This is a genomic window from Lactiplantibacillus songbeiensis (genome assembly GCF_005405125.1).
Classification (GTDB): domain Bacteria; phylum Bacillota; class Bacilli; order Lactobacillales; family Lactobacillaceae; genus Lactiplantibacillus; species Lactiplantibacillus songbeiensis.
The window spans coordinates 1-57671 of the sequence record NZ_BJDL01000024.1 but is presented as its reverse complement, the minus strand read 5'-3'; the positions used below and the strand labels follow the sequence as shown (position 1 = coordinate 57671).

The window sequence follows — 57671 nt, the reverse complement described above, 5'->3', positions numbered from 1 at the left end:
CTGCACCAGCTAACCATTTACGTGTAACCATTCGTGTATAGTGATTATCCTCTGCTCCTAGGTAATCAATAAAAAAGCTTTCTGCTCGGGGATGTCCATCCCACTTTGCAGATTCGATGCGATTTTTAACTGGATCAACCGGATTTAGCCTAGCAACACGTATCATTGCATCAAACACGTTATCTTTTGAAAAAAGTAAATTGTATCGTTCATCAAAGTAGGCTCTTAACAGAGAGTCGTCCGTGTCTTGCCAGTCGCCTTTCAGCAACCCGGTAACCTTATTAGATTTTAGCTTCACAACCTTCTCTGAAAACTCATCATAGGCTAGTACACCTTTTAAATTAGGGTCGTTTTCAATATACAATCGGATGTTAAACAATGACCCTCGTTTAATGCCTCCGCTATCGGTTTTCCTCAAACTTTCTTGCCATTCAGCGCCCTTAATCGGCGTTACATTATTAATACGTTTATCACGCTGCTGCATCGCTGCTTTAATATCACTATCCTGCGCCACACTCTCACCTCCTAAACACGCTTAATAATTGATCTAAAAATTGTGTTAACCTCTTTATCTGGCAACGGTGGCTTTAGTTGGCTGTTGGCATATTGCAATAACTCATAGGCCGTAACACTCTGACACCCTGTATTAAAGATTTTGCCCAACAGCGACGTTAGAAAACTATTGCGATTGCCCTCACTCGTACCAGCTACTAGTTCATCTAGTACCCGTCCCGTCCAAGTCTTGTGGATGTTAGAGGCACGTTCTGGTGCCTCGTTCATCCTTTGACTGGGCAACAGGTCACGAATTAACCACTGTGGCGCCGGTCTAATCGAGTTGCTCGGATCAACAGCTTGATAGTAATGGTCGTCTATCTGGCTCGGTGCAATCATTACAAAATCATGCAATACATCAACGGCCGGATATAGATTAGTTCGGCGGCGGACGCTTAACGGATCCGTCAACTTAAAAAAGTAATGCAGTCCGTCATTGGGCGTCCGTTCAATATAGGTATCTCCCGGCAATCGCTTGCCTTCTTGATTGAGCCTTCTAAGCGTAGCCACGCCGTCAGTTTGCCCATGCCTATCTACATCAACTACTAATAAGCCGGCCGTATCTAATCGCATCCCTAGGTTTAGTCTCGGGACGTGTTCAAACCAGCCGCCAATAGTCTGTAAATCAGTAGTGGCATCCAGATAACCCCGACTGCCTTTAAATGGTGCCTTACTATTGGAAGCAAGCGGGAAGATTGAAATACCAGCGCCAGCCAGTTTTAACGCGCGTTCTTTAGTATCCATGCTTATGCCTCCCGTAGTTTACCACCGTGGAACTTCGGTAATTTCTCATCAATCTGTTGTTGCTCAATGCTTTCTAGCATCTTCTCGATTGCGGCCGTCTTGTCCTGTAACATCCAGCCTAGCCCTGCGATTGAGTCAATCATGCGGGTAAGCTCGCTAGTTACCTCTAAGGCCGTTGTGTTGTCGTGGTGGTACTCGTTGGCAACGTTCTGTAACTCGTTAACCATTTCAACGGCTGCATATAACATATAATCAACTTGGGCTAGTTCTCCTTGTGCATCATCTAATAAATCCATTGTCTTTTTTCCTCATTTCTTGATATAATGAGGGCAACTTAAAAGGTTCATCCGTTCAGATAAACCGATCCAAGTCCGTGCTACTCGCCAAAGTAAAGCACGGATTTTTTTGTACCCTCAATCATGGCCAATACTCCTATATCACCGTAGTAAATCATTAAGGAACGTCTTAGCGCTCTTCATGGCAGCGGATGCCTTTGTTAGCTGCTGTATCTGTTCGTTTAGTTCCTTATCGAATAACGATAGGAAAGAATCAAACTCGGTCGCTAGCAAATCATCATCCGATACTAGTTGTGACAACTTGCGCCGCCGTTCCTCAACAAAATCACGTTGTACCTCAATTCCAGCTATTGAGCCAGCTACTTTAGCCGTCTGCTCGGATAACTTGGATTGAACCTCACACATCTTGTTCAACTTATCGCCATCAAAACCAATTACACTCATCAGTGCGCCTCCATTATCAGTAAGCCAATTAGTTGCAATCATCAAACACCGCTCGCCAGCCGGATTTTAGTTTGTTATTGATCCATTGTGTAAGATAAATGCGTCAAGATCGCGCTTGTTAAATAAAGTCGTGCCGTGAATGACGTGGGCGGGTAGTCCGTCTTCCTTGATCCAAGAACTAAACGTGTTAGAGCTCACGCCGCAATACTTGGCTGCTTGTCCTTTTCTAAGCCATTTCTGACTAACACCAGCATCACGCTTGGCAGTCTCGACTGAATCAGAGACCAGATTGTAAACGAAACTCTGCAATGACTTGGCCTGTTTGTCCGGTAAGATTACTTGTAGCTGTTCACTCATGATATTTCACCTCCTTAATTGGTAGGAGTGACGGCATTAGCGGGTAGGGTCAATCGGATGCGATAAATCACACCTTGAATTGCGAGAGCTTGCTTAATCTGCTGGTAGTCCATCTTCATTTCAAGCAGATTAGTGATCTGGCTCTTAACTTTCCTCACGGCGTCCGCCTCGTCAGCACTTAGATAGCTGGTAATCGCATCCGTCTTAGGAATACTCCGAGCCCGCCGCAATTCGTTCACGTTGACGCCTAACGCATTCTTATAGACAAGCTTGTTGATGTTGGCATAAAGATGATGATGCTCATCAAGGGCGGGGCTGTCTGCAATGGCGCTCTGCAATCCTTTTGAGAATTCCTTGCCTAGCTCAAACTTAGCCCGCCGTTCAATTAGAGCTTGTTTCATTGAGGCGAATTGCTTAACAAGTCGCTCTTGAAAGTCCTCAACCTGTGGTGTGTTGTTCAAATAGAAAAACAGCATCATCGCCTGTTGTTCGTTCAAACGATAGTAAGTAGTACTCTGACCGCTCGGTAAAGGTTCCACTATCAACGGAACCTTTCCAAAGTGTTCTAATCTGGCAATGTGATTTTGAATAGTTTGTTTAATTGAATTGCGTTTAATTCCAATATTTTCAGCGATGATGTCGCTACTGGTAAACGGCTCGGCATCTAATCGCTGTGACGTTAACACTACTAAGTCCATCGGCGTGCCTCTTTACTTGTCTGGCGCTTGTGGCGTGTATTCAATAAGTTCACTTAGCGAAATCTGTAAACAATCACAAATTTTCTTTAACGTATCCAGTCGGACTGAATCAGCCTTGCGGTGATAAATAGTAGAAATTGTGCCACGACTCAAGCCCGTTTCTTCCGATACATAGCCAATTGTTAAAAGTCGCTCTCCTAAAATGATTGATAAATTATTCATATTTGCACCTCACAATGTGTATTTGCACTTTCATATTATCAAGAGCAAATATAGATTAACACGGATGTACAACTATTTCAATGTTTAAACACACAATGTAATTGATAAATGATATAATTACTGCAGATTTATCAAGGAGGATTTTATATGTTAGCAAATAGACTTAGCGTCTTACTAGCTGAAAGGCAACTTACTATTAAGCAGGTCGTTGACGAGACAAAAATTTCACGCAATACTATTTCAAATATCACTAATAATATTAATGCCAATATTTCAACAGAAACCATTGATACTTTATGTCGTTATCTCGAAGTTACCCCATCCGATTTCTTTTCTTTCAGTCCTTATAAATTCCGACTAGGTTTTGCAGAATCGTATGATGATGAAAAGATGATCCTATTTGATGTATCGAAAGGAAGAACGGAACAAATGTATCAACTACAACTTGTATTTATTGTTGACAGCCGCTGGTTCGATGAATCGGCGCCGCTAGATACTTTTGACTTATACGTTGATATAGAAGAAGAAAATTCTAAGGATAACGAACTCATAGGTATCTTTAACGAGCTACCTGTAGTATTTAAAAACGAAGTAACCAATACAATATTGACTAAAATTTCTGATGCATTACAGAAGTATACCTATATCACAAGGGATGCAGATTTTAATAATCAACAAAAACGTAAGTCTGTAAATGATTATCTATTGAGCTTAAAACCAAATGAAGTATCTGTGCTTGTACGACTTCCTTGGGGGGATTATTCAAAAAAATTAGATACAAAGAAACTGGCTTTTATCAAATAGATTGTAATTTTCCTACATATCATGCTCGCCGGCCGGTATGAAAGGAACAATCAATCATGGCAACAATTAATCAGTATAAAACTAAGTCCGGTCTGGCTCGTTGGGAGGCTTTCTCAATGGCTGGTAAGGATGATGACGGTAACTATAAACGGATGCACAAACGAGGCTTTAAAACGAAAAAGGAAGCCCAATTATGGACTTCCAATTTACAAGTTAGCCTTGATAAACAAGGATTCGTAGCAACTAATGATGTTACTTTTGAAGAACTATATAATCGTTGGTTCGAGGATTATAAGCAAGGTGTGAAAGAATCAACGTGGGCAAAGACAGAGGATATTTTTAGGCTCCATATTATCCCCGTATTGGGTTCCAAAAAGATTAAGAGACTAACAGTACCACAGTGTCAGAAAGTCGTTCACGACTGGTTTAAGGCTGGTTTTAAGCATTATCGCCGTTTTAGAAGCTCCGCCAGTACGGTTTTTGATTATGGTATCCGTATGGAACTAATCTCACGCAATCCGATGGCTAAAACTAGCATACCTAAGCGGAAAGATATAGACGATGCACCGGCGTTCGACTTCTACGAAAAGGCCGAATTAACTAAGTTCCTTAATAGTGCCTACTTGTATGATGATATGGAGCCATTTACTTTCTTTCGACTACTGTCATACACTGGCATGCGGAAAGGCGAAGCACTAGCACTCCGTTGGTCTGATCTAAACTTTGATACTAATGAGATCAGCATTAGCCGGACTGAATCCAAAGGTAAGGACGGTCGCTTACTCATCCAAACGCCTAAAACTAAGACTAGCCGTAGAACGATTGTGGTTGATAAGAAAACGATGCACTGGTTACGAAAGTGGAAAGTGAGCCAAGCTACTTTTTATCTTGAGCAAGGCTATAACGTTCACGGTGCTAAGCAACTCGTTTTTTCGAACGAGTACAATCAATTATTACAGCCAAGTGTTCCTGACCATTGGAATCGGAGTATCTGCAAGGCGTACGGCCTGCGACGTATTAAGATACATGCTTTCCGGCATACATTTTGCTCGCTGGCGTTTGCTGGTGGTGCTGAATTGGTGGCTGTGTCTAAAATGCTGGGGCACGCTAATCTTAATATTACCCAACAAGTCTACTTGCACGTTACTAAGCAGCAGAAAGCCGATGTTGCAGAGAAATTAGACCAATTCATGAGTATCTAACTGTTTTTGTAACATTCCAGCTTTTAACGTTCCCGTGGTGCAAAAATGGTGCAAAAAGTTTGCACCACGGTACACGCTGTTGAATTTTAAAGAAATAAAAAAGCCGTCATACGAGGTATTAGGCACCTCATTGACGACTTAGAAAACTATAAAATTGGGTATACTGGGCTCGAACCAGTAAATTACGGATTCAGAGTCCGCTGCCTTACCAATTTGGCGAATACCCAATAAACAACTATTCAATCTTAACTTTAAGATGAAATCATGTCAAGGATTACCAGAAAATTACTTGAATTTTGTCGCTAAGACCGTCAAACTACAGTTATGAGGAAGTGACGAATCATGACTCAAAATGAATTAACGCGGTGGTTCAACCACTTGCGACAACAATTAATCGTCTGGGCCGTTACCGCAGTTGGCCTTGCCGTTATGCGGACTTTTTTGTTGCCGCAACTGCTGACCTTTGTCTTTTGGTGTAGTGTTATCTATTGCCTATTTCTATTTATCGCCCTATGTGTCGTCACTATTATGCGTCTGCATTCTAAATGAACGATTGACAAGCGTCCTATCTTTCGGTAAGATGGTATTTGAATTTGCCCGCTGGTCAAATTGGTTAAGACGTCGCCCTCTCAAGGCGGAGTTACGGGTTCGATCCCCGTGCGGGCGATACTGATAAATTTTGGGAACTTAAAAAGCTTTGATAAAGACCGTTATGACGGTGTTTGTTAAAGCTTTTTTTGTTGTTTCAATCACCCCAATGACCTCATTTCAACCGTTTTAATAATGAATCTTGCTAAATCTGATAATTTAAGTTGTTTAAAGCCACTTCACTAAATGTTCACGTCTTATTTCTTAACATTTTTTCGTTCGTAAACTAATAAGTTCGTATTTTATCGCTATTTTTTCTTTTAAAATCATTCTATTAGTTGTATATTAGCATTATCACGAATGATGGGGTGAAGATAGTGCATTGGATAGCAGATTTACTCGCAGCAGTGGGAGTCGTCTTGAACGGCATCCCTCAAGGTATTATGGCCATGGCGTTAGGGTTCGCCGTTTTTCCAACTAGCTTTTCATTTGGCTTAGCCGCAATTGTGAACGGCATGACCGGTTCCGTCGCACCAATTTCATTTCAAGCTGAATCATTAGCCTTGACCGGACATCTAGGTCACAATCTCCGCGAACGGTCATCGATTATTTTATTTGGTGCCAGCATCATGCTAGTCATCGGTCTGACCGGCACGTTGAGCAAGATTGTTAGCTTATTAGGCTCACAGATTATGGGGGGCATGATGGCGGGCGTTGGTATTATGCTCGCCAAGCTGGCGTTACAGATGACCAAGCAAAACCGCCACTGCGGTTGGCTCTCGATTACTTTGGCCGTCATCACCTACGTTTTAACCAAGGACCTCGTTTGGACCATTGCGATTTCCGTGATTGGCACTAGTTTATACGCGGTCTTGGTTGAACATTACCATGAACAATTACCTGCTCACGTGACGGCGCGAAAGCTTCAACTCGTCAAACCACAATTCAATCTTAAAATTTTACGTGGCGCGCTCAGCTTGGCCTGTCTGAACATCGGCGCTAACATTTCTTACGGCTTGATCACCGGTCAAATGACTGGCCTTAAGCCCAATCCGGTTAACTTAAATCTTTTGACCAGTACCCAAGCCCTCGCCGACTTTGGGACCAGTCTATTAGGTGGCGCTCCAGTCGAAACGATTATCTCAGCCACGGCTAGCGCGCCGGAACCCGTCATCGCCGGTATTTTGATGATGGTCATCATGGCAATTATCCTCTTACTCGGCTGGTTGCCTAAAGTCGGTCAATATGTCCCGAGTACCTCAATCGCTGGCTTTTTGTTCATCCTTGGCGCAGTCGTCATATTTCCTGAAAATGCGACCGCCGCGATGCATGGGTCACTCAGTACGATCGCTGGCATCACCTTAGTTGTGACAGCCATTGTTGATCCGTTTACCGGCCTATTAACTGGGACGCTGCTAAAATTTGTTCTCCCATTATTGGGGTTAGGAGTTTAATCATGTCGACCACTTATACCTTAACGTTAGGCCCATTGACCCGACAATTACCATTAATCAGCTTAAATGCCACCACCACAATTGCTTCCTTTGTCTTGCTTGGTGACGCCGAATTGACCGCCTACGCCGCTGACCAACTCAATCAGCACCTCGCTAACATCGACTTTGACTACCTCGTGACGATGGAAAGCAAAGGCATTCCGTTAGCTCAGGCCCTCAGCCAGCTGACCCATCACCCGCGCTTCATCGTCCTCCGTAAAAGCGTCAAAGACTATATGCGCATGCCATTAATCACGCCAGTACAATCAATTACGACCAGTGCTGACCAAGAATTGGTCCTCGACGGCACTGACGCGGCCTTAATTCACGGTAAACGCGTTGTGATTGTTGACGATGTCATTAGTAGTGGCGGTTCCCTAGCGACTGCCCAGACGCTACTCATGGAAGCTGGTGCCAACGTTGTCCGTCAAATCGCTATCTTGGCAGAAGGCGACGCGGCCAAACGCACCGATATTGACTTTCTGGCACCCTTACCGTTATTTACGACCAAGAAATAATTATTTTCAACACTAAGAGCGTGGCAAAAGACCGGCTAACCAGTCTTTTGCCACGCTCTTCAGTTATCTGAATCAACAGTTACCGAACAAATTAGGGTTTACGCTTGGCATTCCGGGTTTATAATAGTAGTGTAGATTGTTTAACAACGTTAAGTTAACTTAGCGAATCAGAATTATTAAACCGTTTCAAACGTCAAAACAAAGGAGATCTTGTATTTGGTTTACAAAGATGTATTTGGGATTGATCACGAAGACTGCCACATCGTTCAAACACGGCATGAATTCAACCGTATCTTTATCATCGAAAATGCCGTTGGATCCCGATTCACTTGTATCAAAAAGGATGCGCCGCTAGAAAAGAAAATGTCTGGACATTGGAAGTATGCTAAAGCCAGTGACGCGCCTAAAAACTACGCGGTTCCTTACAAAGCTCAAAAGGGCTAAAAATCGCTAGAAAGAGGACTAAGATGCGACTTTACAAACCGTTAGCCAATCACGATGGCCGCGCTTACCGCCATGGTGATCGCCACATCAACCCCTTTTACGGCCAGCATGGTGCCGATTGGGTCAAAAATGGGAATGCCTCCCTTTATAATGCACAACACGAACATTCACCGGCCAACTCGCACATTCAAAAGCGGGTCAGCCGAATCGCGTTAACCATTTTATGGATCGTCATTGCCATTGTTGTGATGCTAGTTGGGGGCTTTATCGTCTATTCGTTGGCACTCAATCTTTAACTAAAAAAGAAGTTCCAAGCATAATCAGCTGTTTAGCTCATCATGCTTGGAATTTTTTTAGTGACCTGCACTGGTACTGGTCCAGGTCACCGTTAAGTCACTTTAAAAACGACTTCCGCGTTACCAAGCGATAAATAGCATCACTTAGTCCAACAATAAAGACCAAAATCAACCCCACAAACTTCAACCACGGCCAAGCTTGATCGATACTAGGCACTTTACTCCCAATCGCAAACACAATCAGGCCAGCCACAATCAATAAGCTTTCAACTAAATTCAATGTTTTCAATGACTCAACACCCCTTAAAAACTATTTTTTAATTTTCATATTTCAACAATGCTAATGACCAATCCACATGCTGATTAACTTCTACATCACTAGAACCCGATGCTCCCTTTTGAAATAAACAATCGCTATTTATGGTCACCCGTTAGTTAACGTCGGGCGGACCATAATTGGCTTAGTGGTGTCGTTTCACTTAGTCGATGGGGGCCTGGCTTTTGAGACCGCCTTTTGGCTCAAAAACGCGACCACCACGTTCCAGCCGATTATGGTCCAACCAAAGTGGCAAGATACCAATTCACAATGATATCATGCTCTATTATACCGTTCAAACAAAAAAACGCTCCTAAAATCGGCTTAATGCCCAATTCTAGGAACGTTTTAATTAATTTGCTAATTTATTATTTAAGACGGGAAGTTAATTCCTTAGTTAAATCTTCATAGCCAGGCTTGCCAAGTAAAGCAAACATATTGTTCTTGTAAGCTTCAACACCTGGTTGGTTGAATGGGTTGATCCCGTTCAAATAACCAGAAATAGCAACTGCAGCTTCGAAGAAGTAGATCATGTAGCCTAAAGTATAGGCATCTTGACCAGGGATGTTAATGACCATGTTAGGCACACCGCCATCAACGTGGGCCATAATAACCCCTTCAAAGGCTTTGGTGTTAACTTGAGCCATTGTCTTACCTTCAAGATACTTCAAGCCATCAAGGTTTTCGGTTTCTTTAGGAATGTCAACGTCACTAGTGGCGTTGTCAACTTTAACAACAGTTTCCATCAAGTTACGACGACCTTCTTGGATGTATTGACCCAATGAATGTAAGTCAGTCGTGAAGTTAGCTGATGATGGGTAGATCCCCTTTTGGTCTTTCCCTTCGGATTCGCCCATTAATTGTTTCCACCATTCTGAGAACATCGCCATATTTGGTTCGTAGTTTTCAAGAATTTCAGTGGTGTAACCTTTCCGGTATAAAATGTTCCGGAAAGCAGCATATTGGTAAGCTTCGTTCTTGGTCAAGTCATCATCTGAGTATTGACCTTGAGCATCCGCAGCACCCTTCATTAATGAATCGATGTCGCCACCTGAAACAGCAATTGGTAATAAACCAACTGGGGTTAAGACAGTGAAACGACCACCAACGTCATCAGGAATAACGAATGATTCGTAGCCTTCAGCGTCAGCTTCTTGCTTCAACGCACCGCGCTTGCGATCAGTTGTAGCGAAGATCCGACCCTTAGCTGCTTCTTCACCATACTTAGCAATTAACTTTTCTTTGAAGACCCGGAAAGCGATTGATGGTTCAGTCGTCGTCCCAGATTTTGAAATAATGTTAACTGAGAAGTCACGGTCGCCGATTAAATGAATTAAATCATTGACGTATGAAGATGAGATTGAGTTCCCAGCAAAGACAACTTGTGGGAATTTACGGTCTTCACGTGAAAGTGATGACCAGAATGTTTCATGTAAGAATTCAATGGCTGCCCGAGCGCCGAGGTATGAACCACCGATCCCGATTACCACCAAGACATCTGAGTCTGATTGAATCTTCTTTGCAGCCGCTTTGATGCGGGCAAATTCTTCCTTGTCGTAATCTGTTGGTAAGTTTAACCAGCCGCGGAAATCATTTCCGGCGCCAGTACCTTCACGCAGCTCCTTGTCAGCAGCTGTGACCATAGCTTGCATTTCGCCAAGTTCGTTATCGTGAACGAACTTAGTTAAATTAGAGCTGTCAAATGAAATGTGTGCCATTTACTATTACCTCTTTCTATACATATTTAACAACTCACATTATACAATACGAACGAACGGAATGAAAAGCGCTACCCCCGCCTTTTTCGTAAATTTTCGTAATTTATGTAAAAAACAAGCAAATTTATATAAAAAAAGACGTTGATAACCGTTAGCTATCAGCGTCATGACTACTTTTAAGTCATTCTCATATAATTTAACTAATTTACTAGTAAACCTTTTACTAAGCCTTCATCAAGGATAAGGCGACCCCGCCGACGATCACTAAGATCGAGCCAATGACGACATACACCATCTCGCGTTTGGTCTTATGCTCACCTAATAAGTAGATGCTCCCGAAAGTTGAGATGACGATTCCCATCTGTGATAAAGAGTAGGCAATCGCTTGACCAATCTGAGCCATCGCCATGAACATGAATAAGTTCCCGACACCCCAGACAACCCCAGTGACCAAGTTACGATAAGTCGCTTTTTCGGTCCAAGGCTTGTCCTTAAATGACCAGATCAGCGCCCCGATTAACATCCCCACCGCTTGGGGCATCACCACTGCTTGGGCATTGACGTTCCCATAATGTACCACGATCGTGTAGCCAGCGTAACCAATCGTTGATAAGATCAACGCCCGAATCCCGACACCCCAGTTTTCAGAGGTCCGACGATTCGGATCAGTCCGATCAGTCAATGACGTTAAGACGGCCCCACCAATCAAAACGATGACGGCAATGGAACCAATCCAATACATCCGGCCGTGCCATTCATTAAAGAGTAACACCCCGGCTAACGCGTTAGCGACCAGTTGCATCCCGGTGGAAATCGGTGTTGTCCGCGAAATTCCAACGGCCTTCATCGACGTGAATTGTTGCCCTTGACCAACACTCCAGAATAACCCGGAAATAATCCCGGTCATCCAAACGGCGGCGGTTAAAGCTGGTTGTTCGAACAACCATAAGACAATCCCAAATAATAGCGCACCCATGGTCATTCCCAGGGTTTGTTGGCGAGCGGTCCCGCCCATCTTACCACTAATTAAGCCGATACTGCCCCATGCAATTGCCGGAATCAGTGCAATTAGAATTCCCATTAAAATAATCCTCATTTCTCTATTTTCTCTGTCTGCCTAATGACAAAAAACAATTTTAACAGGAAAGTAAACGTTTTACCAGCACTAAACTGCGGTTACCAGCGTGATATTAAGATACTTGTATTTTCATGAATCCGTTTTCTTAGTGATAGGGACCGTTTCCAATTTATGAAAACGGTCCCTGAATGAAGCGTAAAAATTTTTTTAATTTAAACTTTTATGGCTAAAAACTAGCTTTATTTGTCTAAGTCCAAGACTAAAACTTTCAGATAGTTGCTAGCAACATAAGCCTTACGGGTGACAAAATCCGTTGGCAAACGGAAGGTTTCTGTCACCGTATACGTCCGATCACTACCGATGAAGGCATCATCAACGGCTTCATGGAACTTCTTCAATGAGAAGTTGTTCGCTGTCGTTGCAACGACTAATTGACCTTCCCGCCGAACAGTTGGCAAAGCTTGGGCCAATAAGTCGGTTAAGTCAGTCGCCACTTGGAACTTTTGCTTCTTGACCCGGGCAAACGTTGGTGCCGTCACGACAACCACGTCATAGCTCAAATGATGCTTAGCCGTATAGTCCAAATAGTTGGTGACCTCAATTGCCCGAATTTCGTGCTTATCCGGATCAATGTTGTTCATCGCTAATTGATCAGCAGTAGCAGCAGCACCCTTTTTATTGGTTTCGATTGAAATCGTCTTCGCAGCACCAGCAACGGCCGCAGCGGCGGTAATCCCGTTTTCTTGACTGAACAAGTTCAAAACGGTCTTTCCTTGTAATTCGGCACTCGCCAACCATTGACGGATTGGTCGCATATCGAGTAGTAGTCCAGTCGTCAAGTCATCTTGCAAGTGAACCGGATATGTCACATCGCCTTCAGTCACCAATAGTGGTTCTGGCGCTTCAGTCCCAGTCACAAGTTGACTCTTTAGGTTCGCTTCTTCAACATTGAAACGTAACTTGGCATAGATGCCTTTAAATTGATGATCAGTGGCCGTTTCAAACGCCGCGTAGATCATTTCTCGTTGTTGATAGACGCCTTCAGCATACCAAGTAAAGACATAATAATCGTCATAACGATCAATCGTGACCCCACCTAAGCCATCACCAGCCGCGTTGAAAACTCGTTGTGGCATGCTAGGATTCATGGTCGTTTCACGCCGAATTAAGGCTTGCTTGAATAATTTACGGAAATAATCAGTTGTTGGTGTTTGGGTTTCGTCTAAGCTTAACACCCAGCCTAGTTGCCGGCGGTGCTTGGCAATTAAAGCGTATCCCATAAATTGGGAACTCGCCATTAACGCCACAAATGAGCCATCCGTTAGCTTCATGTTGGGTTCTTTTAAGTCATCTTGGACTAATAACGGATAGCCGTCTTTAACTTTCCGTTGGGAATTACCAGTAATTTGTACTCTTTGCATAGATTTGTTTCTCCTATTCGTTCAGTTCTTATCTAAAGTAGCGGTAAATCGCTGTTCACAGCCGTTCTAAGTGTAACATATCTCGCTGGTTGACCGTTAGTTATTACTGACGGACTTTGCTGGTCACTCCGGGCTGGTTAAATTAGCTTTGCCCTTCTAGTTGAACCAGAACCGGTAGCCGGCAAAATGCCACGTCCATCCACTAGACCAATCTAAAAGAGAGCTGCCTTGACGACAACTCTCTTCATTAAATAACAGCTAACTTTGCCGTTGATCTAAAACTCGCTCACCTAAAAAGCAACCAACCTTTAAATAAACGGTCTACCTAAATCTAACTACCTTAGTAAAGAACAGCATTCCAAATTAAGCCTAATCTTCAATAATTGGTTTATCAAAGTCTTTATCCGGGAAAGTGACCGTAAAGCGCGTACCTTGGTTCGGTTCACTCTCAACTTCAATTGAACCACCATGTTGTTGGACCAATTGATGGGAAATCGCTAAGCCTAACCCAGATTCACCATACTTTGTGTTCTTCCGTGATGGATCAGCTTTGTAATAACGTTCCCAAATATTCTTCACTTGATCAGGCGTCATGCCGATTCCATGATCTTGAACCGAAATAACTGCGGCGTGTTCGCTACGACTAGCCGTAACTTCAATCGTGCCTTTTTGTGAGAACTGAATCGCATTTTGCATAATGTTGAATAAGACTTGCACAAAGCGGTCATAGTCCGCCCAGACCGGTAAATCATCTGGTGCTGTCAGCTCAAAGTGATCACCAGCAGCAGTCGCTTTCTTTGTGAGTTGTTCAACTAAGTTATGCAACACCTCAGCGCCATCAAAATTGGTCTTGTTCAAAGCAATTTGCCCCGTCCGAATCTTTTCATAGTCTAGATTCTCATTGACCAGTCGAATCAAACGCTTTGTTTCATTTTGCATCAATTCAATCGAATGCGCCTTATCCTCTTCAGGAATCGCATCGTAAGCCAAGCCTTCCAAAATCCCATTGATAGTCGTTAATGGCGTCCGCATCTCATGGGCAGCGTCAGCCATGAATTCACGGCGACGTTTTTCTTGCCGCTTGATCTCATCATCCGACGCCCGCAATGAACTGACCATGCCGTTAAAGTCATCGGCCAAATCATCGATTTCATCTTTATGATTACTCTCAACTTGAATGTCAAAGTCCCCACTAGCAACCGAATGCGTGGCATACCGCAGACGATTAATTCGGCGAACTGAATAACGCGCCAGAATAAAACTTAACAAGAGCGCCGCAATCCCCGAGACTAGCAAAGCGATAAACAAATTATTTTCAATCTGTTGTTCATTAGCTTGCAAGGTCTGCTCAAATGACCCAATCGAAATTGCGCCGACAAACTTCTTCGTGCTACCACTCTTATAAAACAACGGGACTAACACATCAATCGTCCGCAATGACGGTTTGTTAACCGGCCGATCATGATTACGCGACTTAAACGTCACGTGTGGCGACTTAGTAATCGTCTTATTTTGCTTCAGCTTTTTCCAATCACCCGCGGAGATACTCGGCGCATAAAACGAACCAGTGGGCATATTGCTTAAGCCTAAGCTATTCGGGTAAACAACTTTCTTGTTGGCATCATACACTGAAAAATGAATATGTTGATCTCGTAAGATTGCCGTGCCATCATTTAAGAACTGCTGATTAAAACCCACGACTTTGTGGGTGCGGGTATTATAGCGAATCGCTTCTTTTTCAATACTCGTCGCATACTGCTGTAATTGTTGCCACGAATTTTGATAGATCATCGTCTTGGTCGTGCGAATAAAGGCAAAGCCCAGCACCACAATCACCGTAATAATGACCGCAAAAAACGACAGCATCTGCTGATAGATCAGTTTCATTGAGCGTCCACTCCACTGTCATCAAACTTGTAGCCGACCCCCCAAACCGTTTGAATAATTTGTGGGCCCACTTTTTCAATCTTTTGCCGCAACTTCTTAATATGGGCATCGACGGTTCGTTCATCACCATAGTATTCATAATCCCAAACCAGTTGTAACAGCTGCTCACGAGAGAAGACTTGGCGCGGTTTTTGAGCCAGCGTCTTCAATAGATCAAATTCTTTTGGCGTTAAATCTTCAATTTGTTTGCCACCTAGATAAGCTTCACGCGTCTTGGTGTTTAACTTAAAGTGATCCGTCTGAACATCGAAATCACTGACCGCATCAGTAGCCGGTTCGGCGGGCGCAACTTTACTTAAGTCGGCGCGACGATGTAACGCTTTGATCCGGGCAATCAAAGTAATCGGTGAAAACGGCTTCGTGACATAGTCATCCGCACCCATTTCTAAGCCTAAGACTTGATCACTTTCTGAGTCGCGCGCCGTCAACATAATAATTGGTACAGTTGGTGATGCTTTGCGAATATCTGCACTAACTTGCATGCCATCTTTACCTGGCAAGTTCAAGTCCAACGTGACCATATCCCAGCCATCAACATCTTCATTGAACATCGTGACCGCTTCATTACCATCATAGGCAAAATGAGCGTCCCATTTTTCTTTTTTAAAAAACATCGCCATCATTTCTGAGACGGATTTATTATCTTCAATCATTAGTAATTTCATTTATAAAATTCCTCCAAGTTTATCGTTTAATATTGATAAATCTGTCTGGACAGTTTGCCAATTCACAAATTGTCAGTTAATCTAAGTCTAATCATACCCCACTTCAGGCTAATTATCAGTCCTAGTATATCAACAATTTGGTAACATGACGTGGCTGATTTGTGAAAAAAGTATGGCGACAATGTGCGAAAAAGCAGCACTTTTAAATAATCGTGTTAACGCTTGGTGCTAGTTGGCTTAAATTGCCACTCTGATTGGCCCAGAATCGGCTGGAACGTGGTGGCCGCGTTTGAGGCTTCAAAATGAGCGTTTTAGGAACCAACCGGCAGGCGTCAATTTTCGACTAGCTCCAAGTGTAATCGTGTTAATCTTAAACCATTACTAATAGGAGGTATTTCATGCAAACACCACAACTTGACCAAACCAATTTATCACCGCTGGCTTTTCAAACCATTTACACCGATGACGATCAGCTGCTATTGCAAGGCCATCTCAGCGGCGAAACGATTACCAACCAAACATTAGAACATCCGATTTTTGAACAATGTATCTTTGAAAATATGATGTTGACTGACAACAACTTCTATCGGGCCGAAGTCAGTGATGTGATTTTTAAAAATTGTGACCTCTCTAACTGTCAGTTCGAAAAAGCCGGTTTCTACCGAGTACAACTGATTAACTGTAAACTCGTGGGCACGACTTTTGATAAAGCCTTCATTAAAGAAGTCCAATTTGACCAGTGCAATCTGAACTTAGCAAATCTCAATGAAGCTAAGCTCACCAAGGTCACCTTTCAAGCCAGTCGCTTAACCGAAATCAACTGTATGGAAACAGCGTTAAAACAAGTCAAATTCACGCAATCCGATCTCAATAACGCCGACTTTACCAATACCAATTTACGCCAACTAGATTTATCAACTTGCCAATTCAGGGCACTACGGGTACAACCATTTGATATTCGGGGCTGTCATGTGAATGCGGAGCAAGCGCTCTACTTTGCAAATCAATTTTTAGAACTACGAATTGATTAAAAGCCACTCGACTGTTGGTCGGGCGGCTTTTTAGGTTGTCGAATTTCTGAATACAGGCTTAATTTTTAAACGAATGAATTGGAGCTGGAATATGCCCACCTCGCTGGATAAACGCTTGTGGTTGACTAGGATTAACGGCCATCACTGGTGCTCGCCCGAATAAGCCACCGAAGGCCACACTGTCCCCTACTTGTTTTCCCGTTGCCGGAATCACCCGGACCGCGGTCGTCTTATTGTTGATCATCCCAATCGCAGCTTCATCAGCGATCATCCCGCTAATCGATGCCGCCGTCGTATCACCGGGCACCGCAATCATATCCAATCCCACGGAACAGACCGCCGTCATCGCTTCTAGCTTTTCAACCCCCAGTCGACCCGCTTCGACCGCACGAATCATTTCGGCATCTTCAGAAACTGGAATAAAGGCGCCCGATAACCCACCAACGTGTTCGCAGGCCATCACGCCGCCTTTTTTAACGGCATCATTGAGTAAAGCTAACGCAGCCGTCGTTCCGGGCGCACCCACACTTTCTAAGCCAATCTCTTCTAAAATTTCCGCCACCGAATCACCTTCATTGGGAGTTGGCGCCAATGATAAGTCAACAATGCCAAAGGGTACATCTAATCGTTCAGCTGCAATTGAACCAACCAATTGACCCATCCGTGTCACTTTAAAAGCGGTCTTTTTAATCTGTTCCGAAACGATATCAATTGACTGACCGCGAACTTGTTCAAGGGCCCGCTTCACGACTCCCGGACCACTAATGCCGACATTAATCACTCGATCAGCTTCACCGACCCCATGAAAGGCCCCAGCCATAAACGGATTGTCATCCACAGCATTCGCGAAGACGACCAAGCTCATACAGTTGACGGGATCGTTCGCCGCAATCTGCTTAATGATACGGCCCATCTCGCCAACCGCATCTAAGTTAATCCCGGCCCGCGTCGAACCGATATTGACCGAACTGCAGACACGCTTGGTCTCCGCTAAAGCTTGGGGAATCGAGGCAATCAACTTGCGGTCACCACTTTGGTAGCCCTTTTGCACTAACGCTGAAAAACCACCAATTAAATCTACCCCCAGCGCTTCAGCCGCCCGTTCCATCGTCTGAGCATAGGCCACATAGTCTTGATCACCACTGGCCGCTGCAATTAAGGCAATTGGGGTGACTGCAATCCGTTTATTAATAATCGGCACACCGTATTCCGTTTGAATCTGATCAGCAACGGTCACCAAATCTTGCGCACTCGTTGTGATCTTGTCATAGATTTTCTGCCGGGCTTTGCCCCCATCACTGTCGATACAATCAAATAATGAGATGCCCATCGTAATCGTTCGAATATCCAGATTTTCTTCAGCTACCATTTGAATCGTTTCTAAAATTGCTTTTGCTTCCATGCCGTCACCTACAACTTTTGAATCGCGTCAAAAAGTTCCTGACGCTGAATATGAATCGTCAATCCAGTCTGTTGTCCTAACTGGTCCAGCGCGGTTTTAGCCGCTGCAAAGCTTAATTGTTCTGCGTCCCACTCACCAGATAACATCATCGTAAAGTTATGTGCCATCAACGTTTGCGAGATGTCGACAATATTGATTTTTAACGCGGCTAGTTTAGTAGCGACTGTTGCGACAATCCCGACTTGATCTTGACCAACGACCGTAATAATTGCTTTCATCAGGAACCCTCCAGATTAAAATTTAATAAGAAGCTTGTTTTGCTAATCATAGCATGTTGGTTAGTGGAAAGTACACTATTTTCAAATCCCAGTTTAATTGTCCGAATCATCAGCTGTCTAAACCGCTTACAATTATAATCCCATGAATAATCACTGAAATCACCGCGGTCAATGGTCGGCTTTTGCTATAATAAGCCTCGCTGCATTAATTTCGTTCGACATAAGGGGTTGGGTTTAAAAATGAATTTTATAACTAATGGGACGTGGCAAAAATGACGCGTCAACACCATTTAAAAGGCGTTTTACTTGCAAGTATCGCTTGTATTCTGTGGGGCATCTCCGGGGTCGCCGGTAGTACCGTCTTTCAACTAAATAGCCAAATCACCGCACTTTGGTTAACCCAAGTACGAATGATTAGTGCGGGGTTAATCCTCTTAATCATGGGCCAAGTGATGGGCGTCAAACCCATTAAGATTTGGCGCAACCGCCAAGATAGTCTGCGCTTAGTCAGTTATGGTCTGCTTGGACTCGTACCAGTCCAACTCTGCTACTTTGAAGCCGTTAAATACGGCAACGCACCAATTGCGACCATTATTCAATTTCTCGGACCATTTATTATTAGCATTTATTTCTTCTTATTTAAGCACGTCACACCACAACGTTCCGAAGCCATTGGGATGATTATGGCCTTCATTGGCACGTTGCTTATCGTGACGCACGGCCATTTAACTAGCTTGGCAATTTCGCCAGTCGTCCTCTTTTGGGGCGGCTTATCAGCGATTGGCGTTGCAACCAATACGTTGATTCCACGTCCGTTATTACAAAAGTACGGTTCGATTACGGTTACTGGCTGGGGACTATTGGTAGCTGGCATTTGCTTAAATATTTTCAAACCACTCTGGCAAGTTCACGTACAGTTAACCGGGACGGAAATTAGCCTGTTATTGGTGATCATTATTCTAGGAACCGTCATCCCATTCTTAATGTTTGCCAACAGTTTGAGCTACATTTTACCAACAACTGCCAGCTTGCTCGATGCCTTTGAACCACTAGCTGCGACCATCTTTTCAATTGCCTTTTTAAATGTGCAACTGACCGGTTTCGATTTATTCGGTGGCAGCTTGATTATTCTAGCCGTCATGGCCTTATCACTAAATGTTCGCAAGATGATGGGGTTATTGCATCGTCGTCGGACTGACTAAAAGCTGGGTCCATAAACATATTAGTTGGCAGAATGATAACGCTATGCTAAACTATATCTGTATCGAATTTGGGGATGTTCTGGATTCGACAGGTATAGTTTGAGTTCGGATTGCGCTTCGTGGTTGCGCCACGTAAAACCGCTCAGTTTATTTATAACTGCAAAAAATAATAACAATTCTTACGCTTTAGCTGCCTAAAAAGCGCTTAACGTAGATCCTCCTGAGATCGTCCATGTCTTAGATCTGGGTCCTAAATTTAGTGGACTTACGCTCAATGCTTCCACCTGGAGCAACGAGAAGAGACTAATCAGGTTAGTCATTGCTGGGTGCCCTGACATACGGCGTTTGTAATGGCGAACTTCAAATAGTATGAATATGAACGTAGATATCCGAAGGGCAATATGCTTGGACGCGAGTTCGACTCTCGCCATCTCCATCAGTTACCACAACGACCACTTACCAGAGGTGGTCGTTTTTTTTTTGCAAAAAAAGCGTTAGCCACGAAGACTAACGCAATCTATATGCCTTGATTGTAAATTTAGATTTAGGCTTACGGGTTAAAACGTTGCCGGCTAAAGCCTAACTTCACTAACAACATATACACAATCGGTACGATTAAAAAGCTGGCCACCGCATTGATTAACGCGGCTAATAAGCTCGTAAAGGCCCCAATCACTGCCACTTTTAACGTTGTCCCTACCATCAAAGCCTCGATAATCCCCGTCCCCCAAGACGTGATCAGCTTGATGATACCAGCCGCCAATGACACGATGAATAGGGTCGTTAAATGGTCTTCATCATAATCCAGCATCCGAAAGACCACACTGACAACCGCGGCTAAAATAATGGCTTCAATCACCGTTAACCACGCTGTTGCGGCATAGCCGTTTAAAATATCAAATAGCCCCAAACCAATCGCCCCAGCCGCGGCACCGTAACCGAAGCCTAAGTACATAACGGCTAAGATCGTCAAGGTATTGCCAAAATGAATAAACGGTCGTCCAACCACCGCTGGCAACGGAATCCGCAACACGCTGATTCCCACAAAAATAATTGCTGCAAATAGGCCTGCAAAGACTAACTTACGTAACTGATAATTCTTCCCCATAGTGTGCACCACTTTCCTTTTTGATAAAAATCATGACACCCCAACTTCATCGTCAATCCCCGTTGACTAATATGGTACCATTTAACGGACACTTTCGACTACTAAAATTACGTACAAAAAAAGTTATGATTCATCATCAATTTAACGAATCATAACTTAGCTATTTATTTAATTTTCAGCAGCCTGTTGACCGGCTAACCGTCCAAAGGTCTGCGCATGACTTGCAGCCAACCCAGGTACCCGATCTGGATAACTACCAAAGAAGAAACCACCACTATCATTTCCTGCAGCATATAAATGCTTAATTGGTTCATAAGCTGCATTCATAACTTCCATCTTTTTATTGACACGTAAACCATCTGAAGTACATAAGATACGGCCACCCAAAATGCAGCCATAGTACGGTTTCTTGTCAACTGGCGTTAAACGATAGGCTTCTTTACCGAAATCTTTATCAATATTATCTTTAACTAACTCGTTGTTACGGGCAACTGTTTTCTTCAACGCATCAATTGGTAAGTGTAATTTTTCAGCAAGTTCTTCAATCGTATCTGCTTTAACGACTAAACCCTTATCAACGTATTGTTGCGTATCGGCCTCTAGCTTTTCAGCACTTGCCATATATCCTGGAAACCCAACTCGAGCACAGCCAAGCGTATGGAATTGCTTAGCATATTCACCATAATTATCATCCCAAATCATTGCATACTGATAACCAGGCTGTTTGCTGGCAGCATTTACAATAAACTGATAAGGTACTGATTCATTGGCAAAACGCTCGCCACGCAAGTTGACCTTTAATAATGGGTGACTGCCCAGCCATAACCAGTCTTTATAAGTTGCGGTTTGGACATACATGTCATCAGTTTTAGTTCCAACTGGAACCAAACCACGATCAAAAATACATTCTGCCGGTTCTTCATCTTTGATTGCCCCGACATTCAAAGCCGATGTAATCCCTGCCCCATTATTTCGTGGGCTATCATTATAAACATTCTTCTTTAAAGCTAACGGATTCCATTGTTTTAATAAGTCTTTATTGGCCGAATAACCACCTGTACAAAGGATAACCCCTTTAGGTGCATTAACTTGGAAATACTCACCAGTTTTAACATCTTTAACAACGGCCCCAGTTACCATTTCATTAGTTTTTGTTAGCTCAACTAATGCTGTGTTGAATTGCAAATCAACACCTAATTCAGCAATCTTTTCTTGGAACCAATCCCCATAAGAGGTGAAAGTTTGATCATCAATCGTAGGGTCATTTTCGGTTGCAAAACCTTCATAAGCACTACTCGTCACCATCGCATCAGGTTCTGAACGTAGATGCGCACTATGTGGCTTTAAAATATTATCTTCAACCCAGTTAACCGCTTCGGCACTATGATTAGCCCAATGATAAATTAAGCCTTCATCAACATTATGTTGTGCAAAAGCAGCCAAGTATTCAACTAGGTCATATTTATTAATCGTTAAGCCGGCCCGCTTTTGAGCATTAGTGCCAACGCCACCTAATCCTAACCTTAGTAAATTAATGCTAGCTTCTTTTTCAACAATCATAACTTTGGCATGCTTTTCAGCTGCGGCAGCGGCAGCCATCATCCCAGCATTGCCTGCACCAACAACTAGGACATCTGTATTAATCACTTTTTTAATATCTGCTTTGGTAAACTCATTATGGTCAACGTTCCATTGATTTTTCATTTCAATTGCCTCCATCTTGTGAATATACAACTAACATTGCAACTAACTTGAATTTAATCCTAATGCCTCAATAACAGTTATTGACAGTTATCATTTTCACTGTTATCGCTTACATTGTTCATATTATCACGATATTTATGACCAGTGAAACACAAAAATGTTATTATTAATAAGTAATCCTTATTAATAATCGAGGCGAATTTTATGAATATCGATCATTTAAAGATTTTTATTAACTTAACTGAGACCCTTAACTTCTCACAAACCGCTAAAACGATGAACATTTCCCAATCCGCCGTTTCACAAGCCATCAAATCCATTGAAAATGAACTTGGCTTTGATTTATTTAAGCGTACTAAGCGCCAGGTGAATTTAACTAAAGGCGGTGAAGCCTTCAGCAAACGAATGACGATCATGCTCTCTAACTTTGATAAGGCGGTGATTGATAGTCGCGAAATTTCACAACGCGAACGTAGCGCCCTGACAATTGGGACAACTGGAACAACTTTTGAAGCCCATTTACTACCACTAATCATTAAAGACTTTCGGCTAAACTATCCAGATGTCAAAATCTATCTTGAATACTTCAGTCACAACCAACTTAAACAGCATTTACTTAATCAAGAGTGTGATCTTATCTTCACAACTATTGATGATATCCAAGCTGAAAAAGCATTTAATTTCACCCCATTGGTCACCGGCTACTTTTGCGCTTTAGTCCCGAAGACGAATCCTTTAAGTCGCCAGCCACGCTTAACTTTATCGGACTTTGGACACCAAAACTTAATCTTATTAAATGATGATTGGTGCCCACCACAACAGCTGAAACTACAAACCACCATCAAAGCAACCTGCACGACGCTAGAAACAACCTATGTTGATAATGTCGCGGTTGCAAATACGATGGTCGAGGCAGGTTTAGGAATTACAGTCATGCCCAACTTTATCAATTGCTCTAGCAAGAATCTGTTTACGGCTATCCCGTTAGACTATCATGCTACTTTAGCTTACGGAACTGCTACCTTAATCCCAACGCCAACCACTACAACTGCACGTTTCATTAAACAACTAGCGGCTTTCGATGGTTGGTCAAAATAATATCAGGAAGTGTCGTCACATGTCCCAGTCACAACCCAAAATCCACTTCAGTTGGCCCTTACTCACCAGCCCATTCGTCTCTCAACTTGGCTCAATGGTCTACTTACTCGGTCTCAACTGGATTTTAGTCAAAGCAACCGGATCGACCGCCTTGTTAGGGACGATCGAAGGGATCGGTGGGATTGCCTTTCTCGCTGGTGACTTGCTCGTCGGCGTGTTAGTTGATAATGGTAATCGGAAAAAGGTGCTGATTGGGACTGATTTATTCGCCGCCCTAGCTTGCCTGGCTGGCGCCTTATTGGTTACGCCGCATCACCCGCAAACTTGGCTATTAATGCTAGTCACCAGCGTGCTCGATATGATGAATGCCATCAATTACCCGGCGGCGAAGGCTATCATTCCAGAAATCATTACCCGTGATAGTCGCCAGCGATTTAACGCGCTTGCCAACACAACGTTCAACTTAGCCAATGTCTTAGCACCGCTCGTTGGCGGCTTGCTACTAGGCCTGCACGGCATCACCTTTCAGACGTTTCTTTTCATTAACTCGCTATCGTTTATCTTAGGCGTTATTTTAAATGCCTTAATGACTTATCATCATCAACCACAAACACAACCGACTCATTGGTGGGCTGGAATCATCGGCGGCCTCAAATACGTTTGGGCGCACCCGGACTTGGTCAGCTTAATTATTGCCATGGCAATCTTCAACTTTCTCTACGCTGATATTAACTTAGTCCAACCGTATATCGGCACTCATTATTTTGGTGGTCAGGCCAGCAACTATAGCCTACTCCTAACATTAATTGCCATTGGTGGCGTACTCGGCGGTGTTTCAATGGCTTGGCAACGTCGCCAAGTGACCATTCAGCAATTGATTTTCGAGCTACTGATTAGTGGCGCTATCCTGACGTTCATGGGACTGTGGTTGACTAAGTTCACTTGGCTAGCTGGCAGCTTATTGTATGGCATTATTCAAGCTCGCTTTTCCGTCAACACAAGTACGCTGATTCAAGCTGAAACGGCCATTAACTATCTTGGGAGTGTCTTTGGCCTATCGTTCTTAGCATTTGATGGTGTCCAACCCTTTGGTAGCCTAATTTTTGGCTATCTCATTCCCGTCTTCAAACAATTATCATTTAGCGTTTTCGGCCTATTAACGTTAATCGCATTCGGGCTACTCCTAATCATGACGCGCCGCTTCACCACTAACTAAAAAGTCTGGGACACCTCCCAGACTTTTTTGAGACTTCGAATATTTATAGCCAAAACGTGCGACAAAAGGCTGCGACCGCCGCTTAGCTACGACAATCAAACGATTGAAAGTCCCAATCATTCGATTGCCCAGGCTATGCTCGGTAGCAACCCGCCTTTTGTCCCACGCTCGTTTTGTTAAGATTCAGAAACGGGTAGCCCCACCAACGAGCCCGGCTGTAACCGATGGGCATGAATCGATTGGACCACGGCTAATAAATCATAGCCCGCACGTGGCAATTCATATTGATGGCAGAACAAATAGTAGCCCAGATCAACTGCAATCTGATAAGCCACAACATCGACATCATCACTGCGATGCAATTGTAACCTTGCCCGGCGCACTAACCGGCTAAGCCGCCCATCGGCTTGAATGGCCGGATTGGCCGCTGCTAACATCAATTGCTCTTGTAACTGGGCCCGTTGTCGTTGCTTAAAAGCTAGCCGTTTCGTCGTCATTTTACTCAACCCCTATCTATCTAATCGGCCTTATCATAGAAGAACCATCTTAGATTATCAACCTAATGCACCTCATTAAATCCCCGTCACACCGGCGTTAAATACAATTACAATTTTATTTATCAACAGCTAAATGAATGAACGATTTGCCGACCGTTATTCTAAGCTGATTGTAGCAGGTTATTGCAGGCGTCCGTCATCTTCCTAGTTATTTTAAATGCAAAAATTTATATTATGACACTCAATGTTAGCTAGATTAAACTGGCTACTCTAGTTAGACGGCAAGTGTCAGCTCAAATAAAAAGCCAGCTCGAAATTAGCTTTCAAGCTGGCACTCATTTCTTATTTTGTCGCGTCAAAAACGTAAGCCGAATCATAGAACGGCATCCGATAAGCACGATAAACATATGCTTTGGAGGCGGCGTTTTTAATCGTCATGTTCCAAACTTGCTGACCGCTCTTTGTGACTTCAACCACATTACTTTGTTTCCCGGTATCTTTAAACCCGAAATCAACTAACGTATTCCCATTTGACTGACGTTCGGCATAACCAATCACATCCGTAAAGTTGGCTTTACCTAATGATTTACCCCAGGCCCAAGTCTGATCAATCGTCATTTTCTTCGTATCGATATGATACTGAACAGCCTGTGAATACTTGCCAGAAGTCGCCTTGTTACCATTAGTGACGTTAGTATTATTGTCATACAAGATGACATCTTCACTGGTTGAATTATTAGCCGTATCCTTTAACAAGTACAAGGCATGCTGACCACCCGTAATCGTGGTCCCCTTCGTTGGCGTTAAGATCAAGCCACGATAAGCTTTAGGCCAAGTTGACTTCTTCTTACCACTGTAGATCCACTTGATCTTGTTCGTCTTGTAATCCAGCTTCATGATCATATCTTGATTCCGACCTGAAATCAGGATACTATCATCATTCTTATCGTAATCAATGGCATTTTGATGGAACCAATCAATCTTCCCATCGGCACCCTTCTTGTAGTGACGCCACATCGACTTCGGTAGTAACTTCTTCAAGTCGATAACTTTAACGATCTTCCCAGTCTGATGTGAAATCTCTACCATTGTATCTTCTTTGTACTTTGACCCATCCGAAACCGTCGCTAACAAATTATGGTTTGGTAATTCGATAATGTCATGATGAATCAATGTTGAGTAACTGACCGTGTTCTTCTTATTCGCCACCGCTGCCGAGCCAGTTGACGAATCTGACGACCCGGTCTTGCTGGAGAAGCTATATTCATGATAAACACGGCCCAACAAATCAATTTCAGTTAGATCATTGTAGACTTGTGAACTATTATTTTTCTTCGTCAACGTCATAATATGCCCGTTTGACCACTGTTCAAAGATATGCTGCGAATAATTGGTTGAATACCACCGCACGGCACCATCAGCATCGACCGCCATCGGTTCTTTGGTCGTTCGATTAAGCAACGTTAACTTATTACTGCCAATCGACATCTTGGACTTATCAACGTTCTTAACCGTCACCGTTGCATTCTTCACATATTTTGGTAAGGCACCGGTTTTCAGGGTCACCTGTTGGGTCGTTGTTTGGCCATTTTTCGTGGTGACCTTAAGCTTAACCGTATTATTGTAATTGGCATACAAGCCGACGACCGGCACTTGATGCGTTTTGGTATAACCACCGTGTACCGTATTCGTTAATGACGTGCCGCTGGTCTTCCCAACGACAGTATAAGAGACTTTCGCCGCCGTCTTAGTCTTAAATGTGACCAAGGCAGACAATGGCGACGTTTTATACGGGTTGACCTTAATATATGGATTACTTAACGTATACTGGCTACTTTTAGCAGCAGCGCGATACGTCTTCGTTAAGCTGGCCTGCCGATCCTCACGGGTACTGATCAGCCGACTATCCAAGTTTTTCTTAATTTGACTAGTTGACAACGGAACGCTGCTACTAGACTGACGATTGGCGCTACTGGTTGTCGAATTCGTTGCTGATTTCGTTGAACAGCCAGCAATCACCAAAGCTAGCGCGGCCACAGCAGTGATCACTATGGCACGGCGGTGTTGTTGTTTCACTATAATCCATCTCCTTAAAAATAATGACAATCATGTCTCACGGTTAATTCTATTAACTAACTATGAAATTTTATTGAATAATTTATTATGGAAATATAGCAAAAAGACGACGAAACTGCGACCGCCATTTTAAAAAAATGACCTGCATCGCATCGTTTCGCCGTCCTAACACCTTTTTGAACTTACAGCTAAGCGTCAAAAAAAGCCTGTTTAATTGGACTGTTTTAATGATTTTATTTATTTTAGCACCTTGATGATTTTTAGGCCAGCCAGACACATAAAACGCAGATTTCACTACCTGAACGTCATTTTTGTCGTCAAAAGGTCAAAATCATTAACCCATTTTATTTTGATTGACTTTGTAACAACATCAACATTTGAATGGTTTCCGGATAATAATTATTCCCACTGATATGATGGGTCAAACTATCACCGTACCGTTTAGTTAACGCTGATTGATCCATAACTTGTGCCGCATAGGCTATGGGAGTTGTAAACGCCTGGTTCGCATAACTCGTCACTGCTTGCCCATTCAAACGATAGATGGCAGTCAGCTGATGCTGCTTAGCAAAAAACGTCAACATCTTTTGTAAGACTTGTCGACTGACCTGACTGTGCGTGGTCTGATAATCAACCGCAACCCGCCATGGCACCCGACACGCGTTATAGCCGTACTGCGCATCATGACTTGTCGCTACTTGGTTCGGTTTGACCGCACCAATCGTCGCTTTAGCTCCGGTAACCGTCACAAAATCAGCCATCAAGCCGGTCGCCTGCTTTTGACTAAGCCGTTGCAAGAGCGATTGACTATTTTGAGCTACCCGCGTCCAACTACCATCCCGGGTATAACTGGCAAATTTACGAAAATCAACCGTCATCAAATCCGATGTCCGGACCAGATTCGCATCAGTACCGGTCGTCGCCCAATTGCCGACCCGTGGTAGCTTAGTCGTCGGATTCAGTTCAGTCCGTTTAATTGCTTTGATCAAGCGTTGCGCTAATTGCCGATAATTAACGTCTCCACGGCTGCCCCATTGTTGGTCCGCCAAAATCAATGCATAGGCAATGTCCAAATCACCATCAGTCGCGCTCGTCTTTTCAGCAGCAGTACTACGCATCTTACCCCGCGTTTGTGTCTGCCGCCAAGCCATTAAGGGCAATGCCTTACTCAACCGATGCGCCAGATAATAATGTGTTAGTTGCTTAAACGTATTTTGCGTGCGAACTCCTTGTTGGGCCGCCATCACTGTAATCAACATGCCGTAACCTTGCGCTTCTGACAAGGTTTGTAAATGACCGTTACCGTTATTCGTTTTCACAAATTTTTGCGTACCGGTATCAGCTAAATAAGCCGTCTGCCAGCTGCGATAATGCTGGGTAACGGTCGTTGCTGGCGTCGTTGCGGTCACTGACTGTGATTGCACCGTGACCCAAATTGCCGTCCCCAGACTGCCGATAACCAGCACTACCAATGCCCCAATTAACCACCAAATTCGTCGATGTTTCATTTAATTCCCCACTCTCTTTAAAACCGTTGCGTCTTATACCATTTCGTATGCCGGGTACCAGTGATCTTATCGCGAATAATGGCCCCCACCGCAGCCAATGAGACTACGATAAATAACTGGGCGTAAGTAAAATACGAGATAATCGAGTATAAGAAGTTTGTAATCGTTGCTTGCCCATAATCACTCGCTAAAGCGATATTGATTTGCAATAAATACAAATAGAACATCAACAACCAATTCACTAAAAATAAGATGGATAACGGCCCACCTAACGTCACTAGTTCATGAATTTGTGGGATACCCAATTGTAATAACCCCAAAAAGATATTCACCACGAAAATCCCATTAGAAATCGTAATCGCAGCATTAAACCAGAAAAACGTACAGACATAGTAAAAGACTTCCAACTTAATTCGCCATGCTGATCCATCAAAAAGGTGTTTCAAATTCTCCATAATCACTTCATAGTTGCCACGTGCCCACCGTTTACGCTGATTATAATAGGCAAATAACGTTTCTGGTTCTTGTTGGAAAGCTTCGGCTCGATGGGCAAGCGCAATCAGCTTGCCTTCTCGCATCAAACTGAAAGAAATGGCCGTGTCTTCCGTTAACGCGCCATTATTCCAGCCACCCAATGCTTGTACGACGGCTTTGTTAATAATAAAGTTTGTCCCCGGAATCCGACCGATCTTAAATAATTGCCAGAGTCCGGTATGTTGAATCCGCTGCGTATTGACAATTTCCAGGTTGATACACCGGGTTAAAAAGTTCTGCTGATAATTGCGCGTTTTGTTTCGACCGAATGCCGCCGCATACCGTTCTGGATTCTCCAAGACTTTTTGAATCAGGAAATACAACGCATTTGTCTCGGGCGCCGCATCCGCATCATAAACCCCAATGTATTCACCAGTCGCAATCTTCAAGGCATCGTTTAAAACCCCCGCTTTACCACCACTCCCTGTCCGTTCAATCACGCGAAAGTTGCGGTCCTTAAACTCAGTGATCGCCATTAAGGCTCGCACTTGATCGGCAGTGGCGTCTTCACAATTATCGGCATAGACTAATAACTCAACGCGGTCATGTGGATAATGTAGCCGCAGAATTGACTGCACCGTATCTTGAATCACCAACGCCTCGTTATGCGCGGGAACCACAATCGTCACCTTGGGATAGCGACTTAACGCTGGTAAATGCTCGGCATCGGTGTGTTGCATGTGTCGGAAGATAAAAATCACACCACCGGTAAGGGTCACGATTGTCATGATAATCGACAGCCAAATCGTCACGATGGCCGCGACATAGAAGAAATCAATCACGAGGCTTCGACTTCCCTTCCGTATTGAATGTCCGAATTGTGCGCCGAAAGATCAGCCACCAACAGACTGCTAAGATCGCCACGACAATGCCAAACGAAATCGTCACAACTAAACTTAAAGGTAATAACCAACTCACTAGTCCCACGGTAACCGCCCCCTATAAATACTCTTTAACAATATCGGTCTCAGCATTGCGATCTAAGTCCTGCAACGTATCCAAGACGTTATGATCCAGCACTTTATCTTGGGTCGAATATGAGACTTGACCCATACGCAACACGAGCGCATGGGTCGCCAAACCAAATTCACTAGCGATTTCTTCAACCCGCGCCTTAATCTTTTGCTTCATAATTGGCGCATTGTCAGCGCCTAACATCGGTGATAGCACCACGAATTTGCCCGCGCCCACGTAATACAAATGGTCGACAGTAAACAGCATGCCTTCTAAATGACGCGCCGTTGTCCGCAACAACTCATTAAACCGATCATTACCTAGAAAGTTAATTAAGTTTTCTAAGAAATCCAGCTTGACCATTGTCAATGTAAACCGATAATCTTGTTCATGATAATAAACGAGTTTTAATTCACGTTGCACCGCTTGTTCCAACGCCGTTTCATTTAAGGCACCGGTCACGACTTCCAAGTCCGGCTTAGCTTGATTGAGAAAGGCTAATTCTTGGGCCAAAGCTTTTCGTTTTAATAATTGATGATCCAGCAAATACATCATATAGGTCGTCAGTGGCGTAATCGTGATAAAGGCAATTGCCGACCAAAAGTACAGGACCCGCGTATATGGAAAAATCAACATCATTGACCCGACACTCATCATGACTAGTGACAGGACCGCTCCTAATAAGATATAAGTCGTCCGCCCTAGCAACAAACCCAGCCCAAAAGCCCCCGCGACCAAGACAAAGTTCAGCCACGACCCATTGATCACACTCAAATAAAGTAACGTATACTGATAGATCAGAACTAACAGCATCCCCACAAAGACGATGTTATCCATTGTTTTTAACTTCATATTTTAGCCCCACGCTCTTAAGCATATAATTTTCTTCATATTAGCCTAACACGAATTGACACAGTAGTCAGTAATTTTTTAGGCCTTCCCAAACTTAATTAAAGGTTTTGAAATTTAAATAGGTACAAATATTAACGCTTCATTAATATTAAAGTGATGATAATTTTCACTCTGGTTGGGCCAGTGTTTTAGCAACCAACCAGAGTGGCATCTAATCCTGCCCCTTGCAAAGTCGTTGCGATAAGCTTAACTTTAAAGACAGTTATCTTTTTTAGTTGGGAGTTCAAGTATTATGGAAGAATTATTCGTCAAAAAGCCGACTCCACAGGCTTATTTTCAATTAGCATTACCCGTTGTCTTTGGGATGTTAGCCAGTATGATCTATAACTTGGCTGACACCTTTTTTGTCTCGCAAACTCAAAATACGAGTCTGGTCGCCGGAGTCGCGTTATGTACCCCGCTATTCTCGTTCATGCTGGCCGTGGGTGATATTTTCGGCTTGGGCGGCAGTGCCTTAATGTCGCGGTTGTTGGGTCAAAAGAACACTGCTACCAGCCGCCGGGTCAGTAGTTTTTGTGCTTATGTTGCTCTGGCTACTGGACTAGTTGTCACTGCGCTCTTATTAAGCTTTGAGACACCAATTCTGAATTTGTTCGGGGCAACCACCGCCACTTATCCCTATGCGGCCCAGTTTTATCACATCATGGCCTGGGGGGCAATTTTTATTATTTTCTCTTTGGTACCCAGTAATTTAATTCGGACGGAAGGCTTGGCTAAACAATCCATGATTGCGACAGTCGTCGGCACCGTCTTAACGATTATCCTCGACCCTATCTTTATCTTCCCATTACATGGCGGGGCAGCCGGGGCAGCGTTAGCGACGGTTACCGGCTACGCGTTGACCGATATTGTTTTGATCTACTTTGTTTTAAAACAATGCCAAGTCAATACCGTCGATTGGCATCAAATGCGCATCAGTGGTCACTTAATTCGTGCCATTCTCGTCATTGGGATTCCAGCTTCCATTACTAATCTTATGCAAAGCTTTGGGACAGCCTTATTAAATAACTATTTGGCTCATTTTGGCACGACCCAAGTCGCCGCCGTTGGAATTGCCAATAAAATCTATATGGTCGTCATGCTATTGATGGTTGGGTTTGCGTTTGGTGTCCAGCCACTCGTCGGCTATAATTTTGGTGCCAAACAATTCCCACGCTTGAAGAAAATCATTGCGTTTGATTTATTTATTGAAGCCGGCTTGGCCTTAATTCTCGCCAGTCTACTGATGTTAGTCGCCCCCACCTTAGTCAGTTGGTTCATGCCGCAACCTGCGATTATTAAAGCGGGCAGTCTCTTATTGCGTAGCTTGCTCAGTACAACCCCATTTATCGGGGCCATTCTCGTCTTTACAACCGTCTTTCAATCGACTGGTCAAGCGCTGGGCGCCTTCATTATGTCAATTTCACGTCAGGGCTTAGTTTTCCTAATCGTGATTGTTTTAGCCGACAACTGGTTTGGTTATCTAGGCGTGGTCTGGTCGCAGCCAATTGCCGACTTAATCACCTTCATCATCGGCCTAGCCATCTATCAATTTAAATTCAAGCCATTGTTAACGATTTAAACCAGCAACTATTTTTCTTAGTCGTTGTTAGTGGTATATTTAATATCGTAAGATAAAATTTTTGGAGGAATGTTAGTTATGAAAAATTGGTCTCGGCAGTTGGGTACTGCCATTTTTGCAACAGTTTTAGGGTTAAGTGCAGTCACCGCGGTCTCTGCGGCAACGTACAATCAAAAGGGCAATGCCCTAGCGAACTATAATGTTAAAAAATATAAAACGGTTAATAATAAAAATTATTACCAAGGCGCTTATAGTTATCAATCAGCCCCCGGTTATGACCGCGGCGGCTTGTATCAAACGACGCCTGGCACCATTACCCGGACAGCTGGGACCGTTAAAAAGCTAACGTTCAAGACGAACCTGTACTTGCCTGTCACTTACGCCACTTCTGGCGATTGGGGCAATCCACAAAGTGAAGTCTTATCTAAAAACAGGAATACGTTATACACCTTAGTCATGCTCAACAAAGCTAGCCAAACTGGTCGCGTGGTTAAGTATGACTTGGCAACCTTGCGCAACAAGTACCACGTCTCAACAACCAACATGACTGCATTACGGCGTGCTACCTACGATAAGAGTGTCAATCAGCTAACCGCTAACGATAAGGCCATTTTAAACTGTATGCAAGTTGGCCCAACCTTTAACGCGGGGCATGGGCAATCATTAGCCATGAACCCTAAGAACGGCGAACTTTGGTTTGTCGGTAGTGCCAATGTCAAAGCTAACGTTCAACGCGTTAGCACCAAGACATTGAAGCCTAACAAACGGATCAACTTCACCTTGAAGTCGACTGTGGCAATGGGTGAAAACTTGACCTTTGATAAGAACGGGAACGCCTACTTCTACACTTACTCATACGGCGGCTGGGCACCTAAAGACAGTCTCAAGATTTACAAAGGTAAGATCAATAAGAAGTCTGTCAAGTTCCACTTAATCATGCAAGGTTTACGTCATAATCCTGGTTGGAAGTCACAATCGATTGCTTATAATAAGAAGAACAATCGCTTGTACTTCGTTTCTAACTCCAGCATTTCATCTGTCCCTGTTAGCAAGTTAGGTAAGTTGAAAGCTAAGGATGTTAAAGCCGTTAAGTTATCTGGTCAACGTGAATTCGAAGGCTTACAATTCGATCAAAGCGGTGCCGGTTACTTAATGGTCAACAAAGGCGCTGAAATTTTAAAGACTAACGGTAGTTTCTAAAACTAGCCGACTAAAATCCCCAAGGTGGATGTGACGTACACATCTACCTTGGGGATTTTTTAATCACTAATCTTGTTTCCGAGCTTTAAATCCTAGTGCCGTTAATAGACTAGTTAGCAAGACGCCGAGACCCAACCAAGCCGTCGCCGGTTGATTGGCATCACTAGTTTGTGGTAACGCCGAGGTCGCCAGCTTTGAACTAGTGACCGGTTTAAACGCTGCTTTGACTGGGACAACGGATGCCGTCTTAACCACTGATTTAGTCGTTGGTTGCGATACCTGAGCTGTCGTCCGGCTAACACCCGCATTCAAGGCATCACCATCCGGAGCTAACTCAACCGTTTTAGCACTAGCTGATTTAACCGGTTGACCAGTATCGACATTGGTTGGTGTCGGCGCAATCGTGTCGCCAACACCATCATCTACAACCGTTGGCGCTGTGGTCGTAACTGGTTGCTTGGTGTCAGTCGTCACCGTGACCTCATCCGCAGCGCCAGTATCAGGACTAGTTGGATTGATCGTCGCACCAGCCTGATCCGGATTCGGTTCAGTTGGCGTCGTCACGCCAGTATTATGATCAGTCGCCGGCTTCGTTGGTGGTGTGACCCCCTGGTTAGGATTGGTAGCTGGTTTGGTCGGTTGAACTGGATTAGCAGTATAAGTCACCGTTGTCTCTAGATCAGCACTGGCAGCCGTAACTGGCACGGCCGCGACCGTCAAATGGTCAGCGGTATAGTCAGCAATTGTTGGCGAGACTTGGGCAGCAAAGCTCGCTGCGCCATTTTCAGCAACCCAATTAGTATAGGTCTTGACGCCGGTCACCAAATCCACTTGACCAGTCCGCGTAAAGTTAACTGTTGCCACTTGGTCGGTAGCTGCTGTTTTGCCGTTTGCATAAACGTAATGAATCGTCCGAGTGACGGCTTTTTGCAAGTCACTAGCCGTCGTCAGTGCGGTCAATTGATGTTTGAAATGGACCGTGTACGTTTGAGCGGTATCGGTATAATTGAAGCTAGTCGTTGGCAAGTCATTTTGGCCTAACTCGTAACCTGCTGCCAGGTAGTCCGCGATAGTTGTTGCGGTATCATCGATCACGGCGCTTCCCTGTTCTCCAGTTAAAGTCGCCGTTTTTAACGTTGTTGCGGTGGTATCATCGACATAATTAACGGTAACTTGGCCCATCAAGACTGGATTCTTCGTATAGACATAAGTAACTGTCCCGCCAGCCACGGTCAAAGTGCCATTAGCCGCTAAGCTGTCAGTGCCAAGTTGACTAAAGGTGTAACCATCGAACGCTTTTTGCGTCGTGGTATACGTCAAATCTACTAATTGCCCCCGTGGATAAGTGGCTTCTGTCGTTGCCAAGACTTGACCGTCCGTATCCACATAATTGACAGTCACAGTACCAGCTGGCACATCCGGTACGGCCATCAAATATAGATATTGTGGGTCCAATGTATAAGTCCCCGTCAACGGCGCGGTCCGAGCAACGACCTTGTAACCAGGTACGTTCATGTAGCTGCTTAAATCATAGCTATCACCGACATCAACACCATTCACAACCTGATCAGGCAATGCCGCAATCGGCTTGACATTTTGATCAACATATTTGACAGTCACGTTGGGATGATCTTGGAAATGGGCACTTTGGTAGACTTGCATGTCGGTAATCAAAGTTGTCCCATCAGGATATTTTACTTCCACAAAATCACCATGTGGGGTCGGATAATAGTAGTCCGAATAAACATAGCCAATATTGCCATAAATCAAGAATGTTTTAACGGTCGGATATTGTTGGACATTGTCAATTTGATACTGATTATTGCCTAAAGACGTGATTCTTTGTTGACCAGCAACATTCGTATTAAAGCTCCACCCAAACGCATTATTAATCGTTTCACCTTTAAGTCCAGTTAACGTGATCCCCGTAAACGTTACTGGTTGACCCTTTACCAAATTCAAAGTGTTGTTCCAGTTAATAATCATTTGACCTTCCGCCGCAATAAAAGCATTGCCAGTGATTCCGGCTAATGGTGAAAAGTCGGACAAGGAATTATTATCGATTCCAATATAAGGGGCATGACCATTATTCCCAATGGCGGTTAACCAGGGACCCAATGATGCCAATTGGGCGTTAGTCATCCCATATTGATGACCCTGATACTGGCCAATACTTGGTGAAATGTCAATCGTAATAAAATTGCTAGGATCAATGCTTGTTAATGGTGTTAAGTCAGTTTTAGCCGGAAACGGTAAGTATAAATATAATCGTGTTAAATGTAATGCCTGTAATGGTGTTAGATCAATACTAATCCCCGCTTCAGTATTAGCAGCAACAATCGTCAAACTCAGTGGCACTGAACTTGGTAAATATTGCAACGCTTCAATACCTGCCAGACTTTCAACTGGTATCTCATCAGACACTTGAACATCATTGAGCATTAAACCCGCAGTTGAAATATCTAAATAACCACGATAATTCGCAATTTTGCCAATTGTAATATCATTATCGTCTGCAATACCAAGGCCCTTTTTAACTGCAGCTCTTAAATTAGCATCAGGAATCGTCACTACGGTTGCTGGATCAGGCGTCTTCGTGTCTGAATCCGTCTTATCCGTAGTTGTGGTCGTCGTGGTCGTTGTTCCCGTGCTGACCACACTGCGCGCCATTCTACCGCGAGCTTGGCTGGCAACTGACTGAACCGGGCCCTGTTCACTGACTTGCGACCCTTGTGAGCTTGCAGAACCCGCACTGGCATTGCTAGCAGCTGAATTGCCGGCACTCGTTGCGCTATTAGCAACTTCGCTTCCCGCTGAATTGCCACTAGTCGCACTGACTGGTGCTTGACTCACACTCGAATTGGCTGAAGATGTGGCACTGGCTGGCGCACTCGCTGCTGATTGACCACTAACTTTACTTTCACTCGTCACACTGCTAGTAGCGCTAGGTGCGGTACTATTCGAGGCCTGACTAGTCGACGAGCTGGCAGCACTGCTGACTTGAGTCGTCGTTGGAGTCTGTTGGTTCGTATCTGCATTGGCCACCGTTAGTCGCGTGGTAGACATCGCCATCACTGCCGTTGTGATCCCCATAACCATCCATAGCTTCTTATGCTTATACATCTTAACGTGTTCTTTAGTTCTTTGAGTTGTTAACATTAGTGTATCCCCCTAAGCTGATGGTTGCTAGCCGTCCTTATGAATAATTAAATCACTTTTAATAATTAACTTTATACTATTATCATAGAGCCGTTTCACTGATAGTTCAATAGGCTAACAATGCTTAAACTCAACCATAAATTATAGTAATGTCAGTTCAAATAGATTGCCCCGCTTAACTAATTTCAATTATGCCTGTAATCGTTTTCGTCACACTGAATAGCGTAGGTAAGCCCCTCACAAACCAATTTTGCCGTCATTATTAGCAAACTTAATACCGGCCGTAAATTAATTTGTTCACTCACATAAAAAACGCTGATTCAATGCAATTTCTCGCACTAAATCAGCGTTTTTTCGATTATATCTTAATGTTGACGAGACTTAAAACCAGCAGCCGTTAACAACGAGCTAAACAAAAGCCCTAATCCTAACCAAGCGGTGGTCGGACGTTGCGCCTCATCGGTTTGCGGTAATCCGGTCTTGGCCGCAGAAGCACTAGCAGCTGGCTTTGAATCGGTCGTGGTCTTAACATGAGTCGCTGTTTTGACAACTTGTGTCTTGACGGCAGCTTTGGTTGTCCCTAATGCTTGTGGTGCAGCATTTATAGTATCACCAGCTGGTGCCAGCTTTGTTTCAGTTGTCTTAGCTGGCAATGTTGCTTTTTTAACTGGTGCCACTTGAATATGGTCAGCTTGACCACTATCAACATCGGTTGGTGTCGTAACCTCAGGAGTGGCCACATTAATCGCGTCGCCCACACCATTATCATCAGTATCGGGTGTGGTTGGCGTCGTGGTACTGCCACCGTTATTATCGGGATCCGGATTGGTTGGCGTTGTCGTTCCACCACCGTTATCGCCGGTATCTGGATCAGTCGGTGTCGTCGTTCCACTACCATTATCGCCGGTATCTGGATCAGTTGGTGTCGTCGTTCCACCACCATTATCACCAGTATCGGGATCAGTTGGCTTAACAGGGTTAGCCATATAAGTCACGGTCATCACCATGTCGGAACTAGCCGCCGTTACTGGCACTGCGGCAACGACTAATTGATCAGCCGTGTAATCCGCAATCACTGGTGAATCTTGAGCGGCAAAGCCAGTAGGTTGTTCAGTGACCCAATCGGTATACGTGCTTACCCCGGTAACAGCATCCGTTGTGCCGGTCCGTGTGAACTGAATCGTCGCCACTTTATCAGCGGCCGCGGTCGGCCCATCGCTATAAACATAGTGAATGGTTTGCGTAATCGTCTTTTGTAACGCCTCAGTATCAGTAATTGCAGTCACTTGATGCGTCAAATGAACGACATAGCTTGCAGGTTCTTCGCCATAAACAATCCCATCGGTTGGTACCTCATCATTAACTAGTTCATAACCAGCTTTCAAATAACTAGCCACTTTATTAGCCGTTGTATAGTCCGCAGTCGTGCCTTGGTCACCAGTTAAGACATCCGTTGCCAAAGTCTGACCGGTCGTATCATCAACGTAAGTCACCGTTGCATCGCCAGTCAACACAACATTCTTCGTATAAACATAAGTCACGGTACCGCCAGCCGCAGTTAAGTTCCCATTAGCTGCCAAGCTGCCCTCAGCCATGCCTTTAAACGTATAGCCATCAAACGCCTTTTGCGTCGTCTGGTAAGTTAAGTCCACGATTTGACCATTTGGATAAGTTGCCGTATCCGTAGCTAAGACGTTACCGGCATCATCAACATAAGCGACGTTAACTTGGCCAGCAGGCGTATTCGGAATCATCATGATATACAAGATTTGTGGATTTTGACTGAACGTTCCTTTAATTGGGCCATTAGTCGCTAAGGCCACATAATTTGCAACGTGCATGTATTGACTTAAATCAAAACTATCACCGATTTTGGTTCCGCTCACAACTTGATCAGGCAAGCCAGTAATTGACCGCCCTTTAGTATCCACATACTTAACGGTAACCGTTGATACAGACTGAAAATTAGCCGGTTGGAAAATCCGCATATCGGTCCGGAATGATACCCCATTGCTATAAGTGACATTTACATAGCGACCAGGTTCCCATTTATCAGAGTATGGAATACCTAAGTTACCATAAACGATATAACCATCAAACCCACTAATTGGTTGAATATCATCAATCTGATACTGATTATTGCCTAAATTAGTTAACCGTTGTTCTGTGCCATCAGCTGTATTGAACGTATAGCCAAACGCATCGTTAATCGTTTCACCCTGAACACCAGTAATCGTCATGCCGGTAAAGACTGCCGATTGACCAGTGACCACATTAACCGGTGTCTCATTGGTTTTCATGACGACTTGACCGCCAGCCGCAATAAAGACCCCAGACTTATGAATGCCTGCTAACGATGAAAAGTCCGTCAAGCAGTTGCCGGTTAAGCCAATATAGTTACCCGATAATTTATTATTTCCCATAGCAGTTAACCAGCCACTCAATTCTTTTAATTGGGCATTCGTCATCCCATATTGATGTCCTTGATAAGGTGACTCATTAGGATTGATATCGACATACCACAGGTTATCCGTATTAATCGCGGTTAATGGCTTGAGATTAACGTAACCTAGATAAGTCGATTCAATGGTTAATTGGTACAAACTCAAAGTTGCTAACGGACTTAAATCCATACTTACAGTTGCACTATCTTTGATTCGAATCGTCAAACTAATTGGCCCGCTTGTCAGATAATTAAGATTTTCAATCCCGGCTAGCGTAGTCACCGGTGTCGCATCAGTATTAACAGTTAACCGCCCGTGCTGAGTGCTATTGTAATGTCGAATATCACCAACCGTCAATGTTTTACTAGTATCTACAAATAAAGCTTTTTTAATCGCATTACTCAAGTCGGCATCTGCAATCGTCACGACCGTATCATCTGGCGTGGTCGTATCAGTGGCTTTAGTCGGCACTGCTGGTGCTGCCATCCGTGAACTTTTGACTTGGTTGGCTGGCGCCGGATTGGTGTTAGTTGGTGCGGTACTTGTCGTTGCCTGACTAGCCACTGATTTGGCGTCACTAGCAGAAGTCGTTGAGGTTGCCCCGTCACTAGCGGCTGAAGTAGCAGTACTACCGACACTCGATGCGGCTTGACTGCCTTCAGAACCAGCTTCACTAGTTGCGGATGCTGGTTCACCACTGGTTGCGCTTTGACCAGAATTAGTCGATCCGTCGCCGCTGGTTGCTGACGTGGCTGGTTCAGCACTAGCCGGTGTAACTTTGGCGTTACTTAAAGCCGCCGAACCGGCCGACGTCCCTGCACTAGTGGACGTTGTGACACTGTTTTGACCCGCATCGTCAGTTGCCGCTTGTGCTGGCGTTGCTGCGATGGTTCCAAGTGCTAACATCGTCGAGGTGACACCCATGACCATCCATAGCTTCTTGTGCTTATACATTTTAACCCGCGTTTTTGTTAATCCTTGATTAGCCATTTTAGTATCCCCCTTGGTGATCCCGACGATCTTTATCATCAAAATTAATTATCTTTTTATTTATACTCTTATCATAAATCCAAAAATAAATTAATTCAATAAGGAAACTATTGCAATTATTAACTATAATTAATACTAATATCGGTTTAAATTCATTGACCACTTTAACTTTTTGGATAAATCGTTTAAAAGCCTTAGCATCACTACCTGTCGACCATTTTCGTCCAAATAGTGCCGAACCACTACCAGTATTACAATCGCTAATACTGGGTTAAAACTTTTTTCCTCAACCTTTACCTCACTTGCCAATCTACCTAGACCAATTTTAAATTAATACGAAAAAAGCCTCAAACCAATCCAAGTTTGAGGCTTCCAATCTAAAACTTAATTTTTCCGTTGTTTAAACCCAACTGCTGTTAATAAAGTCATGATTAATGTTCCTAATCCTAACCAGCCCATTGCTCGCTGCTGGCTATCATTGGTTTGTGGTAATGCTGATTTATCCAATTTAGGACTTGAAACCGGCTTTAAATCTGAGGTCGGTTGAGTAACCGACTTATCAGTGGCTAACTTAACCAATTGGGCTTTAGCAGTCATCCTCTCACCAGTAGCTTGCTGGGGGTCAGTGGCTAGTACCCTTGTGTCACTTTTATGAATCATATCTGCCTGACCACTATCAACATCAATTGGTCCATCAATAACTGGTGGTGTCGTACTCTTAATTGTATCGCCAGCATCAGCTTCATTGGTATCGGCAGCTGCAATCCCATCATTTTGACTATCTGTATTCGGAATAGTTGGCACTACAATCTCATCAGCATGATTAGCGTCATCAGTATCTGGACTTGTCGGTGTTTCAGTATTTCCGGTATCCGGATCAACTGGTTTAACTGGATTAGCCGTATAAGTAACCGTCGTCATCATATCGGTACTCAAAGCCGTAACCGGAACTGCAGCAATCACTAATTGATCGGCTGTATAATTGACAATCACTGGTGAAACCTGAGCTATAAAGCTCGTCTGGTGATTGCTGTTCTGCCAATCCGTGTAAACCGCTTTGCCGGTCACGGCATCACGCATACCAGTACGAGTAAATCGAATAGCAGTCACTTTATCAGGCGCGGCCGTCGTCCCGTCCGCATAGCGATACTGAATCGTTTGCATAACTTGTTTTTGTAACGCCTCACTAGCCGTAATGGTCGTTAGTTTATGACTCAAGTGAACCGCATACCTTACTGGAGTTGCCCCATAAACAATTCCACTTGCTGGTACGTCATCATTAACCAGCTTATACCCTGCCTGCAAGTAATTGGCAATTTTGGCTGTGGTGGTATAGTCAGCCGTCCCCCCTTGATCACCGGTTAAACTGTCATTCGTCAAAATCTGACCGGTTGTATCATCATAATAAGTAACAGTGGCATTACCAGTTAAAGCGACATTTTTAGTATAAACGTAAGTTACCGTACCACCAGTTGCCGTTAGCGTCCCAGTAGCTGCCAAACTATCTAGTGCCATCGTCTTAAAGGTATACCCAGCGAATGCTTTTTGGACAGTGGTATAGCTTAAGTCCACAATCTGACCATCTGGATACGTGGCCCCGGCTGTCGCTAAAACATGACCATCCGTGTCGACATAGTTAACAGTTACTTGACCAGCTGGCGTCGTTGGCATCAGTTTAATGTACAGCGTTTGCGGATCTTGGCCAAATGTCCCAGTAACGGGGCCACTAGTCGCAACTGCCCGATAACCAGCCACTTGTAAATAGGGACTCAAATCAAAGCTATCGCCAATATTGACACCATTTACGACTTGATCAGCCAAGCCAGCGATTGGTTGGACATTGGCATCGACGTACTTAACGGTCACATTAGGATGAGCTTGCCAGTTAGCGACCTGATAAACCATGATATCCATCTGCAATAAAACACCATTAACATACGTCTTGTTAACATATCGACCTGGCTGCCAACTAGCTGAGTAGGGCATTCCCAAATGACCATATGTTAAAAATGGATAACCTGGTGTTAGTTGCTGAACATCATCAATATAATATTGATTTTGACCTAATGAACTGATGGGGTGCTTACCCGCTACACCGGTGTTCCAAGAATAACCGTATGAATCGGAAATAGGTTCACCATCCAAACCGGTTAACGTGACACCGGTAAAAGTCACGGGTTGGCCAATAACCAAATTAATTGGATTATTAGTCACAATCGCCACTTGCCCCATCGCAGAGACATAAGCACCCTTTTTGGTAATCCCCGCTAATGGCGAAAAGTCCGTAATACAATTGTTATTGAGTTCAAGACCGGATTCGCGTGAATAAGTATTATTAGCTATTTTGGTCAGCCAAGGGGCTAGCTGCACTAATTGTTCGTTAGTCATCGCATACTGATTGCCTTGAAAGGAACCCCCATTAGGTTCAATCCCCATTACCGTAAAGTGACTTGGGTCAATAGCCATCAATGGTAATAAGTTCATCTGACTAGTATGGTCTGATAAAATTCTTAAGCTGATAAATCTTAACGGTGCCAGCGGAGTGAAATCAATATCTACCGCGGCATTGTCAATTTGAAGATCCGCATAAATTAGTACCCCGACCGGCAGATATTCAAGATTTTCAATACCGGCCAACGTTTTGATTGGCGTATCCACACCCGTCGTAATCTCAAAGGCATTACCAGGATAATTTTTAATTTGACCAATCGTAATCTGATCAGTCGTTGCCAAATTAAGTCCTTGTTTAACCGCGTTGCTTAGATTGGTATCCGCAATCGTGACGACGGTATTATCACTAGGCATAGCGGTAGCGGCCGTTTTAATTAAAGCAGCTGGCGACGCAACTCGCATCATTCGCGGTTCGCTACTTTGACGGACCGCTGTTGACGCCACGCTAGTACTCGTTGAAGTAGCGGCGGATGACGCTTGACTAGTAACCGACTTAGCCATCCCCGATTCAGTCCCCGCACTAGCGGCACTCGGTGCGGTACTACCAGTACTTGAATTCACTTGACTGCTTTCAGAACCACTCGCGCTCCCATTATTGTCGACGGTCGAATTAGTCGCGCCGCTAGCGGCACTTTGATCAGAGTTAGCTGTACGATCACCATTGGTTGCCACTGATGCCAACGATGTAACAGTACTAGTCTTCGTCTCACCGTTTAAGGTTACGGATGTCGCTGACGGACTAGTGCTCGTCGGCGTAAGCGTAGTCATTTCACCGGTCGTTATTGCAGTATCCGCTTGCGCCATTGTTGCTGGCAAAGTCCCTAATGCCAGCATCGTCGTTGTCATCCCCATTACCAGCCAAAGTTTCTTATGCTTATACAATTTAAAACGCGTTTTATTCGATTCTGGATTAGTCATCTTTGGTTCCCCCTTGATAACGCAGACACCTTTTATTATTAATTGAATAATCGTTTTATTTATATAGTCATCATAAATCCAGAATGGGGTTAATTCAATAAGGAAACTATTGTGATTATTAACTATAATCAATACTAATATCAGTCCAAATTGATCAACTACTTTAACCTTCAGTTTAAATCGACTAAAGGCCATTGCATCACTACTGATAACCAGTTTTAATTAAAAACAAGCCTTACCACTGTCAGTATTACGATCATTAATACTGGCCGAAAAGTTTTTTGTTCGGTGATTTAACTAAGCTATCATCAACTTAGACCAATTTTAAAAATCATCATAAAAAAACGCCACCAGCACTAACAGCTGATGACGCTTCAACTAATCATTAGTCACGATCAACGTGATCTTTTAATCCAAATAATAACACTAAAATGCCTAAGACCAAGGCGCCAACAAAGACCCCGAACACGGCGGGAATCGAGAAGCCAATACTAATCAGCATCCCCACTAGATAAGGTCCACCAATTGCGCCCACTCGGCCAATTGACTGGGTCACACCAATTCCCATCCCGCGAACGGCCAATGAATAATGACTCGGCGTAAAGGCAATCATAATTCCCCATGCGCCCAGCGTGAAGAAGGACAGCCAAGCCCCACTCACTAAAATCATCGTATTCGACGTTGCGAGACCAAAGACCGCTGCACTGGCCATCGTCCCTAACAAGTAGATCGATAAGACCAACTTGCGCGAGACCCGCCCCACTAACCAAGCGGCCAAGTAATAACCTGGCAACTGTGCAAGACTCATTAACACCGTGTAACCGTAGCTCTTAACAAGCGGAAAGCCACGTGTCGCAAGAACGGTCGGCAGCCATAAGAACATCCCATAATAGACGAACATAATTACAAACCAGAGAATCCCTAACGCTAAGGTTGTCCGCCAATATTGTGACGACCAGACTTGCGTCCAAGCTTCTTTAAAGCTATACTTCGCTGCTTCGGCGGTATGGGTTTCTGGCAAATGCCGTCGAATCAAGATGACATAGAGACCCATTAAGGCCGTAATCAACACGGTGACCCGCCAGCCGATATACGTCATCACCGAAAAGGCCAAGACGGCAGCTAAGATCCAGCCAAACGCCCAGAAGCTGTCTACTAAGACCAGCATCCGTGAGCGTTCTTTGCCTTTAAAATGATCGGCAATAATTGTCGTTGCCACTGGGAGTTCGCCCCCGAGTCCTAACCCGGTAATAAAGCGCACCAAGATGAATAATTCAACATTCGGCGTTAACGCTAACAGTATGTTACCACCGGAAAATAATAGCAGGGTCACCAGCATAATTGGCTTACGGCCAATCTTATCCGCTAAGTGACCAAAGATAATCGCCCCGAAAAACATTCCGAGCGATGTTACCGAACTCACAACCCCCAAGGTGCTCGCCGATAAGTGCCAACTCGTCTTAATCGCTGGCATGATAAATGACAATAACGCGACGTCTAAGGCATCAAACAGCCACGCCGTCCCGATTAACAGTAAGAGCTTGTTGCCCTTTACTTCTGTTGTTCCCAAAATAACGTTTCCCCCATGCGTCCTAAATCCTAACTCAGTGGTTTAGGTCTTTTTTACCTTTAAAAGGTGTTACAAGATTACCATGGGGGCTAAAACGTGTCAACCCACCGTTTTCAACCGATAGACTTTGGCTGGGCGGCCAGAACCTGATTTGTGGGCTAGACCAGTTTCGGTAAATAAATGACCGTGTGTTTTACGGAAGTTCGAATTGTCGATTAAACTGCTGGGCTTACGTAACAACGTCGCATACAATTCACGCGCTTGTTTTAGTGTAAAACCAGTCCCTAACACGAGTAAAATTGTGGGCGCATAGTCGAGCCGATTTCGTAGTCGGGTGAATGCCGTCCGCAAGATTAACGTATGATCAGCGGTTAGACCACTGGCCGTCACATACGGGGTTTGATCTTGGTAATACTTTTTTGCACTAACGGTAGCTGGCAACGTTTGAAAGACTAACTTACCGGCGGCTAATTGATAAGCCGCTTTAGTCGGTGTGACCGCAAACCACTGGACTGCTTTGGCGCCATAACCGGGCACTAAGGTTGGTTTGACTGGTAAATAAACCATGTATGCTAAGGCCAGTTCGCGCTCTCCGGGACCACGGTGTGGATCTGAGAACGTGCCTAGTTGTTCAGTGTGGACGGTCGGTAATGTCACGCCGAGTTTCTCCCGGACTAAACGTAGCGAGGCGTCGTCGGCACTTTCATCGGCGCGTAAATACGTGGTCGGCAAGCCCCACGTTGATTGAAATGGGGCTTCGGAACGTTGCAACAACAAAAGCTGCAACTGTTGCGTGGCTTGATCAAAGCTCCAAATAATATTCGTAATACTGATTAATGGTCGGTTGACTACGGGTGCTATCGTCATCCTAACCGCCTCCTTACAAAAAGGCCACGACAGTTTGCGTCGTGGCCGAAATAGTCGATTTTAAAGTTGTTGTAAAGCTTGTACCGTCCAGCCGTTAATCGCTGACTTTTCGATAATCGCTTTCTTGATTTCCCAGACATCCGCCTTGATATAGCGTTGTCTAGCTGTCATTAAAGGAATGTTCTGATAAACCTCATGACCTTTATTAATCGTTACTCGCATTTAATTACGTCCTTTCCTAACGCTCAGGAAATTTTGCAAATAATTCTGGGTACTCATACTGGGTCAAGTATTTGAGTCTTCAATTTATTTATTCAAAATCTGAGATGCTTAATTGGGTTTGGACTATCCACAGCTCCCAAACCAAGTACTAACTTTAACACATCCCACCACTTTAAGCTAATGCTTTGACCCTTTTTTCCTTATTATTAAGGTTTTTAATAAAATAGCAAGCGGTTACCGTTGTGATTTTAGCATCGCCGCCGTACACTTAAGGTAATCAAGTTAGGAGGCGGTTCCGGATGCATAGCTATAAATATTTAACCTATGGGGGCATTACGGCCGTTTATTTAGTGGCACTTTATGCCCTCTATCATTTATTACGGTTAGCTTACGTCTTATTCCTAATGTAAGTCCGGTAACTAAAAGCAGTTCGGTAAGCTTTGCCGAACTGCTTTTTTTATCGTTCATTTTAACGATGCCACAAATAACGATCAACCGCTAACGCCACTTTGGCATTTTCATGTAACTGACTATGTTGCGCGTGTTTACCATAGAAGTCTTTTTCTGTGTAAGTCACTTCACGATCACGTAATAAATATTTAATCGACCGTGCAGACACATTCGTTACCAAACTATCGGAGTTGCTACCATCGTCTAAATTACCGACAATATTCAACAACTTCACGCCAGTTGGGAAAGCTGTCCGTTTAGCGGCCAGCAACTGATAGGCAGCGTGCTGATACTTAGGCGCACCCGACGCTAAAAACGAATTCTGATTGGCAACATCATCTTCACCAACGACCCCATCAAACGGACCGGCGATTGTCACCAATTTATTGACTGTCGGAAAGCCACTCACTTGCGGCGTCATCAACATGTTGACACTCGCCACGCACCCTGCCGAATGGGCAACTAGATTATAGGACTTAAACGCATGTACTTGTTGTACTGTCGTGATCACATGGGCTAACCACGTGCTTTGCTGGTTATATTGCGCCAGGTTATTCTTAAAGACAACCTGAATAATCGGATTCCGCGTCTGATCCGCCCAATGCCCACTTAACGTCACTGTACCACCCGCACTAACCGTTGCCACTAGCACCTTATGCGCATGAGCGGTCTTTTCAGCATGCCTAATCAACGTGTTCGTCGACTTCGCACTGCCTTGAAACCCATGCAGATAAAAGGTTGGCCGCTGACTGGTCACATACGCGGCTTGTGGTTGACTACTCTGACTACTTTTTTGCTTACTACTCTGCTGATTACCCTTGGCGCAGCCACCTAAAATGGCAACTAATACCAACACTAACCCTAACCAACGTCTCATTCTCACTAACTTTCGCCTCATTCACGCCAATAACGTTTAATTTGAACCAATTCATCTTTTAAATAAGTAGCCGACAACTGCAAATACGTCACGTGTTTACCCGGTGTCGGGGAATGCAATAGCCAACCATCACCAGCATACATCGCCACATGATGTAAGGCACCGCGACCCTGGTGATGGGCAAAGAAACACAAGTCCCCTGGTTGAGCCTCAGCTAAGGTCACCGTTCGACCACCTAAGACTTGTTCACTGACATCGCGCGGTAACGTGACGCCGATACAGCGGTGCAGCGTGTAGACAAAGCCAGAGCAGTCAAAACCATAACCGCTCAAACCACCCCAGAGATACCGTAAGTCCAAGAAACGTTTGCCTAACTGGACCATCGTTTGACCAGCCGTTAAATCGGTCGTCTTAAAATCAAATTGAGTCGCCCGTTTGGCCACTTTGCCAATTCCTAGTGGCGTCTGAACTAGGTCATACAAACTATCTTTAGTCGAAACGACTGGTAGTTGCGTTCCAATACTTAATGGTAAGATCGTACTACCATCGGCCCGCAATAACGGTGTGAAGCCTTGGCGAATTGTCACCGTTGGCCCGGTCTGTACGGGTAGTTCAGCGGTCGAGAGTTGCGGTGCCCATACCCAGCCAGGATACCCCTGCGGATGGACTGAATCACGCTGGGTCGTCACATAGACGTAAGCCCAGCCATCCACAATACGGTCGATCAAGACTGGATCATTAAATAATGCTTGCGTTCCAATCATATTACGTTGTTCCAGGCCAACTGAATCCGCATCTGTCATCTGGGCCAGCCAAGTTTGTAACCCTTGATTCGATAACGCTGCTTGATCAATTGAACGTACTTGTGGTCGCTGCCAGACCGTAGCCACGGCGGCGCGTACTCGTGCTGTTTGCATCATAAAGCCCCCTCATCTTTTTAAGTCAATTCTATCATACCCTTTTTTCAGCTGAACTTAAGGTTGCCAGTTAAGTTGTTATCTTTTCTTGATAAACTTAACTGTAAAATTAAAAATTACTGTGAAAGTATGCTATCATACTAATAATTACTCAGGGAGGCGTTTTTACAATGGACAAAACCGATTTGAAGATTCTGAACGCCTTACAAGCGGATGCGCGGATTTCGCTCAAAGCTTTGGCGGATCAGTGTTTTATCTCCTCACCCGCAATTTCAGCCCGGATTGCGCGGCTTAAAACAGCCGGCATTATCCGCGACTATCAGGCTAATCTCAATTATGAAAAACTCAATTATCACATCAAAGCTTACATTCAGCTCCAACTAGAACCTACGCAAAAGGAACGGTTCTATCCATATGTTGCCAGCATTCCAAACGTCTTGGAGTGTGATTGCGTCACCGGGGAATATTCCCAGATTATGAAAGTCGTCTTCGAGTCGACGCAAGCCCTCGATGAATTCGTCAACAAGATTCAGACTTTTGGCAAGACCAGCACCCAGATTGTCTTCTCAACCAGCGTCTCTAGTCGTGGCATGGTCTTACCAGACGATCACGATATCAGTAATATCGTGGAATAATTTGGCTATTACTGGCCGGCTCCGCTTGGTGTTAGTTTAAATTGCCGCCTACCGGTTGGTTCCTAAAACGCTGGAACGCCATGGGCCATTTTGAAGCCAAAGGACGGTCTTAAAAACTGGCCTTGGCCTAAGTCCGAGCAGACCACTCGCACTAAGGCCAACGACACGGCTGAGCATTTTAGGAACCAACCTCTCGGCTAAATGACTGAATTGAAAATAATCAATCGTTAATTTTTTAATAGCCGTTAGTTAACGCTGAGCAGGCCAGAATTGGCTCAGTGGTGTCGTTTATCTTGGTCGGTGTTTTTCTGATTTAGATAAAAGCCCGCACTTTGGCTTCAAAGTTCCAACCGATTCTGGGCCAACCAAAGTGGCAACAAACAATTAAACAATTTACCTTATAAATAACGGTCAACCAGCACTTAAGCGGTTGACCGTTTGTTTATATCCATAATTTTAATGCCGTTTTACCTGCATTCTTCAGCTAAACAGTGTACGATATAGCCAGTTAATGATTGCTAAACTGGGCATGTATAATCCCGGATTACGTCAATTCATTTAAAACTAGCTTAAATATAGAAATGGGGTAAGCTTTATGGCAACAATTTTGGTACTCGGTGGCGGCTACGCGGGGATGCGCGCTATCAAATTCTTACAGAAAACGGCTCTGGCCGAAGATCACTTAATCTTAGTGGACCAATCCAGTCTCCACACGGAAAAGACTAACTTGCACGAAGTTGCGGCTGGAACGATTGACCCCGCCAAAATCACTTATGATATTCCTAGTGTGCTTGGCAAGCGGGTCACCTTTATTCAAGATCGCGTCACTAATGTTAGTGTGGATGACCAGCAAGTGACACTAGCTGAGCATGCACCACTGACCTATGATTATTTAGTACTCGCATTAGGCTTTCAATCCGAAAGTTTCGGCATCAAAGGGGTTGATGATAACGCCTTACCGATGGATGACTTAGCGACGTCCAAGACGGTCTATCATCATATTGAATCCAAGTTAAAATACTACGCTGAAACTAAAGACCGCAATGATTTAAAAATTGCCGTTTGCGGGGCTGGCTTTACGGGTATCGAACTCTTGGGCGAACTGACCCAATCCTTACCCAAGCTACAGGCCAAGTACCAGACACCCGCCGTTAAAGTTGTCTGTCTAGAACGCATGCCATCGATCTTGCCAATGTTCGGCCAATCATTACGCGATTATGCGCTGAACTTCATGGCAAAGCACGACATTGAGATGCGCTTAGGTGCCAGCATTACTGAAGTCACACCAACTGCCGTCATTTACGAAGATGCCGACAAGCAAGTCCATCAGTTCGATGCCAATACGATTATTTGGACGGTTGGCGTTAGTGGCTCGCACGTCATCGCCGATTCAGGCTTTGATCAACGCCGTAATCGCGTCGTCGTGCAACCCGACCTATCATTAGCCGACCATCCCGAAGTCTTCATTGTCGGCGACGTGGCAGCTGTGATGGACGCCACCGGTAAACGGCCCTATCCAACAACCGCTCAGATTGCCCTCGCTGCGGGTGAACAAGCTGCCAAGAATATCGGTGCGTTACGCCGCGGCCAGCCTACTGACGCCTTCCATTATCAATCCGTTGGTACGGTGGCTTCCCTTAGCGACCGCGATGGTATTGGCGAAATCTTCAGCAAACACCGGCCAGTCCATGGTTATCCCGCTTCTGCGCTGAAGAAAGTGATCACCGACCGTTCCTTGCTTGAGAGCGCCCATTTGAGTACCGTCTTCCACAAGGGGCGCTTTGACCTTTATCATTAAAATTCAAAAAGACGCCTGGAACTTAATCCAGACGTCTTTTTTAGACTATTCAGCGATCTTATCACTATCAGCCGGTGTGCGAATCGCCATCAAAATCAGTTCAATCACCGTAAATACCATTGATAATGGTGGCCAGACAAATATAATCAGGAAAAACACAACTACCGCAACCACCCAGAAAAAAGCATTGGCATGAATGCGATACGCGGGCATTGCTTGAATCTTCGCCGCAATTTTAGGATGATCACTCACATTGGCCTGAGCGATGGCATGTGAAAGTACCGCGTAGGCGATGGCCCATAACAGAAAAATAATAAAATAAAACAATTCTGGTTGTGGCTGATCAATAAACTTTCCAGCCCAAGCCGTCGACACGGGTAATAACGACATCGTCAAAATCCAAATATTATTCAACCAATAAATTCGTTTCGTGATATGCTTCGTTAACGTCAACATATAATGATGGTTATACCACGCCACCCCAATAAACAAGAAACTGATCAAATACGCAATTAAATAACTCGCATTCTCCGCTAACGCCGCAAATGTCGGCTCACTCGGCACATCAAACTCTAACACCATAATCGTCAATACAATGGCTACCACAGCGTCAGTAAACGCCTCAACCCGTCCTTTATTCATTCTCGCCAACCCCTTAGTTCAGTAATCTGATTAATTAAATTAAATATACCACTCGTTAGTATTAGGCCAAATAAAAACCACCTACAAATCGCATCATAGGTGGTTTACTAAGCAATCTTTTTGTAGTTCGATCGTGAAACTAGAAAGTAATAACAACAAGAATTGATAACAAGGCCAATGGAATAATGATCTGGAACGTTTTTAGGAAAGCATCATTTAAGTTCCATGTTAGTCGCCGCCGAATTTGCTTGATTCCTAATCTTAATTGTTGATTAGTGACCCGTACACGATGATCAACAGTTCGGTTAATTACAGCTGTCATCGCTGCTTGCACTTGACGCCGTTGCACTGCTGGAATCATAGTTACCGGAACTTGATGTAACATGGCAACCTTATCCAATTCGGCGCGGGTTGCCTTTTGAACTAGTTGTTGACGCTGTGCCTTTGAAACAGTCACCCCTTCGAAAGTCACACGCTGATTGACTTGGCTATTACTATTAGTTGCCTGTTTAAATTTGCGAGCTAGTTTCCGATTAGCTTTATTTTTAACTACTTGGGCAACATTTAACCGGGAAACAACTTGCCGACTATACATTAGTGTGTGATTTTTAGCGGTTTGAACATTATTGCTCAATATCGACATAAAAACCGCAATTGATAAAATCATGCCAACTTGCCGTAAAACATTTGCAACACTTTGTGAGTCAGTCAATTTGATGCCATGAAAATCTGCCACCACTAAAATATTCACAGTTGCCGCAACTAACCCATAACCAATCCCAAGAAAAATTTCACCAATAATTAATGACGTATACTGATTAGCGACCGGTAATTGCGTGATCAACCAATAACTTCCCGCAATCATCGCGAAACCAGCCCCTACCAACAATTTATTATTCAATCGCTTGACCAACAAGGATGTTAAGATTACCGATAACATAACCGCTAAAGAATATGGCGTAATTTTTAAAGCAGCATCAAGTTCGCTTTCACCATGCACTTTGGTTAATAATGTCGGCATTAATGCTGCAAATGCCCCCAAGAAGAAGTTGCATAAAACCAATGCTAAACCTGAACCATCAAAATTACGACTTTTAAACAACGACAAGTCAATCATTGGTGTAGCCGTCCGCCGTTCACGTATCATAAACCCTACGAAACTAAGAAGCGAGCTCCCCGCTAATCCTAAGATTGCCAATGAAGTCCACCCCCAAGTATAGCCTTTAATCAACGCCATCGATAAACAAAATAATGTTGCCATAATTAATCCAGCTCCCAACCAATCAATTTTAGTCGGCTGAGTGGCTTCATGCCTCAATGGTAAGACAATCACAAAAATAATAATATCAAGGATAATCAGTGGCACATTCATTAAGAAAACCCATCGCCAACCAAAATACTGTGCAACAAACCCACCTATGCTCGGTCCAAGCGCCACCGCTAAGCCTTGCACACCAGCTAACATAGCCACGACCTTATTCCGATTTTCCTGAGTGCTCAATTCTAAACCAATTACCATACTCGTCGGAATAATGCTAGCTGCACCAATACTCTGAATTGCTCGCCCCACCAGCATCCATGGTAAATTAACGGCATTGCCGGTCATCCATGATCCTAAACCAAAGATAACCAAGCCAAGAAGAACCATCCGATTACGTCCAAAGCGTACTGCCAAGCGGCCTAATGGAATAATCATCGTTGCAAATAAAATCGTATAAATATTTAATGCCCAAGATAAATCATTCAGACTTACATTGAATGCACTTTGAATCCTCGGTAAAACAATCGTCATGATTGAGACATCCATCATACAAAGCAAGTTACCAATCAATAGTACGGGTAAAACGGTCTTCAGTTTGTTCATCACAATGACCCCCAGTCAGATTGAAAGTCGATGATTTGCGCAAATCTCGATTGTCACAGCTGTGATATTTCTTTCAAAACCTAGTATACTTACAGTCATCAAAATGTCGAGTCATTATCAACAAGTGCTACAGATGGTCAAAAATGTGACAGGAGGTTTCATAAATATGGATGGTCACGCTAAACTTGCTCAACAATCACGGACTTGGATTATTGATGCTTTCTTCGATTTATTAGCACAACAAGACTACGAAACGCTGACGGTTAAGGCAATTACTGATCAAGCCCAGCTTTCTCGTCGAACTTTTTATCGTTTTTTTAAAGATAAAGCTGCCATTTTAAATGATTTGAGTCAACAATTTTTAACGAGTTATGCTAAGGCACTTCAGGAACTTAATCCTAAAATGGTGACCTTTGATGACATTGTGGTCCTCTTTTTCCGTTTCATGTGGCAACACCGAGAGCGACTGCAACTACTCATCAAACAGAATCTTTTTATGCCTAGATTACCGCTAGTGATGGCACAAGCTCCTCAGTTATATCAAGAATTCGATGCGCCATGGCACCATTCGGATAGTACTGAGCAGATCAACCTTTTAATGACCTTTATGCTGGGCGGCTATTGGAGCGTTATCAATGACTGGTTAGCACACGCTGACCCGGTCCCACCGGAAGAAATCGCCAACAACCTATTACTCACCTTAAAAAAGACAGACTTAAAAGTTGTCGAATTTAAAAAAAATGCAGCTAGAGAATCCTACTAGATTCACTAACTACACTTCGTCAACGTTAGGCCAAATAAAAACCACCTACAAATCGCATCATAGGTGGTTTATCAGTTAACTAGTCTTGCCGATCTTTCAAGCTCAACTTTTCAACGTTCAATTGTTTATTAATCCAGCCGTCCACAAAGCTACTTTCATGGCTAACTAGAATCAAGTTACCAGGGAATTCTTGTAAGGCTTTCTTCAAACCTTCCTTGGTTTCATCATCCAAGTGATTGGTTGGTTCGTCCATGATTAAGAAGTTGCTAGGCACCAGTTCCAATAGTGCCAACTTAACCTTAGTCTGTTCCCCACCACTCAATAGATGCATCGGCTTCATGGCGTTAGCGGCGTTAATCCCACACTTGGCTAACTTCGTCCGAATCGTCTTTGGTAGCATCGTTGGATACATTTCTTGAATCGTATCCAATGGCGTTAATTGTGGATTATCCCATTCCAAGTCTTGGTTGAAATAGTTAATCTTAGCCGATGGTGAGAAGTTTGAAGTCCCGCCCAGTGACGGAATCACACCTAAAATTGACTTAATCAAGGTTGATTTACCAACCCCATTAAACCCTTTAAAGGCTAACTTTTCGCCACCAGTCATCGTAAAGGTGACCGGGGCTAATAATGGCTTGCCGTAACCAACTGATAAATGCTTCACTGTCAAGGCGTTCTGTGATCCCGTGTCTAAGTATGGGAACGAGAACTTGGCATGGGCATTTTCACTCGGTGGATCGACCCGATCCAAATGCGACAGCATCTTTTCCCGTGACTTGGCCATCGTTGACTTCGACCCAGCCTTGTTCTTCCGAATAAATTTTTCAGCCTTATCAATCACAACTTGTTGCTTTTCGAAAGCTTTTAATTGGGCTTCCTTACGGGCTTCTTTTTGGCGCATCGCAGACTTAAAGTCGCCACGATACTTGATAATCTTGCCAAAAGCCACGTCACAAATACAGTTCGTGACTTGTTGCAAGAAGTCATAATCATGGGAAATAACCATGACCGCCCCTTCAAACCCATTCAGATAATCAACTAACCACGCGATGTGCGCCGTATCCAAATAGTTAGTTGGTTCATCCAGGATAATCACATCCGGGTCTTCCAGCAATAGCTTTGCCAAAATGATCTTCGACCGTTGGCCACCAGACATTTCACTAATAACATGGTCACGCCCGATTTCATCCAAGCCTAGCCCAGTAATGACCCGTTCCATCGCCGTTTCGATATCGTAAAAGTCATTGGCTTCCAATGTTTCTTGAATCCGGCCGGCCTTTTCTAATAACGTGTCGTCCATTGATTCAGCATAATCGGCGTAGTATTTTTGCATTTTAGCATCCAAATCATACAATCGTTGAAAGGCAGTTTTCAGAAAATTATACAAGGTCATCCCGGCTGGAATGTCGGCATATTGGTCTAAATACCCCGTCCGAATATGATGTTGCCATTTAATTTGACCTTCTAAGGGTAAGATCTGACCCGTTAAAATCTTGATTAAGGTACTCTTGCCAGCCCCGTTCTGACCGACAATGCCCATGTGATCGGCCCGTTCTAACGTAAAGTTTGCGTCTTCGTAAAGTTTACGATCAGCGAAACTTTGCGAGAGGTCGGTTACTTCTAGTAAAGCCATCTTGTTTTCATCCTACTTTCATTAATTAACTCTGCAAAACAGGCCCCGTCGATTCCAACGAGGCCTGTCAATTAAAGACTTAGGTGACGCTATGCCATGACTAATTCTTTATCTAACTCATACTGCATATGGAAATACATATGATCACCAATTGGCTTGATCCCGACCGTTTCGTAATCGTGACGGTCGTATAACTTCTTAGCACCAGGATTAGCCATATCCACATTCAACCCAATCCGCTTTTGTCCGGCTTGGCGTGCATATTTTGGTAAAGCCGCTAATAAGCGCCCCCCAATCCCGTGGCCTTGATAATTGGGATCAACCGCAATCGAATCCAAGTACCATTCGTGCTCATAACTTTCTGCTTCAGCTTCAAACGCTGAACCAAACGCATCGTTATCCGCCGTGACCTGCGCTAACACGTCATCAACGGCATCTTCATTTTTGTCAGGGTAACCAAATGCCACCCCGACCACTTGACCATCGGCCTCGGCCACTACCGTCGTTGCCATATCGGACAAATAAGCTGGTGTCCGGTACGCGGCAGTAATGGCCTGCTCTAAGTCAGGTTCTGGAATGTCGTCTAGTTCCTCAAGTTGCATTTCATCAAAGATCATATTAATTAGCGGTGCTATCTGGCCCGCGTCATCCTGATCAGCTGGTCGAATCGTTATCACAAATAGTCCTCCTATCTTAGTAATTAATACCTTACTATGAATCGTCGACGATGTCAAAATTCACGAACCCCGTGGTATACTAGTAACCGAATTCATTTTGAAAGGATTTGAGTCTGTGAATATTCGCGACATTGATCATATCGTTCTAACCGTCACCGACATCGCCCGGTCACTCCGGTTCTACCATGAAGTCTTTGATTTACCCATCATTACTTTTGATGGTGACCGTAAAGCAGTCCTCGTCGGCAAACAAAAAATTAATTTTCAAACCATCGATGAACCACATACGCCAATTGCAGCTAAGCCAACGCCTGGTAGCGCTGACTTATGCTTGATTGCGCGTGATGATATTGAAGTGATTCAACATCATTTAAAGAGTTACTTTGTAGACGTCGTGGCAGGTCCAGTTGAACGAACTGGGGCGCACGGCCAGTTAACTTCCTTATATGTACGTGACCCTGATAATAATTTGATTGAGATTAGTAATTACAAGTAAGTAAAAGCCCGGATTAACATTAACTTGTTAATCCGGGTCTTTCTTTACATTGTTGAACTTTATGTAGTAGATTACGCTTGGTGATAGTTAAAATTGCCGCCTGCCGGTTGGTTCCTAAAACGCTGGAACGCCATGGGCCATTTTGAAGCCAAAGCTGAGGTGTACCCCAAAAGTTGGAACACAATCTGAGGTGTTCTGATAATGGATAAAATGA

Annotated in this window: 52 protein-coding genes, 2 tRNA genes and 1 other RNA gene (1 of these 55 running past the window's edge); 19 read left to right on the top strand and 36 right to left on the bottom strand. The window is 44.0% G+C overall.

The window, feature by feature from the left end; genetic code table 11:
• The 7 genes from FFM77_RS10085 to FFM77_RS10055 form a co-directional block, all read right to left on the bottom strand.
• Positions 1 to 484, bottom strand: partial view of a virulence-associated E family protein gene (locus tag FFM77_RS10085; protein WP_137635650.1) — the 5' end (the start) only. Its footprint begins 914 nt before the window's first position; 484 of the gene's 1398 nt are visible here — the first part of the coding sequence; the start codon lies at positions 482 to 484; its stop codon lies beyond the left edge, outside the window.
• A 41-nt stretch (positions 485 to 525) separates the two neighbouring features.
• Positions 526 to 1296 (bottom strand): bifunctional DNA primase/polymerase, encoded by a 771-nt coding sequence (locus tag FFM77_RS10080; RefSeq protein ID WP_137635631.1) that lies wholly within the window; start codon positions 1294 to 1296, stop codon positions 526 to 528.
• 2 nt (positions 1297 to 1298) lie between these two features.
• Complete coding sequence (locus FFM77_RS10075) at positions 1299 to 1592, bottom strand: hypothetical protein (protein ID WP_137635630.1); 294 nt, start codon at positions 1590 to 1592, stop codon at positions 1299 to 1301.
• A gap of 141 nt (positions 1593 to 1733) precedes the next feature.
• Positions 1734 to 2036, bottom strand: coding sequence for a hypothetical protein (locus FFM77_RS10070; protein ID WP_137635629.1), 303 nt, complete (start codon positions 2034 to 2036; stop codon positions 1734 to 1736).
• A 66-nt stretch (positions 2037 to 2102) separates the two neighbouring features.
• Complete coding sequence (locus FFM77_RS10065; RefSeq protein ID WP_137635628.1) at positions 2103 to 2393, bottom strand: helix-turn-helix domain-containing protein; 291 nt, start codon at positions 2391 to 2393, stop codon at positions 2103 to 2105.
• 14 nt (positions 2394 to 2407) lie between these two features.
• Complete coding sequence (locus tag FFM77_RS10060) at positions 2408 to 3091, bottom strand: Rha family transcriptional regulator (protein WP_137635627.1); 684 nt, start codon at positions 3089 to 3091, stop codon at positions 2408 to 2410.
• A gap of 12 nt (positions 3092 to 3103) precedes the next feature.
• Complete coding sequence (locus FFM77_RS10055; protein WP_137635626.1) at positions 3104 to 3313, bottom strand: helix-turn-helix domain-containing protein; 210 nt, start codon at positions 3311 to 3313, stop codon at positions 3104 to 3106.
• A 147-nt stretch (positions 3314 to 3460) separates the two neighbouring features.
• Between FFM77_RS10055 and FFM77_RS10050 the strand changes: the two genes are divergently transcribed.
• Both FFM77_RS10050 and FFM77_RS10045 read left to right on the top strand, forming a co-directional pair.
• Positions 3461 to 4117 (top strand): helix-turn-helix domain-containing protein, encoded by a 657-nt coding sequence (locus FFM77_RS10050; protein WP_137635625.1) that lies wholly within the window; start codon positions 3461 to 3463, stop codon positions 4115 to 4117.
• A gap of 56 nt (positions 4118 to 4173) precedes the next feature.
• On the top strand, positions 4174 to 5319 hold the full coding sequence (locus tag FFM77_RS10045) for a site-specific integrase (protein ID WP_171001603.1): 1146 nt from the start codon (positions 4174 to 4176) through the stop codon (positions 5317 to 5319).
• 154 nt (positions 5320 to 5473) lie between these two features.
• Here FFM77_RS10045 and FFM77_RS10040 read toward each other — a convergent pair.
• Positions 5474 to 5546 (bottom strand) — tRNA-Gln (locus tag FFM77_RS10040).
• Between the two features lie 115 nt (positions 5547 to 5661).
• Here FFM77_RS10040 and FFM77_RS10035 point away from each other — a divergent pair.
• From FFM77_RS10035 to FFM77_RS10010, 6 genes are all read left to right on the top strand, one after another.
• Positions 5662 to 5868 (top strand): hypothetical protein, encoded by a 207-nt coding sequence (locus FFM77_RS10035; RefSeq protein ID WP_137635624.1) that lies wholly within the window; start codon positions 5662 to 5664, stop codon positions 5866 to 5868.
• Positions 5869 to 5913: 45 nt separating this feature from the next.
• Positions 5914 to 5986: transfer RNA gene (locus FFM77_RS10030), tRNA-Glu, on the top strand.
• Between the two features lie 298 nt (positions 5987 to 6284).
• The gene (locus FFM77_RS10025) at positions 6285 to 7361 is read left to right on the top strand and encodes an NCS2 family permease (protein ID WP_137635623.1); all 1077 of its coding nucleotides are present in this window, start codon (positions 6285 to 6287) and stop codon (positions 7359 to 7361) included.
• Positions 7362 to 7363: 2 nt separating this feature from the next.
• Positions 7364 to 7918 carry a phosphoribosyltransferase family protein gene (locus FFM77_RS10020; protein WP_137635622.1) on the top strand — a complete coding sequence of 185 codons (555 nt, stop codon included), beginning with the start codon at positions 7364 to 7366 and terminating at the stop codon, positions 7916 to 7918.
• 210 nt (positions 7919 to 8128) lie between these two features.
• Entirely contained in the window at positions 8129 to 8362 is a 234-nt protein-coding gene (locus FFM77_RS10015; protein WP_137635621.1) for a hypothetical protein, read from the top strand.
• Positions 8363 to 8385: 23 nt separating this feature from the next.
• Positions 8386 to 8658, top strand: a complete 273-nt coding sequence (locus FFM77_RS10010) for a hypothetical protein (protein WP_137635620.1) — start codon at positions 8386 to 8388, stop codon at positions 8656 to 8658.
• Positions 8659 to 8755: 97 nt separating this feature from the next.
• Here FFM77_RS10010 and FFM77_RS10005 read toward each other — a convergent pair whose 3' ends face one another.
• The 6 genes from FFM77_RS10005 to FFM77_RS09980 all read right to left on the bottom strand — a co-directional run bounded on the left by FFM77_RS10005 (position 8756) and on the right by FFM77_RS09980 (position 15803).
• Positions 8756 to 8947, bottom strand: coding sequence for a hypothetical protein (locus FFM77_RS10005; protein WP_137635619.1), 192 nt, complete (start codon positions 8945 to 8947; stop codon positions 8756 to 8758).
• Positions 8948 to 9342: 395 nt separating this feature from the next.
• Positions 9343 to 10692, bottom strand: coding sequence for a glucose-6-phosphate isomerase (locus FFM77_RS10000; RefSeq protein ID WP_137635618.1), 1350 nt, complete (start codon positions 10690 to 10692; stop codon positions 9343 to 9345).
• Between the two features lie 223 nt (positions 10693 to 10915).
• A complete protein-coding gene (locus FFM77_RS09995; RefSeq protein WP_137635617.1) occupies positions 10916 to 11773 on the bottom strand; it encodes a GRP family sugar transporter in 858 nt (285 codons plus the stop codon).
• Between the two features lie 236 nt (positions 11774 to 12009).
• Entirely contained in the window at positions 12010 to 13191 is a 1182-nt protein-coding gene (locus tag FFM77_RS09990; RefSeq protein ID WP_137635616.1) for a class I SAM-dependent methyltransferase, read from the bottom strand.
• 369 nt (positions 13192 to 13560) lie between these two features.
• A complete protein-coding gene (locus FFM77_RS09985) occupies positions 13561 to 15078 on the bottom strand; it encodes a sensor histidine kinase (RefSeq protein WP_137635615.1) in 1518 nt (505 codons plus the stop codon).
• The gene (locus FFM77_RS09980) at positions 15075 to 15803 is read right to left on the bottom strand and encodes a response regulator transcription factor (RefSeq protein ID WP_137635614.1); all 729 of its coding nucleotides are present in this window, start codon (positions 15801 to 15803) and stop codon (positions 15075 to 15077) included. The genes FFM77_RS09985 and FFM77_RS09980 overlap by 4 nt, the downstream gene beginning before the upstream one ends.
• Before the next feature lie 398 nt (positions 15804 to 16201).
• Between FFM77_RS09980 and FFM77_RS09975 the strand changes: the two genes are divergently transcribed.
• Positions 16202 to 16834, top strand: coding sequence for a pentapeptide repeat-containing protein (locus tag FFM77_RS09975; RefSeq protein ID WP_137635613.1), 633 nt, complete (start codon positions 16202 to 16204; stop codon positions 16832 to 16834).
• A 58-nt stretch (positions 16835 to 16892) separates the two neighbouring features.
• On the opposite strand, the gene FFM77_RS09970 is transcribed toward FFM77_RS09975, so the two are convergent.
• Together FFM77_RS09970 and FFM77_RS09965 are read right to left on the bottom strand one after the other, a co-directional pair.
• Entirely contained in the window at positions 16893 to 18236 is a 1344-nt protein-coding gene (locus FFM77_RS09970) for a PFL family protein (protein WP_137635612.1), read from the bottom strand.
• 8 nt (positions 18237 to 18244) lie between these two features.
• Complete coding sequence (locus FFM77_RS09965) at positions 18245 to 18514, bottom strand: ACT domain-containing protein (protein WP_137635611.1); 270 nt, start codon at positions 18512 to 18514, stop codon at positions 18245 to 18247.
• Positions 18515 to 18786: 272 nt separating this feature from the next.
• On the opposite strand from FFM77_RS09965, the gene FFM77_RS09960 reads away from it, so the two are divergent.
• A complete protein-coding gene (locus FFM77_RS09960; protein WP_137635610.1) occupies positions 18787 to 19716 on the top strand; it encodes a DMT family transporter in 930 nt (309 codons plus the stop codon).
• 70 nt (positions 19717 to 19786) lie between these two features.
• Positions 19787 to 20155, top strand: a transfer-messenger RNA (tmRNA) gene (gene ssrA, locus FFM77_RS09955).
• A 111-nt stretch (positions 20156 to 20266) separates the two neighbouring features.
• Here ssrA and FFM77_RS09950 read toward each other — a convergent pair.
• Together FFM77_RS09950 and FFM77_RS09945 are read right to left on the bottom strand one after the other, a co-directional pair.
• Positions 20267 to 20824 carry an ECF transporter S component gene (locus tag FFM77_RS09950; RefSeq protein WP_137635609.1) on the bottom strand — a complete coding sequence of 186 codons (558 nt, stop codon included), beginning with the start codon at positions 20822 to 20824 and terminating at the stop codon, positions 20267 to 20269.
• A 168-nt stretch (positions 20825 to 20992) separates the two neighbouring features.
• A complete protein-coding gene (locus FFM77_RS09945) occupies positions 20993 to 22528 on the bottom strand; it encodes an FAD-dependent oxidoreductase (RefSeq protein WP_137635608.1) in 1536 nt (511 codons plus the stop codon).
• Positions 22529 to 22732: 204 nt separating this feature from the next.
• On the opposite strand from FFM77_RS09945, the gene FFM77_RS09940 reads away from it, so the two are divergent.
• Both FFM77_RS09940 and FFM77_RS09935 read left to right on the top strand, forming a co-directional pair.
• A complete protein-coding gene (locus FFM77_RS09940; RefSeq protein WP_137635607.1) occupies positions 22733 to 23626 on the top strand; it encodes a LysR family transcriptional regulator in 894 nt (297 codons plus the stop codon).
• 19 nt (positions 23627 to 23645) lie between these two features.
• Entirely contained in the window at positions 23646 to 24842 is a 1197-nt protein-coding gene (locus FFM77_RS09935; RefSeq protein WP_137635606.1) for an MFS transporter, read from the top strand.
• A 176-nt stretch (positions 24843 to 25018) separates the two neighbouring features.
• On the opposite strand, the gene FFM77_RS09930 is transcribed toward FFM77_RS09935, so the two are convergent.
• The 6 genes from FFM77_RS09930 to FFM77_RS09910 all read right to left on the bottom strand — a co-directional run bounded on the left by FFM77_RS09930 (position 25019) and on the right by FFM77_RS09910 (position 31263).
• Positions 25019 to 25339 carry a hypothetical protein gene (locus tag FFM77_RS09930; RefSeq protein ID WP_137635605.1) on the bottom strand — a complete coding sequence of 107 codons (321 nt, stop codon included), beginning with the start codon at positions 25337 to 25339 and terminating at the stop codon, positions 25019 to 25021.
• Positions 25340 to 25681: 342 nt separating this feature from the next.
• A complete protein-coding gene (locus FFM77_RS09925; protein WP_223876820.1) occupies positions 25682 to 27415 on the bottom strand; it encodes an aryl-sulfate sulfotransferase in 1734 nt (577 codons plus the stop codon).
• A 344-nt stretch (positions 27416 to 27759) separates the two neighbouring features.
• Entirely contained in the window at positions 27760 to 28923 is a 1164-nt protein-coding gene (locus tag FFM77_RS09920) for a family 8 glycosyl hydrolase (RefSeq protein ID WP_137635604.1), read from the bottom strand.
• A gap of 17 nt (positions 28924 to 28940) precedes the next feature.
• Positions 28941 to 30239, bottom strand: a complete 1299-nt coding sequence (locus FFM77_RS09915) for a glycosyltransferase family 2 protein (RefSeq protein WP_379892190.1) — start codon at positions 30237 to 30239, stop codon at positions 28941 to 28943.
• Positions 30232 to 30384, bottom strand: coding sequence for a hypothetical protein (locus tag FFM77_RS14015; protein ID WP_171001602.1), 153 nt, complete (start codon positions 30382 to 30384; stop codon positions 30232 to 30234). Before FFM77_RS14015 ends, FFM77_RS09915 begins: the two co-directional genes overlap by 8 nt.
• Before the next feature lie 12 nt (positions 30385 to 30396).
• Positions 30397 to 31263 (bottom strand): GGDEF domain-containing protein, encoded by an 867-nt coding sequence (locus FFM77_RS09910; RefSeq protein ID WP_137635603.1) that lies wholly within the window; start codon positions 31261 to 31263, stop codon positions 30397 to 30399.
• Between the two features lie 292 nt (positions 31264 to 31555).
• Between FFM77_RS09910 and FFM77_RS09905 the strand changes: the two genes are divergently transcribed.
• The gene (locus FFM77_RS09905) at positions 31556 to 32884 is read left to right on the top strand and encodes an MATE family efflux transporter (protein WP_137635602.1); all 1329 of its coding nucleotides are present in this window, start codon (positions 31556 to 31558) and stop codon (positions 32882 to 32884) included.
• Positions 32885 to 32962: 78 nt separating this feature from the next.
• Positions 32963 to 34084 (top strand): hypothetical protein, encoded by a 1122-nt coding sequence (locus tag FFM77_RS09900; RefSeq protein WP_223876819.1) that lies wholly within the window; start codon positions 32963 to 32965, stop codon positions 34082 to 34084.
• A gap of 66 nt (positions 34085 to 34150) precedes the next feature.
• On the opposite strand, the gene FFM77_RS09895 is transcribed toward FFM77_RS09900, so the two are convergent.
• The 8 genes from FFM77_RS09895 to FFM77_RS09860 all read right to left on the bottom strand — a co-directional run bounded on the left by FFM77_RS09895 (position 34151) and on the right by FFM77_RS09860 (position 48949).
• Positions 34151 to 37243, bottom strand: a complete 3093-nt coding sequence (locus tag FFM77_RS09895; protein ID WP_137635600.1) for a mucin-binding protein — start codon at positions 37241 to 37243, stop codon at positions 34151 to 34153.
• Between the two features lie 365 nt (positions 37244 to 37608).
• Positions 37609 to 40677 (bottom strand): mucin-binding protein, encoded by a 3069-nt coding sequence (locus FFM77_RS09890; protein WP_171001601.1) that lies wholly within the window; start codon positions 40675 to 40677, stop codon positions 37609 to 37611.
• Positions 40678 to 41061: 384 nt separating this feature from the next.
• The gene (locus FFM77_RS14105; protein WP_171001600.1) at positions 41062 to 44046 is read right to left on the bottom strand and encodes a mucin-binding protein; all 2985 of its coding nucleotides are present in this window, start codon (positions 44044 to 44046) and stop codon (positions 41062 to 41064) included.
• 385 nt (positions 44047 to 44431) lie between these two features.
• Positions 44432 to 45616 (bottom strand): MFS transporter, encoded by a 1185-nt coding sequence (locus tag FFM77_RS09880; RefSeq protein ID WP_223876818.1) that lies wholly within the window; start codon positions 45614 to 45616, stop codon positions 44432 to 44434.
• A gap of 99 nt (positions 45617 to 45715) precedes the next feature.
• On the bottom strand, positions 45716 to 46483 hold the full coding sequence (locus FFM77_RS09875) for an NUDIX hydrolase (protein ID WP_137635597.1): 768 nt from the start codon (positions 46481 to 46483) through the stop codon (positions 45716 to 45718).
• Between the two features lie 60 nt (positions 46484 to 46543).
• Positions 46544 to 46705: a hypothetical protein gene (locus FFM77_RS09870; protein ID WP_137635596.1), complete on the bottom strand. Its 162-nt coding sequence runs from the start codon at positions 46703 to 46705 to the stop codon at positions 46544 to 46546.
• Positions 46706 to 47174: 469 nt separating this feature from the next.
• Complete coding sequence (locus tag FFM77_RS09865) at positions 47175 to 48032, bottom strand: alpha/beta hydrolase (protein WP_223876822.1); 858 nt, start codon at positions 48030 to 48032, stop codon at positions 47175 to 47177.
• Positions 48033 to 48049: 17 nt separating this feature from the next.
• Positions 48050 to 48949 (bottom strand): C40 family peptidase, encoded by a 900-nt coding sequence (locus FFM77_RS09860; protein ID WP_137635594.1) that lies wholly within the window; start codon positions 48947 to 48949, stop codon positions 48050 to 48052.
• A 170-nt stretch (positions 48950 to 49119) separates the two neighbouring features.
• Here FFM77_RS09860 and FFM77_RS09855 point away from each other — a divergent pair, with 170 nt between their 5' ends.
• Both FFM77_RS09855 and FFM77_RS09850 read left to right on the top strand, forming a co-directional pair.
• The gene (locus FFM77_RS09855) at positions 49120 to 49584 is read left to right on the top strand and encodes an Lrp/AsnC family transcriptional regulator (RefSeq protein ID WP_137635593.1); all 465 of its coding nucleotides are present in this window, start codon (positions 49120 to 49122) and stop codon (positions 49582 to 49584) included.
• Between the two features lie 595 nt (positions 49585 to 50179).
• On the top strand, positions 50180 to 51382 hold the full coding sequence (locus FFM77_RS09850) for an NAD(P)/FAD-dependent oxidoreductase (RefSeq protein ID WP_137635592.1): 1203 nt from the start codon (positions 50180 to 50182) through the stop codon (positions 51380 to 51382).
• Between the two features lie 45 nt (positions 51383 to 51427).
• Here the strand turns inward: FFM77_RS09850 and FFM77_RS09845 are convergent, their stop codons facing one another.
• Positions 51428 to 52024, bottom strand: coding sequence for a TMEM175 family protein (locus FFM77_RS09845; protein ID WP_137635591.1), 597 nt, complete (start codon positions 52022 to 52024; stop codon positions 51428 to 51430).
• 139 nt (positions 52025 to 52163) lie between these two features.
• Positions 52164 to 53888: an MFS transporter gene (locus tag FFM77_RS09840; RefSeq protein WP_137635590.1), complete on the bottom strand. Its 1725-nt coding sequence runs from the start codon at positions 53886 to 53888 to the stop codon at positions 52164 to 52166.
• A 166-nt stretch (positions 53889 to 54054) separates the two neighbouring features.
• On the opposite strand from FFM77_RS09840, the gene FFM77_RS09835 reads away from it, so the two are divergent.
• Positions 54055 to 54651 (top strand): TetR/AcrR family transcriptional regulator, encoded by a 597-nt coding sequence (locus FFM77_RS09835; protein WP_171001598.1) that lies wholly within the window; start codon positions 54055 to 54057, stop codon positions 54649 to 54651.
• Between the two features lie 79 nt (positions 54652 to 54730).
• On the opposite strand, the gene FFM77_RS09830 is transcribed toward FFM77_RS09835, so the two are convergent.
• Together FFM77_RS09830 and FFM77_RS09825 are read right to left on the bottom strand one after the other, a co-directional pair.
• Positions 54731 to 56284 (bottom strand): ABC-F family ATP-binding cassette domain-containing protein, encoded by a 1554-nt coding sequence (locus FFM77_RS09830; protein WP_137635588.1) that lies wholly within the window; start codon positions 56282 to 56284, stop codon positions 54731 to 54733.
• 89 nt (positions 56285 to 56373) lie between these two features.
• Positions 56374 to 56961: a GNAT family N-acetyltransferase gene (locus tag FFM77_RS09825; protein WP_137635587.1), complete on the bottom strand. Its 588-nt coding sequence runs from the start codon at positions 56959 to 56961 to the stop codon at positions 56374 to 56376.
• A 115-nt stretch (positions 56962 to 57076) separates the two neighbouring features.
• Between FFM77_RS09825 and FFM77_RS09820 the strand changes: the two genes are divergently transcribed.
• Positions 57077 to 57457: a VOC family protein gene (locus FFM77_RS09820; protein WP_171001074.1), complete on the top strand. Its 381-nt coding sequence runs from the start codon at positions 57077 to 57079 to the stop codon at positions 57455 to 57457.
• Positions 57458 to 57671 lie beyond the last annotated feature (214 nt).

Coding starts and splice junctions, on each gene's coding strand:
- FFM77_RS10080 (WP_137635631.1), bottom strand. CDS start 1,296: ATGGATACTAAAGAACGCGCGTTAAAACTGGCTGGCGCTGGTATTTCA.
- FFM77_RS10075 (WP_137635630.1), bottom strand. CDS start 1,592: ATGGATTTATTAGATGATGCACAAGGAGAACTAGCCCAAGTTGATTAT.
- FFM77_RS10070 (WP_137635629.1), bottom strand. CDS start 2,036: ATGAGTGTAATTGGTTTTGATGGCGATAAGTTGAACAAGATGTGTGAG.
- FFM77_RS10065 (WP_137635628.1), bottom strand. CDS start 2,393: ATGAGTGAACAGCTACAAGTAATCTTACCGGACAAACAGGCCAAGTCA.
- FFM77_RS10060 (WP_137635627.1), bottom strand. CDS start 3,091: ATGGACTTAGTAGTGTTAACGTCACAGCGATTAGATGCCGAGCCGTTT.
- FFM77_RS10055 (WP_137635626.1), bottom strand. CDS start 3,313: ATGAATAATTTATCAATCATTTTAGGAGAGCGACTTTTAACAATTGGC.
- FFM77_RS10050 (WP_137635625.1), top strand. CDS start 3,461: ATGTTAGCAAATAGACTTAGCGTCTTACTAGCTGAAAGGCAACTTACT.
- FFM77_RS10045 (WP_171001603.1), top strand. CDS start 4,174: ATGGCAACAATTAATCAGTATAAAACTAAGTCCGGTCTGGCTCGTTGG.
- FFM77_RS10035 (WP_137635624.1), top strand. CDS start 5,662: ATGACTCAAAATGAATTAACGCGGTGGTTCAACCACTTGCGACAACAA.
- FFM77_RS10020 (WP_137635622.1), top strand. CDS start 7,364: ATGTCGACCACTTATACCTTAACGTTAGGCCCATTGACCCGACAATTA.
- FFM77_RS10010 (WP_137635620.1), top strand. CDS start 8,386: ATGCGACTTTACAAACCGTTAGCCAATCACGATGGCCGCGCTTACCGC.
- FFM77_RS10000 (WP_137635618.1), bottom strand. CDS start 10,692: ATGGCACACATTTCATTTGACAGCTCTAATTTAACTAAGTTCGTTCAC.
- FFM77_RS09995 (WP_137635617.1), bottom strand. CDS start 11,773: ATGGGAATTCTAATTGCACTGATTCCGGCAATTGCATGGGGCAGTATC.
- FFM77_RS09990 (WP_137635616.1), bottom strand. CDS start 13,191: ATGCAAAGAGTACAAATTACTGGTAATTCCCAACGGAAAGTTAAAGAC.
- FFM77_RS09985 (WP_137635615.1), bottom strand. CDS start 15,078: ATGAAACTGATCTATCAGCAGATGCTGTCGTTTTTTGCGGTCATTATT.
- FFM77_RS09980 (WP_137635614.1), bottom strand. CDS start 15,803: ATGAAATTACTAATGATTGAAGATAATAAATCCGTCTCAGAAATGATG.
- FFM77_RS09975 (WP_137635613.1), top strand. CDS start 16,202: ATGCAAACACCACAACTTGACCAAACCAATTTATCACCGCTGGCTTTT.
- FFM77_RS09970 (WP_137635612.1), bottom strand. CDS start 18,236: ATGGAAGCAAAAGCAATTTTAGAAACGATTCAAATGGTAGCTGAAGAA.
- FFM77_RS09965 (WP_137635611.1), bottom strand. CDS start 18,514: ATGAAAGCAATTATTACGGTCGTTGGTCAAGATCAAGTCGGGATTGTC.
- FFM77_RS09960 (WP_137635610.1), top strand. CDS start 18,787: ATGACGCGTCAACACCATTTAAAAGGCGTTTTACTTGCAAGTATCGCT.
- FFM77_RS09950 (WP_137635609.1), bottom strand. CDS start 20,824: ATGGGGAAGAATTATCAGTTACGTAAGTTAGTCTTTGCAGGCCTATTT.
- FFM77_RS09945 (WP_137635608.1), bottom strand. CDS start 22,528: ATGAAAAATCAATGGAACGTTGACCATAATGAGTTTACCAAAGCAGAT.
- FFM77_RS09940 (WP_137635607.1), top strand. CDS start 22,733: ATGAATATCGATCATTTAAAGATTTTTATTAACTTAACTGAGACCCTT.
- FFM77_RS09935 (WP_137635606.1), top strand. CDS start 23,646: ATGTCCCAGTCACAACCCAAAATCCACTTCAGTTGGCCCTTACTCACC.
- FFM77_RS09930 (WP_137635605.1), bottom strand. CDS start 25,339: ATGACGACGAAACGGCTAGCTTTTAAGCAACGACAACGGGCCCAGTTA.
- FFM77_RS09920 (WP_137635604.1), bottom strand. CDS start 28,923: ATGAAACATCGACGAATTTGGTGGTTAATTGGGGCATTGGTAGTGCTG.
- FFM77_RS09910 (WP_137635603.1), bottom strand. CDS start 31,263: ATGAAGTTAAAAACAATGGATAACATCGTCTTTGTGGGGATGCTGTTA.
- FFM77_RS09905 (WP_137635602.1), top strand. CDS start 31,556: ATGGAAGAATTATTCGTCAAAAAGCCGACTCCACAGGCTTATTTTCAA.
- FFM77_RS09900 (WP_223876819.1), top strand. CDS start 32,963: ATGAAAAATTGGTCTCGGCAGTTGGGTACTGCCATTTTTGCAACAGTT.
- FFM77_RS09895 (WP_137635600.1), bottom strand. CDS start 37,243: ATGTTAACAACTCAAAGAACTAAAGAACACGTTAAGATGTATAAGCAT.
- FFM77_RS09890 (WP_171001601.1), bottom strand. CDS start 40,677: ATGGCTAATCAAGGATTAACAAAAACGCGGGTTAAAATGTATAAGCAC.
- FFM77_RS14105 (WP_171001600.1), bottom strand. CDS start 44,046: ATGACTAATCCAGAATCGAATAAAACGCGTTTTAAATTGTATAAGCAT.
- FFM77_RS09875 (WP_137635597.1), bottom strand. CDS start 46,483: ATGACGATAGCACCCGTAGTCAACCGACCATTAATCAGTATTACGAAT.
- FFM77_RS09870 (WP_137635596.1), bottom strand. CDS start 46,705: ATGCGAGTAACGATTAATAAAGGTCATGAGGTTTATCAGAACATTCCT.
- FFM77_RS09865 (WP_223876822.1), bottom strand. CDS start 48,032: ATGAGACGTTGGTTAGGGTTAGTGTTGGTATTAGTTGCCATTTTAGGT.
- FFM77_RS09860 (WP_137635594.1), bottom strand. CDS start 48,949: ATGCAAACAGCACGAGTACGCGCCGCCGTGGCTACGGTCTGGCAGCGA.
- FFM77_RS09855 (WP_137635593.1), top strand. CDS start 49,120: ATGGACAAAACCGATTTGAAGATTCTGAACGCCTTACAAGCGGATGCG.
- FFM77_RS09850 (WP_137635592.1), top strand. CDS start 50,180: ATGGCAACAATTTTGGTACTCGGTGGCGGCTACGCGGGGATGCGCGCT.
- FFM77_RS09845 (WP_137635591.1), bottom strand. CDS start 52,024: ATGAATAAAGGACGGGTTGAGGCGTTTACTGACGCTGTGGTAGCCATT.
- FFM77_RS09840 (WP_137635590.1), bottom strand. CDS start 53,888: ATGAACAAACTGAAGACCGTTTTACCCGTACTATTGATTGGTAACTTG.
- FFM77_RS09835 (WP_171001598.1), top strand. CDS start 54,055: ATGGATGGTCACGCTAAACTTGCTCAACAATCACGGACTTGGATTATT.
- FFM77_RS09830 (WP_137635588.1), bottom strand. CDS start 56,284: ATGGCTTTACTAGAAGTAACCGACCTCTCGCAAAGTTTCGCTGATCGT.